Source organism: Comamonas sp. C11 (assembly GCF_024496285.1).
GTDB classification, from domain to species: Bacteria; Pseudomonadota; Gammaproteobacteria; order Burkholderiales; family Burkholderiaceae_C; genus Comamonas; species Comamonas testosteroni_F.
Genome location: NZ_CP101743.1, coordinates 510086 through 566136 on the forward strand (window position 1 = coordinate 510086; position 56051 = coordinate 566136).

54 protein-coding genes (2 of these 54 running past the window's edge) are annotated in these 56051 nt (G+C 60.8%); 38 read left to right on the forward strand and 16 right to left on the reverse strand.

All coding sequences use genetic code 11. From position 1 onward, the window contains the following. The 3 genes from NOX35_RS02330 to NOX35_RS02340 form a co-directional block, all read left to right on the forward strand. On the forward strand, window positions 1-725 hold the 3' portion of the coding sequence (locus NOX35_RS02330; RefSeq protein ID WP_256495598.1) for an extracellular solute-binding protein. Its footprint begins 304 nt before the window's first position; the window shows 725 of its 1029 coding nt (coding positions 305-1029); its start codon lies off the left edge, out of view; the stop codon is at window positions 723-725. Between the two features lie 233 nt (window positions 726-958). Further along, window positions 959-2611: an iron ABC transporter permease gene (locus NOX35_RS02335; protein WP_256495600.1), complete on the forward strand. Its 1653-nt coding sequence runs from the start codon at window positions 959-961 to the stop codon at window positions 2609-2611. Between the two features lie 157 nt (window positions 2612-2768). Next, a complete protein-coding gene (locus NOX35_RS02340; protein WP_256495601.1) occupies window positions 2769-3428 on the forward strand; it encodes an ABC transporter ATP-binding protein in 660 nt (219 codons plus the stop codon). Window positions 3429-3442: 14 nt separating this feature from the next. Here the strand turns inward: NOX35_RS02340 and NOX35_RS02345 are convergent, their stop codons facing one another. Together NOX35_RS02345 and NOX35_RS02350 are read right to left on the reverse strand one after the other, a co-directional pair. After that, the gene (locus NOX35_RS02345) at window positions 3443-4369 is read right to left on the reverse strand and encodes a PhzF family phenazine biosynthesis protein (protein ID WP_371878536.1); all 927 of its coding nucleotides are present in this window, start codon (window positions 4367-4369) and stop codon (window positions 3443-3445) included. Window positions 4370-4589: 220 nt separating this feature from the next. Further along, complete coding sequence (locus NOX35_RS02350; protein ID WP_182285466.1) at window positions 4590-5768, reverse strand: PLP-dependent aminotransferase family protein; 1179 nt, start codon at window positions 5766-5768, stop codon at window positions 4590-4592. Window positions 5769-6151: 383 nt separating this feature from the next. Here NOX35_RS02350 and NOX35_RS02355 point away from each other — a divergent pair, with 383 nt between their 5' ends. Beyond that, on the forward strand, window positions 6152-7624 hold the full coding sequence (locus NOX35_RS02355) for a PLP-dependent aminotransferase family protein (protein WP_256495603.1): 1473 nt from the start codon (window positions 6152-6154) through the stop codon (window positions 7622-7624). Between the two features lie 250 nt (window positions 7625-7874). Here the strand turns inward: NOX35_RS02355 and NOX35_RS02360 are convergent, their stop codons facing one another. The 3 genes from NOX35_RS02360 to NOX35_RS02370 are packed head-to-tail and all read right to left on the reverse strand — an operon-like array spanning window position 7875 to window position 10116. Beyond that, on the reverse strand, window positions 7875-8702 hold the full coding sequence (locus tag NOX35_RS02360; RefSeq protein ID WP_256495604.1) for a ChbG/HpnK family deacetylase: 828 nt from the start codon (window positions 8700-8702) through the stop codon (window positions 7875-7877). Further along, entirely contained in the window at window positions 8699-9115 is a 417-nt protein-coding gene (locus tag NOX35_RS02365; RefSeq protein ID WP_371878513.1) for a GtrA family protein, read from the reverse strand. Before NOX35_RS02365 ends, NOX35_RS02360 begins: the two co-directional genes overlap by 4 nt. After that, window positions 9112-10116, reverse strand: coding sequence for a glycosyltransferase family 2 protein (locus NOX35_RS02370; protein WP_256495605.1), 1005 nt, complete (start codon window positions 10114-10116; stop codon window positions 9112-9114). Before NOX35_RS02370 ends, NOX35_RS02365 begins: the two co-directional genes overlap by 4 nt. A 121-nt stretch (window positions 10117-10237) precedes the next feature. Here NOX35_RS02370 and NOX35_RS02375 point away from each other — a divergent pair, with 121 nt between their 5' ends. Next, window positions 10238-11719 (forward strand): glycosyltransferase family 39 protein, encoded by a 1482-nt coding sequence (locus tag NOX35_RS02375; RefSeq protein WP_256495606.1) that lies wholly within the window; start codon window positions 10238-10240, stop codon window positions 11717-11719. 66 nt (window positions 11720-11785) lie between these two features. Here the strand turns inward: NOX35_RS02375 and NOX35_RS02380 are convergent, their stop codons facing one another. The 3 genes from NOX35_RS02380 to flgA form a co-directional block, all read right to left on the reverse strand. Next, complete coding sequence (locus tag NOX35_RS02380; RefSeq protein ID WP_182285471.1) at window positions 11786-12148, reverse strand: hypothetical protein; 363 nt, start codon at window positions 12146-12148, stop codon at window positions 11786-11788. Between the two features lie 38 nt (window positions 12149-12186). Continuing rightward, the gene (gene flgM, locus NOX35_RS02385; RefSeq protein WP_003065535.1) at window positions 12187-12501 is read right to left on the reverse strand and encodes a flagellar biosynthesis anti-sigma factor FlgM; all 315 of its coding nucleotides are present in this window, start codon (window positions 12499-12501) and stop codon (window positions 12187-12189) included. 117 nt (window positions 12502-12618) lie between these two features. Further along, entirely contained in the window at window positions 12619-13377 is a 759-nt protein-coding gene (gene flgA / locus NOX35_RS02390) for a flagellar basal body P-ring formation chaperone FlgA (RefSeq protein ID WP_182285472.1), read from the reverse strand. Here flgA and NOX35_RS02395 point away from each other — a divergent pair. The 18 genes from NOX35_RS02395 to NOX35_RS02480 all read left to right on the forward strand — a co-directional run bounded on the left by NOX35_RS02395 (window position 13376) and on the right by NOX35_RS02480 (window position 32234). Next, a complete protein-coding gene (locus tag NOX35_RS02395; protein WP_182285473.1) occupies window positions 13376-13567 on the forward strand; it encodes a hypothetical protein in 192 nt (63 codons plus the stop codon). The genes flgA and NOX35_RS02395 overlap by 2 nt on opposite strands. 13 nt (window positions 13568-13580) lie before the next feature. Next, window positions 13581-13994: a flagellar basal body rod protein FlgB gene (gene flgB / locus NOX35_RS02400; protein ID WP_256495608.1), complete on the forward strand. Its 414-nt coding sequence runs from the start codon at window positions 13581-13583 to the stop codon at window positions 13992-13994. Between the two features lie 16 nt (window positions 13995-14010). Beyond that, window positions 14011-14415, forward strand: coding sequence for a flagellar basal body rod protein FlgC (gene flgC / locus NOX35_RS02405; RefSeq protein WP_003059205.1), 405 nt, complete (start codon window positions 14011-14013; stop codon window positions 14413-14415). 18 nt (window positions 14416-14433) lie between these two features. Continuing rightward, window positions 14434-15096 (forward strand): flagellar hook assembly protein FlgD, encoded by a 663-nt coding sequence (locus NOX35_RS02410; protein ID WP_256495611.1) that lies wholly within the window; start codon window positions 14434-14436, stop codon window positions 15094-15096. Between the two features lie 14 nt (window positions 15097-15110). After that, window positions 15111-16379, forward strand: coding sequence for a flagellar hook protein FlgE (flgE, locus tag NOX35_RS02415; RefSeq protein ID WP_182285476.1), 1269 nt, complete (start codon window positions 15111-15113; stop codon window positions 16377-16379). A 68-nt stretch (window positions 16380-16447) separates the two neighbouring features. Then, complete coding sequence (locus tag NOX35_RS02420) at window positions 16448-17188, forward strand: flagellar basal body rod protein FlgF (protein WP_182285477.1); 741 nt, start codon at window positions 16448-16450, stop codon at window positions 17186-17188. 18 nt (window positions 17189-17206) lie between these two features. Then, window positions 17207-17989, forward strand: a complete 783-nt coding sequence (flgG, locus tag NOX35_RS02425) for a flagellar basal-body rod protein FlgG (RefSeq protein WP_182285478.1) — start codon at window positions 17207-17209, stop codon at window positions 17987-17989. Window positions 17990-18159: 170 nt separating this feature from the next. Next, on the forward strand, window positions 18160-18867 hold the full coding sequence (locus NOX35_RS02430) for a flagellar basal body L-ring protein FlgH (protein ID WP_182285479.1): 708 nt from the start codon (window positions 18160-18162) through the stop codon (window positions 18865-18867). Between the two features lie 20 nt (window positions 18868-18887). Continuing rightward, window positions 18888-20036, forward strand: coding sequence for a flagellar basal body P-ring protein FlgI (locus NOX35_RS02435; RefSeq protein WP_256495614.1), 1149 nt, complete (start codon window positions 18888-18890; stop codon window positions 20034-20036). After that, window positions 20033-21061 (forward strand): flagellar assembly peptidoglycan hydrolase FlgJ, encoded by a 1029-nt coding sequence (flgJ, locus tag NOX35_RS02440; RefSeq protein WP_256495615.1) that lies wholly within the window; start codon window positions 20033-20035, stop codon window positions 21059-21061. Before NOX35_RS02435 ends, flgJ begins: the two co-directional genes overlap by 4 nt. Continuing rightward, window positions 21058-23037, forward strand: coding sequence for a flagellar hook-associated protein FlgK (flgK, locus tag NOX35_RS02445; protein WP_182285481.1), 1980 nt, complete (start codon window positions 21058-21060; stop codon window positions 23035-23037). The genes flgJ and flgK overlap by 4 nt, the downstream gene beginning before the upstream one ends. Before the next feature lie 20 nt (window positions 23038-23057). Beyond that, window positions 23058-24257, forward strand: coding sequence for a flagellar hook-associated protein FlgL (flgL, locus tag NOX35_RS02450; protein ID WP_182285482.1), 1200 nt, complete (start codon window positions 23058-23060; stop codon window positions 24255-24257). Between the two features lie 172 nt (window positions 24258-24429). Beyond that, window positions 24430-25581: an HDOD domain-containing protein gene (locus tag NOX35_RS02455; protein WP_371878537.1), complete on the forward strand. Its 1152-nt coding sequence runs from the start codon at window positions 24430-24432 to the stop codon at window positions 25579-25581. 184 nt (window positions 25582-25765) lie between these two features. Further along, window positions 25766-26947 (forward strand): flagellar biosynthesis protein FlhB, encoded by a 1182-nt coding sequence (flhB, locus tag NOX35_RS02460; protein WP_182285483.1) that lies wholly within the window; start codon window positions 25766-25768, stop codon window positions 26945-26947. Continuing rightward, window positions 26947-29049 (forward strand): flagellar biosynthesis protein FlhA, encoded by a 2103-nt coding sequence (gene flhA / locus NOX35_RS02465; protein WP_182285484.1) that lies wholly within the window; start codon window positions 26947-26949, stop codon window positions 29047-29049. The genes flhB and flhA overlap by 1 nt, the downstream gene beginning before the upstream one ends. Further along, entirely contained in the window at window positions 29046-30659 is a 1614-nt protein-coding gene (flhF, locus tag NOX35_RS02470; protein WP_182285485.1) for a flagellar biosynthesis protein FlhF, read from the forward strand. Before flhA ends, flhF begins: the two co-directional genes overlap by 4 nt. After that, window positions 30652-31509: a hypothetical protein gene (locus tag NOX35_RS02475; protein WP_182285486.1), complete on the forward strand. Its 858-nt coding sequence runs from the start codon at window positions 30652-30654 to the stop codon at window positions 31507-31509. Before flhF ends, NOX35_RS02475 begins: the two co-directional genes overlap by 8 nt. Before the next feature lie 5 nt (window positions 31510-31514). Beyond that, complete coding sequence (locus NOX35_RS02480) at window positions 31515-32234, forward strand: RNA polymerase sigma factor FliA (protein WP_256495618.1); 720 nt, start codon at window positions 31515-31517, stop codon at window positions 32232-32234. Window positions 32235-32488: 254 nt separating this feature from the next. Here NOX35_RS02480 and NOX35_RS02485 read toward each other — a convergent pair whose 3' ends face one another. The 5 genes from NOX35_RS02485 to NOX35_RS02505 all read right to left on the reverse strand — a co-directional run bounded on the left by NOX35_RS02485 (window position 32489) and on the right by NOX35_RS02505 (window position 37614). Then, a complete protein-coding gene (locus NOX35_RS02485) occupies window positions 32489-32788 on the reverse strand; it encodes a flagellar protein FliT (protein WP_003059178.1) in 300 nt (99 codons plus the stop codon). Between the two features lie 12 nt (window positions 32789-32800). Next, window positions 32801-33217, reverse strand: a complete 417-nt coding sequence (gene fliS / locus NOX35_RS02490) for a flagellar export chaperone FliS (RefSeq protein WP_043006475.1) — start codon at window positions 33215-33217, stop codon at window positions 32801-32803. A 110-nt stretch (window positions 33218-33327) separates the two neighbouring features. Beyond that, window positions 33328-34731, reverse strand: a complete 1404-nt coding sequence (gene fliD / locus NOX35_RS02495) for a flagellar filament capping protein FliD (RefSeq protein WP_182285487.1) — start codon at window positions 34729-34731, stop codon at window positions 33328-33330. A gap of 304 nt (window positions 34732-35035) precedes the next feature. Beyond that, a complete protein-coding gene (locus tag NOX35_RS02500; RefSeq protein WP_182285488.1) occupies window positions 35036-36220 on the reverse strand; it encodes a flagellin in 1185 nt (394 codons plus the stop codon). Between the two features lie 215 nt (window positions 36221-36435). Then, window positions 36436-37614, reverse strand: a complete 1179-nt coding sequence (locus tag NOX35_RS02505) for a flagellin (protein WP_182285489.1) — start codon at window positions 37612-37614, stop codon at window positions 36436-36438. Window positions 37615-38099: 485 nt separating this feature from the next. On the opposite strand from NOX35_RS02505, the gene NOX35_RS02510 reads away from it, so the two are divergent. The 10 genes from NOX35_RS02510 to NOX35_RS28735 all read left to right on the forward strand — a co-directional run bounded on the left by NOX35_RS02510 (window position 38100) and on the right by NOX35_RS28735 (window position 48669). Then, the gene (locus tag NOX35_RS02510) at window positions 38100-39797 is read left to right on the forward strand and encodes a flagellin (protein WP_256495620.1); all 1698 of its coding nucleotides are present in this window, start codon (window positions 38100-38102) and stop codon (window positions 39795-39797) included. 98 nt (window positions 39798-39895) lie between these two features. Beyond that, window positions 39896-40126, forward strand: coding sequence for an acyl carrier protein (locus tag NOX35_RS02515; RefSeq protein WP_256495621.1), 231 nt, complete (start codon window positions 39896-39898; stop codon window positions 40124-40126). 17 nt (window positions 40127-40143) lie between these two features. Then, entirely contained in the window at window positions 40144-41184 is a 1041-nt protein-coding gene (locus tag NOX35_RS02520; RefSeq protein ID WP_182285492.1) for a ketoacyl-ACP synthase III, read from the forward strand. A 4-nt stretch (window positions 41185-41188) separates the two neighbouring features. Continuing rightward, entirely contained in the window at window positions 41189-41953 is a 765-nt protein-coding gene (locus tag NOX35_RS02525) for an SDR family NAD(P)-dependent oxidoreductase (RefSeq protein WP_256495622.1), read from the forward strand. Between the two features lie 13 nt (window positions 41954-41966). Then, window positions 41967-42617: an acetyltransferase gene (locus tag NOX35_RS02530; protein WP_256495623.1), complete on the forward strand. Its 651-nt coding sequence runs from the start codon at window positions 41967-41969 to the stop codon at window positions 42615-42617. Between the two features lie 57 nt (window positions 42618-42674). Further along, a complete protein-coding gene (locus NOX35_RS02535; RefSeq protein ID WP_182285495.1) occupies window positions 42675-43376 on the forward strand; it encodes a bifunctional 2-polyprenyl-6-hydroxyphenol methylase/3-demethylubiquinol 3-O-methyltransferase UbiG in 702 nt (233 codons plus the stop codon). Between the two features lie 6 nt (window positions 43377-43382). Continuing rightward, a complete protein-coding gene (locus NOX35_RS02540; protein WP_256495624.1) occupies window positions 43383-44456 on the forward strand; it encodes a hypothetical protein in 1074 nt (357 codons plus the stop codon). After that, entirely contained in the window at window positions 44453-45613 is a 1161-nt protein-coding gene (locus tag NOX35_RS02545; protein WP_182285497.1) for an aromatic ring-hydroxylating dioxygenase subunit alpha, read from the forward strand. The genes NOX35_RS02540 and NOX35_RS02545 overlap by 4 nt, the downstream gene beginning before the upstream one ends. Before the next feature lie 90 nt (window positions 45614-45703). After that, a complete protein-coding gene (locus NOX35_RS02550) occupies window positions 45704-47935 on the forward strand; it encodes a radical SAM/SPASM domain-containing protein (RefSeq protein WP_256495625.1) in 2232 nt (743 codons plus the stop codon). Next, on the forward strand, window positions 47935-48669 hold the full coding sequence (locus NOX35_RS28735; RefSeq protein ID WP_182285499.1) for an antibiotic acetyltransferase: 735 nt from the start codon (window positions 47935-47937) through the stop codon (window positions 48667-48669). Before NOX35_RS02550 ends, NOX35_RS28735 begins: the two co-directional genes overlap by 1 nt. A gap of 244 nt (window positions 48670-48913) precedes the next feature. On the opposite strand, the gene NOX35_RS02560 is transcribed toward NOX35_RS28735, so the two are convergent. Both NOX35_RS02560 and NOX35_RS02565 read right to left on the reverse strand, forming a co-directional pair. Continuing rightward, window positions 48914-50161, reverse strand: a complete 1248-nt coding sequence (locus tag NOX35_RS02560) for a DegT/DnrJ/EryC1/StrS aminotransferase family protein (RefSeq protein ID WP_256495626.1) — start codon at window positions 50159-50161, stop codon at window positions 48914-48916. Further along, window positions 50071-51720: a glycosyltransferase gene (locus tag NOX35_RS02565; protein ID WP_182285501.1), complete on the reverse strand. Its 1650-nt coding sequence runs from the start codon at window positions 51718-51720 to the stop codon at window positions 50071-50073. Before NOX35_RS02565 ends, NOX35_RS02560 begins: the two co-directional genes overlap by 91 nt. Window positions 51721-51975: 255 nt before the next feature. Here NOX35_RS02565 and motA point away from each other — a divergent pair, with 255 nt between their 5' ends. From motA to NOX35_RS02585, 4 genes are all read left to right on the forward strand, one after another. Continuing rightward, window positions 51976-52836, forward strand: a complete 861-nt coding sequence (gene motA, locus NOX35_RS02570; RefSeq protein ID WP_003059167.1) for a flagellar motor stator protein MotA — start codon at window positions 51976-51978, stop codon at window positions 52834-52836. A gap of 42 nt (window positions 52837-52878) precedes the next feature. Then, window positions 52879-53946: a flagellar motor protein MotB gene (motB, locus tag NOX35_RS02575; RefSeq protein ID WP_182285502.1), complete on the forward strand. Its 1068-nt coding sequence runs from the start codon at window positions 52879-52881 to the stop codon at window positions 53944-53946. Window positions 53947-54011: 65 nt separating this feature from the next. Beyond that, window positions 54012-54398, forward strand: coding sequence for a chemotaxis response regulator CheY (gene cheY / locus NOX35_RS02580; protein ID WP_003065483.1), 387 nt, complete (start codon window positions 54012-54014; stop codon window positions 54396-54398). A 3-nt stretch (window positions 54399-54401) separates the two neighbouring features. Continuing rightward, entirely contained in the window at window positions 54402-55019 is a 618-nt protein-coding gene (locus NOX35_RS02585; RefSeq protein ID WP_256495627.1) for a protein phosphatase CheZ, read from the forward strand. Between the two features lie 194 nt (window positions 55020-55213). On the opposite strand, the gene fliE is transcribed toward NOX35_RS02585, so the two are convergent. After that, window positions 55214-55522: a flagellar hook-basal body complex protein FliE gene (gene fliE, locus NOX35_RS02590; protein WP_182285504.1), complete on the reverse strand. Its 309-nt coding sequence runs from the start codon at window positions 55520-55522 to the stop codon at window positions 55214-55216. A 173-nt stretch (window positions 55523-55695) separates the two neighbouring features. On the opposite strand from fliE, the gene fliF reads away from it, so the two are divergent. After that, window positions 55696-56051 carry the start of a flagellar basal-body MS-ring/collar protein FliF gene (gene fliF, locus NOX35_RS02595; RefSeq protein WP_256495628.1) on the forward strand. 1351 nt of this gene lie beyond the right edge of the window, so 356 of the gene's 1707 nt are visible here — the first part of the coding sequence; it begins with the start codon at window positions 55696-55698; its stop codon lies off the right edge, out of view.

A 56051-nucleotide genomic window follows, 5' to 3' on the forward strand; every position in this document is an offset into this window, starting at 1 on the left:
CGCTGGAGGCTGCCATCCCGGCCCAGTTGCGTGCCGCCGACAACCAGTGGTTCGCGCTGTCCATGCGGGCTCGCGTGCTGTATGCCGAAAAGGACATGAAGATCGGCGCCTTCCGCTATGAAGACCTGGCCAAGCCTCAGTTCAAGGGCCAGGTCTGCAGCCGTGCCGGCCAGCACCCCTACAACACGGCGCTGATTGCCGCCATGATTGCCCATGACGGCGAAGCCAAGACCGAGCAGTGGCTCAAGGGCGTCAAGGCCAATCTGGCGCGCAAGGCTACGGGCGGCGACCGCGATGTGGCACGCGACATTCTGGGTGGCATCTGCGATGTGGGTCTGGCCAACACCTATTACGTGGGCCATATGAAGGCCGCCAAGGAAGGCACGGATGCACGCAAGTGGGGTGATGCCATCAAGGTCGTCAAGCCCAGTTTCAACGATCCCAAGAGCGGCACGCATATCAATATCAGCGGCGCTTCGGTGGCCAAGCACGCTCCCAACCGCGATCAGGCCGTGAAACTGCTGGAGTTCCTGGTCTCCGAACCGGCCCAGAATATGTACGCCCAGGCCAACTACGAGCACCCTGTGCGCAAGGGCGTGGCGCTGGACCCCGTGGTGGCCCAGAGCATTGGCGAGATCAAGATCGATCCGCTGCCGCTGACCGAGATCGCCAAGCACCGCAAGGCTGCCAGCGTGCTGGTCGACAAGGTGGGATTCGACAAGTAAACACCCCTGAGCGGCTTTGCCTAGGCGGCCCCGCCGCTTCCCCTCTCTCTAGGCGCTGCGAGCCAGGGGAGGGGACGACAGCATCGCAGCGGGGCGGCGGGGCCGCCGAGGCCCTTGCTCGCTGTCCCTTGCTTCGGAGCATGCCTGTTTTAGCATTGCGCTCCTGTATGAGCCCCTTCGCCGGGGCATATCTGTTTCTGGGGCGTTGGTCCTGCCGTGATCGTTTTGTCTTGATGTTTTCTTATCTTCGTTCAGGGCTGAGGCCCGTCGGGCCGGTGTGGCAGGGCGCAAGCTGGTTGATTGCGCTGGGGGTGTTTGCGCCCATTGCCTCGCTGGCCTGGCTGGCGCTGGGGGCGGACTGGGCGCACTGGCAGGATCTGCTGCGCTATGTGCTGCCCGATGCCGCAGCCAACACGGCCTGGCTGCTGGGTGGGGTGGGCCTGGTGGTGCTGGTGGTGGGCACGGGCTGCGCCTGGCTGGTGACGGCCTGTGATTTTCCGGGGCGGCGCTGGCTGCACTGGGCGCTGCTGCTGCCGCTGGCCATGCCGGCCTATATCGTGGCCTTTGCCTATCTGGATCTGCTTCACCCCATAGGCCCGGTGCAGGGCGCGCTGCGCTGGTTGCTGGGTTACGACAGCCCGCGCCAGTGGCGCCTGCCCGATCTTCGTTCCATGGGTGGTGCGATCTTTGTGCTGGGGTTCACGCTCTACCCCTATGTGTATATGATGGCGCGGGCCATGTTCATGACCCAGCCCGCGCATCTGATGGAGGCCGCTCGCTCGCTGGGTGAGACCCGCTGGGGGGCTTTTTGGCGCGTGGCCCTGCCCATGGCGCGACCGGCGCTTGTCGTGGGGCTGAGCCTGGCCTTGCTGGAGACACTCAACGATATCGGTGCGTCCGAGTTTCTGGGTGTGCACACGCTCACGGTGTCGATCTACACCACCTGGGTCACGCGCTCGGATCTGGCCGGTGCCGCGCAGATTGCCTGCTCCATGCTGCTGGTCGTGGTGGCCCTGGTCTGGCTGGAGCGTCAGGGCCGCAGTCGTCAGCGCTTTGGCTCTGCCCAGCGCATGCGGGCCATAGCGCCGCACCGCCTGCCCCCGGGCAGGGGCTGGCTGGCAACACTGGCCTGCAGTCTGCCGGTGCTGATCGGCTTTGCTGCGCCGGCGGCTTATCTGGCTTGGGAAAGCGGCAAGCGTCTGGTACAGGGCTCGGGCGTCTCCGAGGGACTGATATCCAGTCTGCTCAACACGTTGGGGCTGGCGCTGGGCGTGACCGTGATCGCGGTGGCAGCGGGTCTTGTCGTGGCCTGGGCCACGCGCACCGGCATCAGCACGCGAGCGCCTTCGCGCTGGCCAGCGCAGCTGGCGGCGCTGGGCTACGCCGTGCCGGGCACGGTGCTGGCCATCGGCCTGTTGACGCCGGCGCTGGCGTTCGACGCCGGGCTGGCCCAGTTGTTCGGCATGGACGGCCTGCCGCTGATGGGGCAGGGCATTGTGCTGGTGGCTGCCTGCGTGATTCGCTTTCTGGTCATGCCCGTGGGCGGTATCGAGGCCGGGCTGGCGCGTATCCCGCCGACGCTGGAGCAGGCCTCACGACTGCTGGGCGAAAGCCGCCTGGGCACCCTGCGCCGCGTACACCTGCCGTTGCTGCGGCCTGCCATGGCCACCAGTGCCATGCTGGTATTTGTCGACGCCATGAAGGAGCTGCCTGCCACCTTGCTGCTGCGCCCGGCCGATTTCGACACCCTGGCCACCTGGCTCTATGCCGAAGCCGCGCGCGGCACCTATGAGGAGGGCGCGATCGCCGCGCTGTGCATTGTGGTCGCGGGGTTGGTTCCCGTCATGCTGTTGGCGCGCACGCAGCTGTCGGGTGGCCAGCGATGAATATGCATGAAAATCGGCTCAAGCGCTTATGGGTATTGCGCAGGCAGCTATTGAATATGAATAGAACTTACGCAAGCAAGAAGGCAACAACGGCCTGCCTCCCGGGGCAGTCGTCTTGCCTGAACCGGCTTTGCGTAGGTCGTGATGAAGTGATTGCATGACCGCCTCTCTACAAATTGCGCAGCTGCAACTGGGCTATGACACGCCCAAGGGCTTGCACACCGTGCTGCAGGGCTTTGATCTGCAGGTGCCTGCAGGTCACATCGCCAGCCTGCTGGGCCCTTCGGGCTGCGGCAAGACCTCCGTGCTGCGAGCGATTGCGGGCTTCGAGCCGGTGCGCGCGGGCAGTATTCATCTGGGCGAGGTATTGCTCTCCGGCCCCGGCACGCATTTGCCTCCCGAGCAGCGCCATGTGGGCATGATGTTTCAGGAGTACGGGCTGTTCCCGCATTTGACGGCAGTGCAGAACGTGGGCTTCAGCCTGCGCCGCATGGGCAAGCCAGAGCGCGACAAACGTGTGCAGGAGCTGCTTGCCGTGGTGGGACTGGCGAATTCAGGTAGCAAGTTCCCGCACGAGTTGTCCGGCGGTCAGCAGCAGCGTGTGGCGCTGGCGCGAGCCCTGGCGCCGTCCCCGGCCTTGCTGTTGCTCGACGAGCCATTTTCCAATCTCGATGCCGCCACGCGCGAGCGGCTGACGCTGGAGGTGCGCGACATTCTGCGGGCCACCGGGCAGACGGCGATTCTGGTCACGCACAATGCGCAGGAGGCCGAAACCATGGCCGACCAGATCTGCAGGATGACGCCGGTTCAGCTCTGAGCCGGCCCTGAGGTCTAGAGCAGGACGCGGCCTGATGTGACGGTCACGGTGTGGCCGCCCACCCAGAGCTTGCCATTGGCTGCGGTCTGGACGTGAACCTGTCCATCACGACCCACGCAAATGCCTTGCGCGGCGATATAGGGCGTCTGCAGCAGACCCTCGCCGGTCAGCCATTGGGCCAGCGCAGCATTCAGGCTGCCGGTGACAGGGTCTTCGCTTGCGGTCTCGCCGATCAGGGCGCGCACTTCGAGGCGTGGCTGGGCTGGGATCACTTTTTCTTGAACGGCTTCTTCAGCCTGCTTCGCAAAAGCGCGGGCCTCGCGGCTGGAGCGGCCAATCAGCGGGGCATCCTCTTCCTCCTCATAAATGGCCGCCAGACCGGCTTTGGCATCGAGCTTTCTGAGCGCAGCAAAATCGGGCTCCACGTCCAGCACGGTGTCCGGATGGTCAAGCAGCAGGCCCAGCCAGGGAGATCCATTGTGGAGGCTGCGCGCCATCAGCACCTGCTCTCGCGCAAGGCCCAGCGCCTGCAGCACGGGTGTCAGCTCTTCTTCGGAAACTTCCTGGGAGTCGAGCGAAGGTGCTTCGAAAAACAGAGCGCCTTGCGCATTGCAGCCAATAGCGATCAGGCCTTTTTTGCATTCCTGCAGCACCTGCTCGGGATTGCGCGGCTGCCCGCCCTGGGCCAGCCAGGCATGGCAGCTGCCCAGTGTGGGGTGGCCGGCAAAGGCCAGCTCGCCCGCAGGCGTGAAGATGCGCAGCTGGTAGTCGGCTCCAGCGGCCAGCGCTTGTGCGCTGGGCTGAAGCACAAAGGTGGTTTCCGACAGATTGGTCCAGCGCGCGAAGGCCTGCATCTGGGCCTCGCTCAAGCCATCGGCGCCCAGCACCACGGCCACGGGGTTGCCGAGCAGCGCGGTGTGCGTGAACACGTCCACGGTCATATAGGGACGGGATAGAGCGGCATGGGGGGCTGGAGCAGACATGGGCAGCGATTGTCGGCAAAAAGAAAAACCGGCGCAGAGCCGGTCGATGTGGCATTTCACATGCCATGGGGTATCAGAGACAGCGAGGAAGCGCCGCCGCGCACCGAGGCTGTCCTCCCCCTCCGGCGCAAAGCGCCAGAGAGGGGGAGGCGGCAAAGCCGCTCAGGGGGCCTTCAGATTACAAGCTGGCCTTGATGGCCTCGGCCAGGGACTTGATGCCGACGTTGATCTGCTCGGCAGACACCGTCACATACGACAGGCGCAGCGTGTTGTTCTGTGCATCGCCGGCGTAGAAGGGCGCGCCGGGCACAAAAGCCATATTGCGCTCCACGGCCTTGGCCAGCAGGGCCTGGGCATCCATGCCTGCGGGCAGCCTGACCCAGAGGAACATGCCGCCCACGGGACGTGTCCACTTCACGTCGAGGCCGGCCATCTCGCGCTCCAGAGCCATCAGCATCACATCGCGCTGGGCCTTGTACATGGCGCGGATGGTGGGCACATGGCGGTCCAGGAAGCCGTCCTTGATGACTTCGGCCACCACGCGCTGGTTGAAGCTGGGGGTGTGCAGGTCGGCAGCCTGCTTGGCCTGGGTCAGCTTGCCGTACACGGACTTGGGCGCGACGATGAAGCCGATGCGCAGACCGGGGGCCAGCACCTTGGAGAACGAGCCCATATAGATCACGCCCTCGGGGTTGCGTGCAGCCAGGGGCAGGGGAGGCTCCTGCTCGTACCAGAGGTCACCGTAGGGGTTGTCCTCGATCAGGGGAATGTCCAGTTCCCTGGCCTTGTCGACCAGAGCCTGGCGGCGCGCATCGCTCATGGTGCGGCCGGTGGGGTTCTGGAAGTTGGGCAGCACATAGGCCAGTCGGGCCTTGTCGGCGCCGCTGCCGATCTGCTTGGCAAAGTCCTCGATCAGCATGCCTTCGTCGTCACTGTCCACGCCCACGGCCACGGGCTCCATGGGGGTGAAGGCCTGCAGGGCGCCCAGGTAGGTGGGCTTTTCGACCAGCAGGCGGCTTCCCTTGTCCAGGAATACCTTGCCGATCAGGTCCAGCGCCTGCTGGCTGCCGGTGGTGATCAGGATCTGCTCGGGATCGACGTTCCAGGGCAGGAAGTCGGCAATCGCCTGGCGCAGCGGAGCAAAGCCCTCGGTGGTCGAGTACTGCAGGGCTGCGGCACCGTCACGCTGCATCACGGTCTGGCAGGCTTCGGTGAACGCGTCCAGGGGGAAGGCCTTGGGTGAAGGCAGGCCGCCAGCCATGCTGATGATGCCGGGGCGGTCGGTCAGCTTGAGGATCTCGCGGATGGCGGAGGAATTCATCTTGGCAGCACGTTCTGCCAGCGTCCAGGTTGTCATAAAACAGTACTCGATCTCTACGTTTCCAGCCCGGGCAGGGCTGGCCGGTGTGCATTCTCACGCCGTTGTCGGGCATGTGCCGGCCTGAGCTTGGGGCTCGGGATGCAATCGCTGCGGCGCGCAAAGCGCTACAGCCATGCACCAGCAGGTGGGGCTTATTGTGTCGCGACCGGTTTGCCTGTGTGGGCTCGCGGGCAATTGCGACGGTGTGGTCTGCAGCCGGTGAGGCCGCTGACCGTGGCCATAGCCCTGTGTGGAGGGCGGCCAAGAGAGGTTGATGGACTCAATATACGCTTGAGACCATTACAGTACCTATACAGACAGTCTCACAATCATGGCTTCTGTATCGGTATCTGCTTCAATACAGTTCGCAGTCCATCACCATGTCCATCTCCCTGTCCCGCCAGGCGGCCCTGACCCTGACCCAGCAACTGGCCGAGCGTCTGGCCGAGCGCATACGCACGCGGCTGCTGCCTGCTGGCGCGCGCCTGCCCTCGGTGCGTGAATGCGCGAGCCAGCAAGGCGTGAGCCCCTACACGGTGGTGGCCGCCTACGACCTGCTGCAGGCCCAGGGGCTGGTCGAGGCCAGGCCTCAGCGCGGCTTTTATGTGCGCGACATTGTGCAAAATCCGCTGAAAAATCAGGATGGTCAAGCGCAGGCAGCTATCAATGAGGGAGCGGTCAATACCCCGGTCGGCATTCCGCCTGGCACGCGCATCAACGCCACCATGCTAATTCGCGGCATGTTTGTGGAGAGCGTGGCCGGCAAGCCCCAGCCCGGTGCCGGCGTGCTGCCTGCCGAATGGCTGGATGCCGGCTTTCTGGTGGCCGCCATGCGCAAGGTCACCAGCGGGCAGGCGCTGCGCGAATCGCTGGTGCGCTATGGCGAGCCCATGGGCGACAGCCGGTTGCGCGAGGCGCTGGCGCGGCGCCTGCAGCGCATAGGCATTGCGACGGGGACTGGCCAGATCATCACCACCCTGGGCGCGACCCAGGCGCTGGACATCGTGAGCCGGGCCCTGCTGCAGCCCGGCGATCCGGTGATGGTGGAAGAGCCGGGCTGGGCCGTGGAATATGCACGCCTGGCCGCCATGGGCATGCGCGTGCTGCCCGTGCCGCGCGGGCCCGAGGGGCCGGACATGGCGGTGATGCAGCGCTATTGCGAGACCATGGCCCCCAAGCTCTATGTGAGTGTCAGCGTGCTGCACAACCCCACGGGCTACAGCCTGAGCGCGGCCAGCGCCCATGAGGTGCTGCAGATGGCGCAGCGATACGGCTTCTATGTGGTGGAGGACGATAGCTACTGCCATATTGCGCCCGATCACGCACCACGCGTGTCGGTGCTGGACCGGCTGCAGCGCAGCATCTACATCAGCGGCTTTGCCAAGGTGCTGGTGCCCAACTGGCGCCTGGGCTATCTGGCAGCGCCGCCCGAGCTGGTCGAGAGACTGCTGGACACCAAGCTGCTGTCCACCCTGTCCACGCCGACTCCCATGGAGCAGGCCCTGGCCCTGTGCATGGAGCAAGGCCAGCTGCGCCGCCATGCCGAGCGGCTGCGCCAGCATCTGGCCCAGGCGCGCACGCGCAGCGTGGCTCTGGCCCAGGCGGCCGGCTGTCGGTTTGTGGCCGAGCCTGCGGGCATGTTCGGCTGGGTGGATACCGGCGTGGATACCGAGGTGCTGACCCAGTTGCTGCTGGATCAGGGCTACATGATTGCCCCTGGCGCCATGTTCCATGCCAGCCGGGGCTCCAGCACCTGCATGCGCATCAACTTCGCGACCACACAGGATGCCGCCTTCTGGCGGGTCTTCGAGCGCGCCGTGGCCCAGATGCAGGCCCAGGCACAGAAGTTTTAGAACGTGTTGACGATCTCCTCGCGCCGCGACAGAGGATTTGCGCAGCCGGCAAGGCAACGCCGCAGACCGCCCCTGACCGGGTGTCCCTGACCGGGCGTCCGCAAAGACACTGTCCCGGAGGGTTGGAGCGAAATCGGGCGATTTCTGCGTGCTATCTCTTGCTTGCACCCCGGTGCAAGCGGCGAGCCATCACTTCGAACTCATCCCGATTGCGCTCCAGCGCGGCTGCGTAGAGATCGTCAATACGTTCTCAGCACAGCTGGATGGGGCCCTGATGGATATGGCAGCCGCTGCGCTGCAGCAGTTCGCCAAAGTCCTCGGACATCAGGTATTCGAACTCCACGGGGCGCTGCCTGCCTATGGCGTCGCCCTGCACCACGCCGCTGGCCGGGTGGCACATCAGCAGGCCGCCATCCGCCATATGCGGCAGCCAGCTGGCCATCTGCCTGCCGTAGCTGGCGGTGTCGGGGGCATCAAAGCCATAGACGCCGCCAAAGCCGTGGTTCATGGGAATGTCGGCGCGGCGCAGCCGCCGGGTGGTGGTCCAGCCGCCGAGCAAGCCAATGATGGCGGCCTTGGGGCTGCGCCACAGGCCTGCAGCCGGGGCCGTGGAGCGCACCCAGGGCATTTCCCGCGTGGCGTAGCGGGCCTGAAGCTCCTGCTGCATGGCAGCGCGCAGGCCGGGCAGCTGATGCACATGCTGGTGGCCGTCGATGAAGTCCGGGGCCGTGCCCATGGCCCGTTCGAAGGCATCGAGCTGTTCGCGCCAGGCCTTGCGCATCAGATCCTGCGGCATCTGCCTTGCATAGGCCTGGCGCAGCACCGTGCCCAGAGCCTGGGCGCGATGCTGTCCGCCATGGTCTTCGGTCAGGTTGAAGTGCAGACCCACCGAGAGCCGGGGACGCAACTGCCGTAATGCCGGCGCGGCTTGAGGCCACAGAGGCGAAGTGCTCATGCAACTGGTGGCCGACAGACGACCGGCAAGCGTCAGCTGCTGCACGGCATCGTCCACCAGCGGGTGCAGGGCGTAATCATCGGCGCACAGCAGGATGGCGCGGGAGGTTTTCATGTGATTCATGCGGCGCCGCCTGCCTTGAAGGCCCAGAACTTGCTCATGACAAAAGTGCCTATGGCCACCAGCACCAGCACGGCGGCCAGGCTCCAGAAGTAATGCCAGTGCAGCCAGTTCAGGGCGATGTAGTACAGCGCCTCGTTGGCGACAAAGGAAAGGCAGGCCACGGCAAAGAATTTCGCCACCACCGGCCAGCCCCGGGCCTGCGCTGCCGAAAAGGTGAGCAGGGCGTGGCCGTTGTAGCTGACCACAAAGGCCACGAGGAACGCCAGCACATTGGCCCAGAGCGGCGGCATGCCGGAGAGTGAGACCAGCAGGCCGACCACCGCCAGATGCGTGGCTGCTGCCGAGCCGCCCACCAGCACGAACTGCAGCAGCTGGGGCAGGCGGCGCAGTCTTTGCAGCGCGTCCTCGATCACGATGGCTCGCGCAGCGGGCTGCGGTCTTCGTCATGGGCCACCAGGTAGATGGGGCGGCGCTTGACCTCTTCGTAGATGCGACCGATGTATTCGCCCAGAATGCCGATGGACAGCAGCTGCACGCCCGAGAACAGCATGATGCTGGCGGCCAGCGTGGGCCAGCCGCGCAAAGGGTTGCCGAAGAACAGGGCTTCGGCCGCAATCCACAGGCCGTAGGCCAGAGCCAGCAGGGAAATGCCCGCACCCACCATGCTCCAGACGCGCAGGGGCAGGGTGGTGAAGGAGGTCAGCCCCAGCAGCGCCAGCGATCCCAGGCGGCGCAGATTGAAGCTGGAGCTGCCTGCCGCGCGGTCCCTGGGGACGAAGGGCAGGGCTGCGGTCTTGAAGCCGACCCAGGCGTACAGTCCTTTCATGAAGCGATTGTTCTCCGGCAAGGCCTTGAGGGCCTCGACGACCTTGCGGTCCATCCAGCGGAAGTCGCCCGCGTTCGGCGGCATCTTGACCGTACTGCCCGAGTTCATCACGCGGTAGAACAGATCGGTGCCCATGCGTTTGGCGCTGCTTTCTGCGCCGCGGTCGGCAATCACGCCATAGACCATCTCGTAGCCCGATTGCCACAAACCGTGCATTTCGGCCAGCATCTCCAGCGGATGCTGGAAATCGGCGTCGATCAGCAGCACGGCGTTGCCCCGGGCGTGGTCTATGCCGGCAGACAGGGCGGCTTCCTTGCCGAAGTTGCGCGACAAGGCCAGGTAGCGCAGCGGCAGCTCCTGTGCCAGACGCAGGCACAGCGCGTGCGTGGTGTCGCGGCTGCCGTCGTTGACCACCACGATCTCGAAATCGGGTGTCAAGGCCCGGACCGTCCCGGCCAGGGCACGCAGAAAGCCCTCGATATTGGCTTGTTCGTTGTAGGCCGGCACCACGCAGCTCAGCCGCAGCGGCTGACGCGGCAACTGGGCTGGCGGGGCTGCGGGGGCATATTCGGCGTGAAGATCGGTCATGGAGCAGGATTTTCGCGCAAGTCTGTCACTGCTTGCCGGGCCGGTCACGGCTTGCGTTGCTGCAAAAAGGTCGTCGTTATACTCACGCCCCTACTGCCCCTGCTTCTTTCCTGATCGTCTGATGACCGCTGCTCAACGCGAATCTCTTGTTCTTGGCGGCCGTGCCGTTGCTGCCCTGCTCGCCGTATACGGCGTGATCTGGCTGGCCATCCACTGGGTGACGGCCCTGGCCGCGCCCGGGGACAACGTGGAGCAACTGATCTGGATGCGCTCGCTGGAGCTGGGCTATTTCAAGCATCCGCCCATGCCGACCTGGATCATGGCTGCCTCTGCGGCTGTCTTTGGTCCTTCGATAGGGCTGACCTATGTGCTGGGCGGTGTGCTCACACTGGGCTCATTGGCGATTTTCTGGAGGCTGCTGTGCGATATGCGAGGCCGGGCCTATGCGACCCTGGGCCTGCTGGCGGCGCTGAGCATCACCTTCTATTGCGGGCGGCTCTATTACTACAACCACAACGTCGTGATGATGCTGTGGATCTCGCTGGCCGTGGCACTGAGCTGGCATGTCACGCAAAAGCCGTCGCTGGCGGGCTGGGCCTTGCTGGGCCTGGTCTCGGGCCTGGGCATGCTCAGCAAGTATCAGTATGTGCTGGCGCTGGGGGTAATAGGCCTGTGGTGGCTGCGCATTGGTGCCTGGCGGAATCCGGTGCATGTCAAAGGGGCTGCGCTGGCGAGCGTGATCGGCCTGCTGGTGCTGTCGCCTCATCTGTACTGGCTGAGCACCCACGACTGGATGCCCATGCATTACGCCGAGCGCACGTCCCTGGGCCTGCATCTGGATGCGGCTGCCCGCATCAATATGTCCTGGAAGTTCGCGGTGGACTGGATCTTCAACCGCTGCATGCCCGCCTGGATGGTGTTGGGCGCAGCTTTGTGGTGGGCGCGCCGCTGTGCGGGCAAGGCCGGTGTACAGGCCGCGCCCGCGCCGCAAGCGCCTGTTGCCGTGGACAGGATGCTGCGCGAGTTCTGGCTGCTCTGGGGCCTGGTGCCGCTGCTGGCCATGCTGGTGCTGTGCCTGTTCACGGGCTCCTATCTGCACCTGCAGTGGGGGACGGCCTTCATGTTCCTGTGCGTGCCTGCCGTCATGGAGCTGGCACGCTCGCCCCGCAACTGGGGCGGCACGGCACATCTGCGCGCCGCCTGGCTGACGTTTGCGGTGCTGCAGGCGCTGCTGCTGCTGCAGTTCTGGCTGGCCTCGCCCATGGGGCTGTCGGGCTACAAGAGCAGCCATCAGAACCACATCCCCGTGGACCGGATCGTTGAAGGCCTTGCCCCCGCCGCGCATCGGGCTCTGGGCGGTCCGGTGGACATCATCATCGGCCCGCAGGCCCTGGCCGGGCGCATTGCCATGGAGCTGCCCGAGCGCCCGCGCGTCTATGTGGAGCGCAATCTGCAGTACAGTCCGTGGATTCGCGAGGACGAGCTGCCGAATGCCCGCATCATCGAGGTGATGGTGGCACCGGACCCCTTGCCCGAAGGCTGGACGCGTGCTTATGGTGTCTGGGCCTGGCGGCCCGTGAAGATTGCCAAGGGCGAGCACTGAGACCTGCCAAAACAAGCAAAGGCGGGCCTCTGGCCCGCCTTTTTTGCTGGAGTTGCCGATTCGAGCCTAGCTGGCAGCGCGATAGATGCGTGCGCGGCCGGTCTGCGATGCGCCGCGCAGGCTGCTTTCATAGGTGCTGTCTTCGGCCGCAGGCACCAGAGCCTTGGTGCGGCGCTGGTTGAGCACGGAAAGCCTTGCCAGCTGGTCACGGACCAGGGAGATTTCGCGGTCCAGATTCTGTGCCCGTTCGCGCAGCGCAGGCGTCCAGTCGTCGCCCGAGAAGCGCTTGACGAGTTGGGAGAACGCCACCATGGCGTCACGCAGGCGGGTGCTGGATTGTTCCAGCGCGGAGGCGTCCGGTGACTGCAGCGATGCCGAAACGGTCTGAATCACCGCATCCAGCGAGTCGAGCATTTCCTGCAAGGTCATCGGGTCAGCCTTTGTTCAGGAGTTCAGCCGCGGGCGCTTCAGCCGCGAGCGTGAACCAGGAATTCTTCGGTATTGGCCAGCAGCTTGTCTGCCACGGCCTCGGCGTTGACGCGGAAGCTGCCATTGGCAATGGCTTCGCGCATGGCCTTGACGCGATCGGCATCAAAGTCGGTATTGGTGCGGCTTTGGCTGTCCAGGGCGCGGGCCGAGGACGAAAAGGACACGGGCACGCCGGCGGCGCGCTCGGACAAGCCTTTGGTCGATTCTTCGGTGGCAACCGTGGTGGCGGATTTCGGGGCCTGCTTGGCAGCTGCAGCGGTTTGCTGCAGGTCCGGCTTATTGCCTATCTTCATGCTGGTTCTCCAATCGCCCTGTATCGGCGTAGGGCGCTGTAGCCTTGCTTTCGACAAGGGCGCGTAAAACTTGAGGAATATTTGGCATGGTTGATAAAGTGAGTGCGCACTCTCTCTTTATTGAACCAGAACCACGCCACTGGCATTGACCGTTCCTGTGACAAGGCGGCCATTATCCATGCGAACCCGTACCTGTTGCCCTTCTCCGGCTGCGGTCATTGCCTTGCCTGAGCCGGCAACACTGAAGCCACCGCCGTTGATCATCACCTGCACGGGCGATCCCGCCGTGAACAAGGCTGGCGGACGCACCATGTTCTGGCGCAGAGCCTGGCCCGATGCCAGCGGACGCGCCGCTACCATGCCGATGAAGTCCTGTGCATTGGCGAAGACAGGAGCGCTGTCCTCTGCCCAGTCCACTTCCGCGGGAACGGCGTCCTCGGCGCTCAGGGTCTTGCCGGCCGGAATATTGCCCTGGGTCACCCAGGCCGGGCCATAGGCCCGCACGGTGATGGGCAGGAACACGTTCCAGGGAACGCTGCCCTGCACGCAGCGCAGGCCCAGCCGGGTGCGACCCCAGAGGCGACTGCCTGCGGGCAGATAGGGCTCGACCTTGGCGCAGGCTGCCAGGCGCAGGCGCGAGTCCAGCTGGCCCATCTGGACCTCCATGCGCAAAGCCATGCCATTGCCGGCCTGCGCAGTCTCGGTTGATGGCTGGTGCAAAGCCGCATCGACAAAGCGCTGTCCGATCTGGCTGAGCTGCGCCGCGCCATCCTGGGCCTGTGCGCCAGCGGTCAGCAGCAGCGCAGCGAGACCCCATGCCGCAGCCAGGCCTTGAGAGGGGCGAAGGCGCAGAAACAGGGAAAAGCGGCCAGACATGCATCAATCCTTTGAAGCATCCACAGACACAGGGCTGCAGACGATGCTTGCAAATATAGGCGCGACCCGGCTTGCGCAATGGCTTGAAGTGCCAGCGCAATACCGCTTTCTTCGCGCTTTAGTTTGCGCTGCCGATTTTCATAATCCTCGCATGCCGCAGTCCGTGGGCTCCGGCATCCCCGAATTCTGAAAGCGAGGCCGCAATGCTGAACAAAATGACCGAACGACTGGACTTCCAAAGCGAGGCGCTGCTCTTGCGCGCCGAGCGCCAGCGTGCCATTGCCAGCAATATTGCCAATGCCGACACCCCCGGCTATGTGGCGCGCGACTTCAACTTCCGTGAAGCCTTGATGGCCGCGACCAGCGGGCCCAAGCCCCTGACCCAGGCCAGCGCCGCGACGGCAGGCCATATCCCGCTGCAGGCGCAGATGTCGGACGAGGCGCTCAAGGCCAAGCTTGGCTATTCGGTCAATTCCCAGCCCAGCCTGGACAACAACACCGTGGATCTGGATCGCGAGCGCGCCAACTTTGTCGACAACTCCGTGCGCTACGAAGCCACGCTGCGCTTCATCAACGGCCAGGCCAAGACCATGCTCAGCGCCATTCAAGGCCAGTAAGCCCAGGAGCTAAACCATGTCCATGTTTTCCATCTTCAATATCTCGGGCAGCGCGGTCAGTGCCCAGTCCCAGCGCCTGAACGTGGTGGCCTCCAATCTGGCCAACGTCGATGCCGTGGCCGGTCCCGATGGCAGCGTCTACAAGGCGCGCCAGGTCGTGTTTCAGACCGTGCCCATGGGCAACGACGGCAGCGCGGGCGTCAAGGTCAATGCCATCAGCGAGGACAACACGCCCGGTCGCCGCATCCACGACCCCAGCAATCCGCTGGCCGATGGCGAGGGCTATGTCACCCACTCCAACGTGAGCGCCGTGGACGAGATGGTGAACATGATCTCGGCGTCACGCTCGTATCAGAACAACGTGGAAGTCATGAACACGGCCAAGACGCTGCTGCTCAAGACTCTGCAAATGGGCCAGTAAGCCCGGGAACACACACACATGATCTACGGCGCAAGCAGCGTGGACGGCACCACGACCAACACCACCAGCAATACCAAGAACGCGGTGACCGACCCCAACGAGGCGCAGGACCGTTTCCTCAAGTTGCTGGTGGCCCAGCTCAACAACCAGGACCCCATGAATCCCATGGACAACGCGCAAATGACCTCGCAGATGGCGCAGATCAACACCGTGACCGGGATTCAGCAGTTGAACCAGACCATGGCCTCCATGGCCAGCCAGTTCACGGCCATGCAGGTGCTGCAAGGCACTTCCATGATCGGCCGCACGGTGCTGACCGAGGGCAATACCTTGGGCGTGGCGGCCGATGGCACGCATACCGCTGCCTTCGATCTGGAAAACCAGGCGGCCAGCGTCAAGATCCAGATCACAACGGCCAGCGGCGAGTTGGTGGACACCATCGACCTGGGTGCCGGCGCAGCCGGGCGCAACTACTTCACCTGGGAAGGCAAGGACAAATACAGCGGCGATGCCTCGCAGTTGCGCTACAGCGTGGTCGCCACCAATGGCACGACCGCCGTGGCATCCACCCCGTTGGCGCCGCATGCAGTGATTGCCACCAGCTCGGCCAATGGCTCTTTGTCGCTGGAGCTCGATAACGGCAGCAGCGTGGCTTATTCCGGCGTCAAGGCCGTTTACTGATTGAGGAACACATCATGGGTTTTCAACAAGGCCTCTCCGGCTTGAACGCCGCCAGCAAGAACCTGGACGTCATCGGCCACAACATCGCCAACTCCAACACCACGGGCTTCAAGGCCTCGCGCGCTGACTTTGCCGAGATGATCGCCAGCGCCATCGGCTCGGCCAGCGGCCAGAGCAGCGGCATTGGCGTCAACGTGGCCTCGGTGTCCCAGCAGTTCAGGCAGGGCTCCATCACTTCGACGGGCAACAACCTGGACATCGCCATCAATGGCAACGGCTTTTTCGTCGTCAAGCAAAGCGATGGCAGCATCGCCTATACGCGCGCCGGCAACTTCGGTCTGGACAAGGAGGGCAACCTCAAGACCGTGGACAACGACAATGTCATGGGCTATGTGGTGGATCCTTCGACCGGCAAGATCCAGTCGGGTGCCACGCCTGTGCCGATGAGCTTTCCCACAGGACAGCCGATTCCCGCCAAGCAGACATCCAAGGTGAATGTGGAGCTGAATCTGGATGCGCGCGCCACGGTGGCCGCCGGCGACGCGACAGCCACGCCTCCAGTCGCTGCCACGCCGCGTGCCACCTATGGCACCTCGCTGAATGTGTATGACACACAGGGCACGGCGATCCCGGTCAATCTGTATTTCGAGAAAGATGCCACAGGCAACACCTGGAATGTCTTCAACTCGCTCGATGCCACGGCCACGCCGATCGGCAAGGCCCTGTTCGATGCCAGCGGCAAGCTCACCAGCGTCACCCCCAATGCACCGACCACAGGTTCGGGCACCACGCTGAATCTGAGCGTCAGCGGCGGCACGGCCAATCCCAACGGCCTGCAGCCTTTCAATGTCGCGTTCGATTTCGGCGGTCTGACCCAGTTCGGCACCAAGTTTGCCGTCAGCAGCCTCAAGCAGGACGGCTATACCTCGGGTGCGCTGACCGGCATCAATGTGGGCCGCGACGGCTCCATCGTGGCCTCCTACTCCAACGGCGTCACACGCACCGAAGGCCAGATCGCTCTGGCGGCCTTCACCAATACCCAGGGTCTGGGCTCCATCGGCAACAACAAATGGGTGGCCACCTCCGACTCCGGTCCGGCGCTCAATGGTTCGGCCCAGACCGGCACCTTCGGCTCGCTGCAGTCGGGTGCACTGGAGGAGTCCAACGTGGACCTGACGGCCGAGCTGGTCAACATGATGACGGCACAGCGCTCCTATCAGGCCAATGCCCAGACCATCAAGACGCAGGATCAGGTGTTCTCCACACTTGTGAACTTGCGATAACAGATAAGCCCCTGAGGCGCTTTGCGCCGGGCTGCAAAAGCGATTGATTTGACGGGAGGAAGGTCAGCATGGACAAAATCATTTATACGTCGATGACTGGGGCCAATGCGGCAGCCCAGCGTCAGGCCGTGCTGGCCCACAACCTGGCCAATGCGGGCACCAACGGCTTCCGGGCCGAGATGTCCACCTTCCGCTCGGTACCGCTGCAGGGCTCGGGTGCCGGCACGCGGGTGTTTGCACTGGAAGCTACCTCCGGCTATCAGGACACTCCCGGCCCTGCCCAGCGCACCGGCCGGGCGCTGGATGCCATGGCCATGGGCCGCGCCTGGTTTGCCGTGCAGGGCCTGGATGGTCAGGAGGCCTACACGCGCAACGGCGTGTTCGAGATTTCGCCCGAAGGGCAGCTGGTCAACAGCAACGGCCAGGCCGTGCTCTCCGACGGCGGCGCTCCCATCGACATCCCGCCCGAGTCCACGATCTCCCTGGGCTCGGACGGCACGCTGACGGCCAAGACGGGCAATCAGCTGCCCGTGGCCGTGGGGCGCGTCAAGCTGGTCACGCCGCCCGTCGATGAGCCTCTGGTGCGCGGCGATGACGGCTTTTTCCGCGCGGCCCAGGGCGATGCGCTGCCCAACGATGAAACAGCGCGCCTGCTGTCGGGCTCGATCGAGGGATCGAACGTGAACTCCGTCGAAACCATGGTCGGCATGATCGCGGCCTCGCGCCAGTTCGAGCAGCAGATGAAGCTGCTGCAGACCGCTGAAACCAACGATAAATCCGCCAGCCAGCTGCTGAGCTTGAACGGCTGATAGCCAAAGGAATACGTCATGATCAATTCGCTGTTCATTGCCAAGACCGGCATGGAAGCCCAGCAGACGCAGCTGGACGTGATTTCGCACAATCTGGCCAACGTCTCCACCACCGGCTACAAGCGCGCGAATGCGGTTTTCGAGGATCTGATCTATCAGAATCTGCGCCAGTCCGGTTCGCAGACGACCGAGCAGAATCAGCTGCCGACCGGCCTGCACCTGGGCCTGGGCGTGCGCACCGTGGCCACCAGCCGCAACTTTCTGCAGGGCAGCCTGCAGCAGTCGAGCAATGCGCTGGATGTGGCCATCAACGGCAACGGCTTCTTCGAAGTCAATATGCCCGACGGCACGATTGCCTATACCCGCGACGGCTCGTTCGAGGTCAATGCCCAGGGGCAGCTGGTGACCTCCAGCGGCCTGCCCGTGGCCAACGGCATCACCATCCCCAACGGGGCGACCAAGGTGTCGATCAGCCATGACGGCGTTGTGAGCGTCACCATGCCCGGCCAGGCTGCGCCGCAGCAGGTGGGTAATATCGCCATGAGCCAGTTCATCAATCCCGCCGGTCTGGAGCCGCGTGGCCAGAACCTCTACATCGAGACTGCCTCCTCGGGCCAGCCCCAGCAGGGCACGCCCGGCACCAACGGTCTGGGCACGATTCAGCAGGGCTATCTGGAGGCCTCGAATGTGAACGTGGTCCAGGAGCTGGTGACCATGATCCAGACGCAGCGCGCCTACGAAATGAATTCCAAGGCGATCCAGACTTCCGACCAGATGCTGGCCAAGCTGGCGCAGCTCTGATTGATCACCATGTATTGAGGAGCAGCTTGCGCTTGATACATCTGATTTTCAGATGAAATCAATATCAGATTCAATATTGAGCAAGCGCTATCAGCTCCTATTTAAGTAGCGTGCATTGCGCACGCAAGGGCACAAGGGGCCAAGCGCCTGACTGCCAAGGACTTGCCGCCATGTTCAAAACCATTGTTTCCCATTGCCCGCCGCTCTGTGCCCTCACTGCGGCCCTGCTGGTTTCGGGCTGCGTCACGCTCAATCCGCCGCCGCCCGTGGACATGCCCTCGACCGCACCCCCCGTGCTGCAGCCACGCGAGCAGACGGCCCAGGCGCCCACCGGCAGCCTTTTCAACGCCAGCCGCTACCGGCCCATGTTCGAGGATCAGCGCGCCCGCATGGTGGGCGACTCGGTGACGGTGCAGATTGTCGAGCGCGTTTCGGCCAGCCAGAGCACGGACTCCAAGGTCGGGCGTGCCAACGAGTTGAGCACGGGCATCACCTCGCTGCCGCTGCTCAGGGGTGGCGCCGAGAAGACGGTGGCCGATGCGCTCACCATGGGGGCCGAGAGCAAGAACGACTTCAAGGGCTCGGGTGCCACCAGCAGCAACAACACCTTCACGGGTTCGATTGCCACCACCGTGGTCGATGTGCTGCCCAACGGTCATCTGGTGATTGCCGGCGAGAAGCAGATTGGCGTGAACCATAACGTCGATGTGCTGCGTTTCACGGGGACGGTGGACCCGCGCTCGCTGCGTCCGGGCAGCACCGTGGCATCGACCCAGGTGGCCAATCTGCGCGTCGAGTCGCGCAGCCGTGGCCAGGCCGGTGAAGCCCAGTCAATTGGCTGGTTGTCCCGGTTCTTTTTGAACGTTATGCCGTTCTGATTCTTCCGAGAATGGGCAGTATGAAAGTACTGTCCACGCTCCTGTCACTGCGCCCTGCGCACACCGCCTTGTTGGTGGTCGCAGCCCTTGGCGCCAGCGGGCTCACCCTGCCTGCGCATGCCACACGCATCAAGGAGGTTGCCGCCATCCAGGGCGTGCGCAGCAACCAGTTGACAGGCTACGGTCTGGTGGTCGGCCTCGATGGCACGGGCGACCAGACCACGCAGATGCCCTACACCAAGCAGGCGCTGGCCAATTACCTGGAGCAGATGGGCATCGCCCTGCCGGCAACGGGCAATGCGGCCCAGCTGCAGCTCAAGAATGTGGCGGCGGTGATCATCACGGCCGAGCTGCCGGCCTTTGCGCAGCCCGGCCAGGCCATCGACATCAATGTCTCCTCCATGGGCAACGCCAAGTCGCTCAAGGGCGGCACGCTGGTGGCGACACCGCTGCGCGGCGCGGACGGAGAGATCTATGCCCTGGCCCAGGGCAATGTGGTGGTCGGCGGCGCCGGGGCTGCTGCAGGCGGCTCCAAGGTGCAGGTCAATCACCTGAACGCGGGCCGCGTGCCGCAGGGCGCACAGGTCGAGCGTGCCGTGCCCACCCCCGTCAATCAGGGCAACACGATCACGCTGGGTCTGAATCAGACCGACTTCCAGACCGCCGACAAGATGGTGCGCGCCATCAACCAGCGCATGGGAGCCGGCACCGCCATGGCATTGGATGGCCGTACGGTGCAGGTCAACGCTCCCATCGATCCGGGCTCGCGCGTGCGCATGATCGCCGAGATTCAGGAGATGCCCATCGAGACCTCCAAGCCGGCGGCCAAGGTGGTCATCAATGCCCGCACCGGCTCCATCGTGCTCAATCAGGCGGTGACCCTGGGCCCCTGTGCCATTGCGCACGGCAATCTGTCCATCACCATCAGCACCACGCCGGTCGTCAGCCAGCCCGCGCCGTTCTCGCAGGGTCAGACCGTGGTGGCGCAGAAGTCCGATATCCAGGTCAAGCAGGAGCCCGGCAAGGTCATCAACATGCCCAATTCGCCCCAGCTCACCGATGTGGTGCGGGCACTGAATTCACTGGGCGCCACGCCGCAGGACCTGCTGGCCATCCTGCAGGCCATCAAGGCTGCAGGCGCCATGGACGCCGAGCTGGAGGTGATATGAGCACGTCATTGCCCCATTCTTCATCCCTGGCGGCCAGCAATGCTCTGGCTGTCGATGCACGTTCGCTCAATGCGCTCAAGACGGCAGCCGGCGAGAACAGCCCGCAGGCCGCGCGCGAGACGGCCAAGCAGCTGGAATCGCTGTTCATGCGCGAGATGATCAAGAGCATGCGCGAGGCGACCATGAAGTCCGGCCTGCTCGACAGCGCGCAGGGCAATCTCAGCACCGATCTGCTGGATCAGCAGCTGTCGGTCGCCATGGCCGGCCAGCCTGGCGGCCTCACCGATGCCATCAACAAGCAGCTGGCGCGCAGCATGGGGGTCGATGCGGCCGAGGACGCCGAAATTGCCGTGCCTTCCACACTGAGCCTGAGCCGCAATGCCTGGCGCAATGTGGGCAGCAACGGCGCCTGGAGCGGCAGCCGCAGCCAGGCTGCGCAATCGATCAATGCCTATGCACCGGCTCCCAAGGGCCGCGACAACTTCGTGACGGCGCACACCGGCGCGGCGCAGCGTGTGGCCAGCGAGAGCGGCATCCCGGCCCACTACATGATCGGCCAGGCCGGACATGAGACGGGCTGGGGCAGGAGCGAGATCCGCAACAAGGACGGCAGCAACTCGTTCAACCTGTTCGGCATCAAGGCCGGTGGCAGCTGGACGGGCAAGGTCGCCGAAGTCACGACCACCGAATACATCAATGGCGCGCCCAAGAAGGTGACGGCCAAATTCCGCGCCTATGACTCCTATGAGGAGTCCTTCCGCGACTACGCACGTCTGATCGGCAGCAATCCGCGCTACGAAAAAGCCATGGCCCAGACCGGCTCTGCCCAGGCCTATGCCAGCGAGCTGCAGAAGGCCGGCTACGCCACCGATCCGGCCTATGCGCAAAAGCTCAGTCGCGCCATTCAGAGCGTGGCCCAGGTCACAGTCGCCAACGCCGGCAACAGCAGCGCCAATGTCGCAAGCCGTCTGGGCGTCAGCGCCCGTGCCGCACAGATCAACAAGATCACCGAGAACCAGTCATGAGTCTTCTGAACGTGGGCGCACGCGCCCTGATGGCCAACCAGATCGCCCTGCAAACCACGGGGCACAACATTGCCAACGTCAACACCGCCGGCTATTCGCGCCAGAGCGTGGCCTTCCAGACCTCGGCGGGCCAGAACATCGGCAATGGCTATATCGGCAATGGCGCCGATGTGGCGACCATCCTGCGCAACTTCAGCGAGCTGCTCAACCGTCAGGCGGCAGCGGCCAGCGCGGTCAGCGCATCGGACGCGGCGCGCTCGCAGTCGCTCAATCAGATGCAGGAAGTGTTTTCGGGCGGCAGCAATGGCCTGGGCGCTGCAGTCAACGACATGCTGAATTCTTTTGCCGATGTGAGCAGTGCTCCCACGGATCTGACTTCGCGCAACGTGGTGCTCACACGCATGAACGAGCTGGCTGCGCGCTTTCGCTTGGCTTCCGGTCAGCTCGATGAGCTGGACTACAACACCAAGCAGCAGATGACCAACGATGTGAACGTGGTCAACAGCCTGGCCAGCCAGGTCGCGTCGCTGAACTCGCAGATCAGCCGGGCTGTGGCGACTGGCGGTGTGCCCAACGATCTGCTGGATCAGCGCGATCAGCTGGTGCGTGACATCAACAAATATGTGCAGACTTCGCAGGTCGACGCCGGCGATGGCTCCATCACGCTGTTCGTGGGCGGCAGCCAGCCGCTGGTGATGGGGCAGACTGCCGCGCAACTCAGTCTCAAGGAGTCTGTGCAATACCCTGGCAGCGGCCAGATGAGCCTGTACTTCCAGCAAGGCAGCGGACAGACGGTGGAACTGACGGCCAATATGGTTGGTGGCGGTGAGCTGGCGGGTCTGCTGCAATTTCAGAACTCCGACTTGACCGAGGGTCGCAATTTGCTGGGCCGCATGGCGGCCACGCTGGGTGCGGCCATGAATCAGCAGCAGCAAAGTGGCCTGACTCTGGATGGCAAGCCGGGCTCTGCCCTGTTCACGGTGCCCAGCACGGTTGTGGGGCATACCTCGATTGCAGGTATCACGGCGCAGGCGCAGTTTGTGGATACGGCTTCCACCAGCATTCCAAAGACGCCGCTGGACTACACGGGCTATCAAGCCTCCGATTACAAGGTGCTGTTCAAGGACAACGGCGCGTTGTCACTGATTCGTCTGTCGGACAACAAGGTCACGGATTTTGCCGATATCAATGAGCTGGCAACGACCACGGTTGATGGTCTGCGCTTCAATGTATCGGGTGCCGGAGCAAAAGGCGAGTCCGTTCTGTTTCAGCCCTATGCCAATGTGGCGCATGACTTCAAGGCCCTGGTGTCCTCGCCGCGCGATCTGGCTGCAGCCAATCCGATTACAGCGGGCATGTCGCAGAGCAACAAAGGCAATCTGCAGTTGGCGGCGCTGAAAGTCAATTCGGGTGACTTCACGGTGCCGCCTACGACTACCGGTGTGCAACTGAGCTTTCAAACCGATGCGCAAGGCAATATCAGCTATACCGTTTCGGGCTCCAGCAATGCTGGCAGCAACGTCAGTGGCAAGCCCTATGTGTCTGGCCAACCGATTGAAGTCGATGGCTGGTCCATCACGCTGACGGGGACGCCTCACGACGGCGATTCGGTACTGGTGGGCGATGCGCTGGATCCTCAGTATGGTGACGCCTATACGCGCAATGCCGGCAATGCGGGGGCCTTTATGGATCTGCGCGACGCCAAGGTGTTTGATGGTGGTACCAGTCTCAGCGACGGTTACTCGGCACTGATCGCTCAGGTCGGCACACGCACGCAGAGTGCCAATTACGCCGCCAAGCTCTCCCGCACGATTGCCGACAATCTGGAGGCTGACCGCACGGCTGTGTCGGGAGTCAACCTCGACGAGGAAGCCGCCAAGCTGCTGCAGTTCCAGCAGGCCTACCAGGCCTCGGCCAAGATGCTGCAGGTGGCACAGGGAATTTTTGACAGCGTGGTTCAGGCCGTGGGCCGCTGATCCGCAACAAGGAGCCAATCATGACCAATATTGCCCGCGTTGGCACGGCCAGCATGTATGACAGCTCGGTTCGCAACATCAATTCGCGCCAGAGCAATCTGGTCGATCTGATGGACAAGATTACCGCTGGCAAGCGCGTGCTGCGCGCCAGCGACGACCCGGTGGCGGCCGCCCAGGCCGAGCGCGCACGTACCAGGCTGACACGCACCGAGTCCGATCAGCGCTCTCTGGACGCGCAGCGCAATATCATCTCCTATGGTGAATCGACTCTGGGCGAGGCCAACAAGGCTTTGCAGGATTTTCGCGATCTGCTGGTGAATGCGGGCAATGGCACGTTCAACCAGACCTCGCGCGATGCATTGGTGGCGCAGATGACGAGCCTGCGCGACCAGCTCATGAGCTATGCCAACCGCAAGGACAGCAATGGCTTGCCGCTGTTTCGCGGCCTCGACAGCTCCGAGCAGCCCGTGCAGGGCTACACGTTTGCGGGCCAGCCCGGTCAGTCCGGCAGCGGCGACAACAGCATTCCCAACTCGCTCGATGGTGCTGCGGCATGGATGAATGTGCCGACCGGAAACGGCGTGCTGGAAGTCAATGCAAACCAGAGCAACAAGGGCAAGGCCTGGGCCGATGTGGGCGTGATCTCGGACCCGTCCACCGCAACCGCGCTGACCACGCCTGTCAGCGTCGAGTTCTCCATGGATGCAGACGGCAAGCCTCAGTACAGCCTGGATGGCGGAGCGACCTTCAAGCCTTACAAATCGGGCGAGGCGATCGAGGTGGCCGGCATGAAGCTGACCATCACGGGCGAACCTGCAGCCGGCGACAGCTTTACCGTGTCACCAAGCCAGCGCTCGAATATTTTCAGTGTGCTGGACAAGGCGATTGATGCCGTGCGCAACGGCAGTAATACCGACGGCTCCACGGCGACGGGGGCATTGACCCATGCCATCACCAAGGGCCTGGCGGAAATCGATACCGGCATGAGCCGTATGCAGACCGTGCAGAGCTTTGCGGGTGACTTGCTCAATCGTGCCGATCGCATTGAAACCGGACTGTCCGCACAGTCGTTGCAGCAAGAGGCTGACCGCTCAAGAGCCGAAGATCTGGATATGATTCCCGCGCTTTCTGAAAAAGAAACCCAGACCGTGGGTCTGCAGGCGGCTCTGCAGTCTTATGCTCAGATCCAGAAGCTGTCACTGTTCAACTACATCGGCTGATTCCTGCGGGCTCTGCCCGTCTTGATGTCTCGTCGTACACCTGTCCAAATCCTCCATGACCCAGTCTGCCCTCAGCTCCTTGACTCTTGGTTATCGGCCGCTCTGGGGACGTACGCGACGCCTGGCAGGAATTCAGCTTTATGTACACGAGGACTCTGGCAGCTCTGCCGACATGGCGCATTTTCTGCGCACCGTGGATGAGATCTGGAGCCGTCAGGCGCCGCCGCTGCTGATATCGCCACAGTCCCGCCAGGTCCTGTGCAATCTTCTCGAACATGCACCTCAGGGCAGTCCCTGGATCGAGGTGCGCGGCGACTGGCTGCAGCAGGATGAAGGTATCTACGAGCTGGTACAGAAGGCCAAGGCACGCGGGCTGATGCTGGTCTGGGGAGGATCGCTGGCCGATGTGCCCGATGCCGATGCGGCGCGCTGCTTTGCCAGCAGCCTGCTGAGCCTGCCACCAGAAGGTGCTGCGGGACTGCCCAATGTGGTGCGCCCAAGCCAACCGGCAAAGGATGCGGACAAGGAGACTGCCTCGGGCTTTTTTGCCACCCAGCCCCTGAATCTGCTGGACGGTCAGATGTACCAGAGCCTGCAGAGCCTGGAGCTGGCGCGCTCCTGTCTCGACGAACACGAAGCGGCAGCCGTGGCCGGCTGGCCCGTGGCAGACACCATGCAGGCTTTTCGGCTGCAGCAGCCCCAGCCATCGCGCGATGCGCTCTTCAGGCTCATGAAGGCTATCGACAAGGAACAGTCCCTGGATGTGATGGAAGAGATCCTGGGCTCGGACCCGGTGCTGGCCTACCGCTTTCTGCTCTATACCAACTCGGCCGCACTGGGACTGCGCCGCGGCGTGGACTCGCTGCGCCGCGGGCTGGTGATGCTGGGGCTTGGCACGCTGGAGCGCTGGCTGGCCGACCAGCTGCCCCATGCCTGTACCGAACAGGATCTGGTGCCTCTGCGCACGCAGGTCGTGCTGCGCGCCAGGCTGGCCGAGCAACTGATCGAGGCCGGGGTGGGCCTGGATCTGCAGCGCGAGATGTATCTATGCAGCCTGTTCTCGCAGCTGGATTTGCTGCTGCATGAGCCAGTGGCCATCATCTTGCGACGCACACCGCTGAACGAGCGCATCTTCGATGCCATCGTCACGCGCACCGGTCCCTATGCTGCCGTGCTGCAGATGAGCCAGGCCTTGGAGAGCCGCGACCCGGCGCCCATCCGGCAGTTGCGCGAGCAGGAGGAGTGGGAGGCCGAAGACCTCAACCGGATGCTGCTGCGCATGCTCAGCGAACTCAAGCTGGGCATGCCGCAAGCTCAGACCTGAGTGTCTGGGTGGAAATTCACTGAAAACAGGCTCTATCTCCTGATAGGTCAGCCTATGCAGCTATCAAATTGATGGATGTGTTGTGAGGCAGAGTCGTGCATAAGCAGGGCTTGGCTGCCGCTTATCCGCGCATTGCCTGGGCGTCGGATTCGGACAATTGGCGCATCCAATCCGTCCGTGCGTCATGTCCGAATCCCAAGACAAAAACCTGCCCGCCACCGAACGCAAGCTGCAGAAAACGCGTGAAGAAGGGCAAGGTGCGCGCTCGCGCGATCTGTCGCACCTGGCAATTCTGGGCACGGGCGCTTTGTTGGTGCTGATGGGCACGCAGCCCATGATCAATCATCTGCGCGAGGCCATGGCCCGGCAACTGGTGTTCAATGCCGCGACAGCCAAGACTCCGGCGCTGATGCTGGAGCGCTTTCAGTCCATGCTGATGCTGGGTCTTGGAATTTCCGTGATCTTTGCGCTGGTGACCACCACGGCCTCGGTGCTGTCCGGCGTGGCTGCAGGTGGCTGGATCTTCAGCTTCAAGCCCATTCAGCCGCGCTTTGGCAAGCTCAACCCCTTGTCTGGCCTCAAGAATCTGTTTTCCAAGCAGCAGCTGACAACGGTGGTCAAGATGGTGTTCCTGACCATCGTGCTGGGCTTCGTGGCCTGGAAGTACATGAGTGCCAATATTGCCGAGATCGCATCGGTTTCGGCCCAGCCATCGCCCATGGCGCTCGCCATGGTGGGTTCCTGGCTGACCACGGGCGTTACCCTGCTGTTGATCGTGGTGCTGCTGTTGGCCCTGATCGACGTGCCACTGCAGGCTTTTCTCTTCAAGTCACGCCTCAAGATGAGTCATGAGGAAGTCAAGCAGGAGCACAAGGAGTCCGAAGGCAACCCGCAGCTCAAGGGCAAGATTCGCCAGAAGCAGCGCGAGATTGCCGACCGGGCCAGCGTCTCGGCCGTGCCGAAAGCCGACTTTGTGGTCACCAACCCTACCCACTATGCCGTGGCGCTGCGTTATGACGACGCCACGATGGCCGCGCCCCAGGTGATCGCCAAGGGCACGGATCTGGTGGCGCTCAAGATTCGCGAAATCGCGGGCGCGCATCAGATTCCGGTGCTGGAGTCTCCCATGCTGGCGCGCGCTCTCTATGCCCATGCCGATCTGGATCAGGCCATCCCCGCTGCGCTCTACACGGCCGTGGCCCAGGTGCTGGCCTATGTCTATCGTCTCAAGGCTGCACTGAGCGGCCAGGGTCCCATGCCCGATGCCCTGGGCGAGCCCCCCGTGCCCGTGGAGCTGGATCCGCACCGCGGCCGCACCCCGCCTGCGGCGGTCGATGCTGCTGCGCAGCAAGAAGGTAATCTGTGATGTCGTCGAATCGTCTGCAACTGTTCCAGAAGTGGTCTGGCTCCAATGCCGGTGCCCTGCAAGGGATGACTGCTCCCATTCTGGTGGTGGCCATTCTGGGCCTGATGGTGTTGCCCGTTCCGCCCTGGCTGCTGGACACCTTCTTCACCCTCAATATTGCCGTGGCGCTGATGGTGATGATGGTGGCGGCCTATATGATCAAGCCGCTGGATTTTGCGGCCTTTCCCTCGGTGCTGCTGCTGACCACGCTGATGCGTCTGTCGCTCAACGTGGCGTCGACGCGCGTGGTGCTGATGGAGGGCCACACCGGCCCCGGCGCTGCGGGCGCGGTGATCGAGGCTTTCGGTCACTTCCTGATCGGTGGCAACTTTGCCGTGGGTCTGATCGTGTTCAGCATTCTGGTGGTCATCAACTTCGTGGTGATTACCAAGGGTGCTGAACGCATTGCCGAAGTCTCGGCCCGCTTCACGCTGGACGCGATGCCCGGCAAGCAGATGGCCGTGGACGCGGATCTGAATGCCGGTCTGATCGACGAGAAGGAAGCCAAGCGCCGTCGTGCCGAAGTGGGCGAAGAGGCCAATTTCTTCGGTTCCATGGACGGTGCCAGCAAGTTTGTGCGCGGCGACGCGATTGCCGGCATCCTGATTCTGGTGATCAACGTCATCGGCGGCCTGATCATCGGCATGGCCCAGCACGGCTTGTCCGCGGGTCAGGCGGCTGACAGCTATATCCTGCTGGCCGTGGGCGATGCGCTGGTGGCGCAGATTCCGGGTCTGTTGATCTCGGTGGCCTCGGCCATGGTGATCTCGCGCGTGGGCAAGGAATCCGACATGGGCCGCCAGATCGTGCAGCAGCTGTTCATGTCGCCCAAGGTGCTGGGCATCACTGCCGGCGTGATGATCCTGCTGGGCCTGATTCCCGGCATGCCGCATCTGGTGTTCATCAGCATGGGGGCCTTGCTGGGCTGGGGAGCCTGGATGCTGGACAAACGGGAGAAAGCCCGCGTCGCAGAAGAAAACAGCGCCGCGGCGCCCCAGCAGCAGGCTGTGCAGGGTGACGGCGAAGCGAGCTGGGACGATCTGCAACCCGTGGATCTGCTGGGCCTGGAGCTGGGCTACCGCCTGATTGCCTTGGTGGACAAGAGCCGCCAGGGCGACCTGCTGACGCGTATCAAGGGCGTGCGCCGCAAGTTTGCGCAGGAGGTGGGCTTTCTGCCGCCGGCCGTGCATGTGCGCGACAACCTGGAACTCAAGCCCAGCGCCTATCGCATGACGCTGCGCGGCGTCATGGTGGGCGAGGGCGAAGCCTTCCCCGGCATGTTCCTGGCCATCAACCCCGGCGGCATCACTACGCCGCTGATCGGCACGGCCACGACCGATCCGGCCTTCGGCCTGCCCGCGCACTGGATCGACGAGCGGCAAAAGGAAGCGGCACAAATGGCCGGTTTTACCGTCGTTGATTCGGAAACCGTGATGGCGACGCATTTGTCACACTTGATGCAAGTGCACGCGGCCAAGCTGTTGTCTCGTACCGAGACGCAGCAGCTCGTTGACCATGTGGCCAAGCTGGCCCCCAAACTCATCGAAGAAGTCATCCCGAAAATGGTGCCCATCACAACGTTCCAGAAAGTGCTCCAGCTGCTGCTGGAGGACTCTGTGCACATTCGTGATATCCGTACCATCATCGAGACGCTGGCTGAAAACGCCACGCAGACGACCGACCCGGTGGAGCTGGCGCGTCGCGTGCGCATTGCACTGTCGCCTGCCATCGTGCAGCAGATCTACGGTCCGACCCGCGAGCTCAATGTGATTGCCATCGAGCCCGGCCTGGAGCGTCTGCTGGTGCAGGCACTGTCGAACCCCAATGCGCCATCGCTGGACCCCGGCGTGGCTGAAATCCTCACACAAAAAGCGGTCGATGTGGCCAACCAACAGGAAGAGCTGGGCCTGCCCGCCTGTCTGCTGGTGCCGGACGCGATCCGCAACTCTCTTGCCAAGCTGCTGCGCCGTGTGGCGCCGCGTCTGCAGGTGCTCGCGCACAGCGAGATTCCCGAGACGCACACCATCCGCATCGGCCCGATTCTTAAAGGTGCAACCGCATGAATATCAAACGCTTTTACGCCCCGACCGCCCGCGAGGCCCTGGCCAAGGCGCGCATGGTTTTTGGCGACGGCACCCTGATTCTGTCCAATCGTCAGACTCCGGACGGAGTCGAGGTCATGGCCACTGCCGAAGAGACCCTGCAGGACATGGATGCCGGCATGCAGACCAGCTCGCCCCTGCAGAAGGCACTGGAGCGCCGCGCGAGCGACGAAGGCATGAGTCTGCGCAAGGAGCACTCGCCTCTGGCCACCGCTGCTGCCAGGCGCAGCCCGGGCGGTGAAGCCATGAGTACGCTGGAGCATGTGCAGGCACGCCAGACAGCCAGGCAGGAGCAGGCCCGCGAGATGCAGGTTCAGGCCAAGCCGGTCAAGGCCATCAATGAACTGGCCCAGCATTCCGTGCAGGACGATGTGGAGCAACTGTCCATGAGCACGCTGACTTTCCAGGACTATGTGCGCGAACGCATGCTGCGCCGTCGCCATGAGTCGTCGCTGGACAGCAACGAAGCCCTGCCCACTTTTGCCCAGCGAGTGCAGGAGCGCAACAACGAGCGCCCCGCCATGGCTGCCAAGTCTCAGGCGGCCAGTGCTGCGGTGGTCCGTCACAATCCTCTGCGCCCCGAGAAGATTCAGCTCAAGGAAAGCGCCAGGCCCGCCAGCGTGGCTGCGCCCCAGAACTTCATGCAGGAGATGCAGTCCATGAAGGATCTGATCGAGGAGCGCTTCAACACGCTGACCTGGCTGGGCCAGACGCGTCAGAACCCGATCCAGTCCAGCCTGATGCACAAGCTCATCCGTGCCGGATACTCGCCCGCACTTGCGCGTGCGCTGATCGAGAAGCTCCCCGAGACGCTCTCCGCCGGCGACGCCGTGCGCTGGCTGATGCAGGTGCTGGAGCGCAATCTGCGCACCGATGCCGCCCAGCCCGCCATCTACGAGCAGGGCGGGGTGTTTGCACTGGTCGGTGCGACCGGCGTGGGCAAGACCACGACCACGGCCAAGCTGGCGGCGTTGTGTGCGGCCAAGCATGGCCCCGCGTCGGTGGGCCTGATCACGCTGGATACCTACCGTATCGGCGGTCATGATCAGCTGCGCACCTATGCCCGCATGCTGGGCATGGTGGCCCATCAGGCCCATGACAAGGCCGCGCTGCAGGACCTGCTGGGCCTGCTGCAAAGCAAGAAGATGGTGCTGATCGACACGACCGGCGTGGCCCCGCGCGATCCGCGCAAGGACGAGATCATGGATGTGCTGGCCATTGAGGGCGTTCAGCAGTTGCTGGCCGTCAATGCGGCCGCACAGGGCGATGCGCAGGACGATGTCATGCAGGCCTTCAAGGCACGCGGATCGCAACACGCCATCCTCACCAAGGTCGATGAAGCCGTGAAGGTCGGTCCCTCGGTGGATACGCTGATTCGCCATCAGATTCAGCTGCGCGGCGTGACCAATGGCCAGCGCGTGCCCGAAGACTTCGAGCGCGCCAACGCGCAGCTGCTGGTCTCGGCCTCCATGCGCTCGGCTGCCAAGTCGGCCTTTGATCCTCAGTCTCTGGATCTGGACTTCTTCTTCACCCCTTCGTCCGTGAGCGGCGCAGAGGCTGCCCATGCTTGAGCGTCGCTCGCCCCTGCATCAGGGCATGGCCCTGCATGTGAGTGATGCCAGCACCGCCGGCTTGCGTGTGCTGGCAGTGCTGCACAGCGCATCGGGTGCGGCTGCCGAACAGGCTGTGCTCTGGCCGCTGTGCGCCCAGCTGCAGCGCCTGGGTCAGAAGGTACTGGTGCTTGATGGCAGCCAGGCCGAATCCTTTCACACGCCAGGTCTTGCTCAGCTACTGGCTCAGCATGCCTGGCAGGCCCAGGCGGGACTGCGCGCAAGCGTCGGCGATGCCCAGTCGGTGGCCAGCCTGCCAGCGCGGCTGGGCCTCAAGCAGCTCAAGGCCTCGGCCGACGAGATGGGGCTGGACATGCTGACGGCCCTGCAAGCCTATGTGCGCGGCTATACCACCGTGCTCATCTATGCGAGCAGTGAAACCTTGACGCCGCTGCTGCAAGGGCAGGGCCTGCAGCCGCTGCTGGTCGTGCCACCCGATTCCGAACACCTCATCGAAAGCTACCGTCAGCTCAAGCATCTGGCCGTGTTTGCAGGCGTGGAGTGCACGATTGCCGCCCTGGAAGCGCCGCTCGCGGCTGACGGTCCGCAGAAATACGACTGGAGCCGCAAGCAGAGCAGCTCGCAGACAGCCAAGCAAAATGCTCAGACACGCTTGCAGCGACTGAATGCACTGCTACAGTGTTCGCAGCGTCACCTGGGCGATGCCCCGGTGCTCATGCGCCTGCGCTGGCGCCAGGCCAGTGATCTGCATCAGCTCACGCTGCACATGCTCAAGACGGCCTGCATCCTGCCCATGCATGCCCAGCCCACGGCGGCTGTCGCGCCTGAATCTCTTGTCTGGAGCCATTGACTGCCATGTACACCGCCAAAGGCCAACTCGACCGCGACGCGCTGATTCGTCAGCATGTGCCGCTTGTGCGTCGGATTGCCTTGCACATGATCGCCAAACTGCCACCGAACGTCGAGCTGGATGATTTGATCCAGGTCGGCATGATCGGTCTGGCCGAAGCGCTGTCGCGCTTCGAGAGCGAGCAAGGCGTGCAATTCGACACTTTCGCCAGCCAGCGCATCCGTGGCGCCATGCTGGACGAACTGCGCGAAGGCGACTGGATGAGCCGCAGTTCGCGCAAAAGCCAGAAGGAAATCGAGCAGGCGCTCAACCGTCTGGAACAGCGCCTGGGCCGGCCCCCGCTGGAGTCGGAAATCGCGGCCGAGCTGGGCATGGCCCTGGACGACTACCAGTCCCTGCTGGGCAAGGTGCGCGGCACGCAACTGGTCTATCTCGAGGACATAGGCGGCGGTGACGGCGACGATGGCGACGACTACCTGGAGCGGCATGTGGCCGACTCGGGCGCCGACCCCTTTGCCCTGCTGCGCGACCTGCGCATGCGCTCCGCACTGGTAGAGGCCATCAAGGCCCTGCCGGAGCGTGAGCAATATGTGATGGGCATGTACTACGAGCACGACATGAACCTCAAGGAAATTGCCGCCGTGCTTGGCGTGACCGAATCGCGGGTCTGCCAGCTGCACAGCCAGGCCATCGCCCGCCTGCGCACCAAGATGCGCTCGCATTGATCCCCTGAAACGGCTTGCCAGGCGCGGGCCGTTCACCACAACAGAAGCCGCCGCGCAGGCAGAGTCCATCTGCCCACGCGGCGGCTTTGCTTCTGTGACGCAGCCTGGCTGCGCTCTGGTGCTTCGCTATCGATGGCTTGTAGCGTTCTATGGCATTGGGTTCATGGATGTTTTGATCGGTCATCCGTCGTCGCTGCAAGCAAAAAGCCCTGTTGCATCGCTGCAGCAGGGCTTTGGCTTGAGTGGCTTTGCAATCAGTGCATCACATGCGGCTGACCGTCGAACATATGCTCGAAACTGGCCAGCCAGGGCTCGGCCAGCACGCGAATCTGGGCATCGTTGCGCAAGATGCGCTGCATGATGCGCGCCTTTTCCTTGCGCAGTTCGGGCGCCAGCTTTTCATCGCGAGAGCGAAAGCGCAGCTGCTCGATCAGCACGGCACAAGTGCCCTCATAGCGCGCAACACCATCCCAGTCCTTGGCCTGGGCGGCCTGCAGCATCTTGGCACTGCTTTCCTCTATGGCCCGGTAGAAGTCGATCAATGTGTGCTCCATATATGCATTGTTTTATTGCCCAGCTGCAGCAGCAGGAACGGAACCGATTTCTTGCCAGCCTTGGGCGACAGGTTCCACCAGCGAGACCACCTCTTCCACGGCCTGCACGTCATTGCGCAAATTGGCGTGAGTCAGGCGCTGAATGCAATAGTCGTACAAGGCGCCCAGGTTGGCGGCAAGCTCTCCGCCCTGTTCGCGATTGAGGCTGCCCTTGAGGCCTTCTTCCAGAATGCGCACCGCACGGCCCAGCTGAGTGCCCTTGACCTCTACTTCGCCGCGTTCAATTGCGCCGCGTGCGGCATTCAGGTTCTGCAACAGCCCCTCAAACAGCATCTGAATCAGGCGATGTGGCGATGCGCTTTCCACGCCAGACTGAGCACCTACCTGGCGATAGGCGCTCGCAGCGCGGGAAAAAGAGGGGGTATACATGGCAGGCTTCCTTGTCAACGACTTGCCTTGGATATCGGCAGTCGCTTTCCAAAATCAAGTTTTTTTTGGCCCCGTGCAGAACTGAGCCGTTTTACGCAAAACGCGAATCCTCAGCTGCTCTTGTTCCAGGCAGCAATCTGGTTCTGCATATAGGTACTGAGCGCCGAAATGGAGGACATCTGCGAGTCCAAAGCCGAGTATTGACGCGTCAGCTTGGCCTCCAGCGTCGTTGCCCCTTCGGTTACCTTATCCTGGTCCTTCTGGTTGTTTTTCTTGCGCAGCTCCAGCGCATCCGTCTTACTGTTCAGCGTCCCATCATAGGCGAGCAACTCGTCTGTGAATTTCTTCATGCCCACGGCAATGCCGCCACCCGAGCCATCGCTGGAGGACTTGGCGGCGAAAAGCGATTTGAGGGCATCGGGCGAGTCCAGGGCCTTGTCCAGCTTTTCAGACTTGGTGATCTTCAGCGAGCCATCCTTGTATTCGATGCCTATATCCGCAAGACGCTTAAGATCGCCCGAAGCATTGCTGGCCGAGCCGCTAAGCAGGGAGCGCAGTCTGCTTTGCAGACTGATCGTGGCCGAATCGCCCTGGAACAGTCCAGACGGGTCGTTCTCGTCGGCCAAGGATGTCTGTTTGCCGCTCTCGTCCCGCATGCCCTTGGTGGTCTTGGTCAGCAAGTCATTCAAGGCATTGAAAGCGTCTACAAAGTCCTGAATGTTCTTCTTGGTGGCGGTCTTGTCGGCCGTTACGGAGACGCGCGCAGGCTTGTCCACATTGGTCGCCTGATCGACCGTCACCTGGTTGACCGTGATCTTCAAGCCCGGCAACACATTGTCGAAATTGTCCGTGCTGGAGGCTTGCGTCACGCCGTTGATCGTGATCAGAGCATCCTGTGCCCCTTGGTTGGTAGGGATAGAGAAGTTGCCCACTGCCGAGCCGCTATCCGCTACGCTGAATGCAGCATCTCCTCCTGTTGCCTTGGAGCGCAGCATCAATTGCTCGTTGCCCGCGCCATCGCGCATCACCAGGGCTTGCATGCCCGAGGCGTTCTCATTGATTTTCGCGGCCAGCGTGGTTAACGTGTCGCTGCTGGTGTACTTGACGTCCACCGCTACACCAGTCTTGGTGTTCTGGATGCTCAGTGTGCCTTCCGCCCCCATCTTCTGATCCACAGTACGTGGAGCGCTCACCGATGTCTGCGATCGCGCGAGCTGGGTCACCGACACGTCATACGTCGCTGCGCTGGTAATGCCCGATACCGTCATCGACACTGCGGAGTTGCTGGAGTTGATGGTCATCGAATTCCAGCCGCTATCGCGCGTGAGCTTGGCATTCGCATCGGCCAGCGTGCTCGACAGCGACTTGATCTGAGCATAGGTCGAAATCTGGGTCTGGATGGTCTGCTGCTTGACCTGCAGTCCTGCCAAAGGCTGCTTCTGCAACGACACCATCTTGCTGATGATGTCCGAAACATTCAGACCGCTGCCAATACCCACAGAGGAAATTGCCATTTTCTACTCCTTGTGGCCGTGGACTCCCGCAGTCCATGCCTATCACTGCCGCCCATTCTGGGGCAAGAAGAAAAAATCAAAAGCATGAAAAGCAGCATGAGGCCTTGTCTATCGCGGCTTTGGACCCTGGACTCACAGCTTTTCCTGCCTCTTTCTCGGCTTTTTCGAGGAGAACTTGAGTGCTTTTCGCAGGCCAATGCAAAAAAGGCGGTCCTGCATGCGCAAGACCGCCATCAAAAAGCAAACTTTCACTAAAGCTTGCCTGCGATGCCTTTCATCAAGACGACGCAGGCAACTACCGTCATCAGCGCAGCAGGCTCAGAACCTGCTGGGGCAGTTGGTTGGCCTGGGCCACCATCGCCGTGCCGGCCTGCTGCAGGATCTGCGTGCGGCTCAGGTTGGCGGTTTCCTTGGCGAAGTCGGCATCAGTGATGCGGCCGCGGGCTGCAGTGATGTTCTCGCTCTGGATGTCGATGTTCTCGGTGGCCTTATCGAAGCGGGTCTGAACCGCTCCCAAATCTGCACGAGCAGAATTCACACTCGTGATTGCACCGTCAATCTTCTGCAACGCATCCCAGGCGCCTTTTTGGGTCGAGATATCCAGATCCGAAATACCGGTAGTCGGATTCTTTTCGGTGGAACCTGTTGTAAAAGATGTTGGAAAGCTGGTTCCGCCTGAGGCGGTAATGGTCATGGCGGAGTAAGTGCCGCCCTCCTTGATTGTGCCGCGCAGGTCAAAGCCCTTACCATCATCTGTGATGTAGGCAGTGACGCCGGTATCAGCTGTCTTGGAGTTGATGGCAGCAATGACAGCACCCAGAGCTTCCTGATCCGAGGGGGCGTTAGCCATCTTACCAATCGTGGCCGTGGACGAGGCTCCATCCGCGCCAGTAATGGTGATGCTGACATCTGCGCCAGTCATCATGGCTCCAGTAACGGCCGCGTTGGCAACAGCACCTTCTGCGTAATGCGAATTACCCAGCGAGGCCACTTTAGCATTGCCCAGAGCGCCCACGGTGATGTTGTCGCCCGAATTGGCGCCAACCTGGAACGTTGCACCGTTGAAGCTACCGTCCAACAGCTTCTTGCCGTTGAAGCTGGTGGTCTTGGCCACGCGGTCCACTTCGTCGCTCAGTTGCTTGAGTTCCGATTGCAGTGCCTCGCGGTCGCTCTTGCTGTTGGTGGCATTGCCGGACTGCACGGACAGTTCGCGCATGCGTTGCAGCATGTCACCCACCTTACCCAAGGCACCTTCTGCCGTCTGGGCCAGAGAGATACCGTCATTCGCATTGCGAGAGGCAACAGACAGGCCGCGCACCTGGGTGCTCATGCGCTCGGCAATGGCCAGGCCGGCTGCATCGTCCTTGGCGCTGTTGACACGCAGACCCGAAGACAGGCGCTGCATGGAGGTCGCCAGCGAGTTGCCAGACAGCCCCAGATTGCGTTGTGCATTGATGGACACAACATTGGTGTTAATGGTCATTGCCATTTGAGTTCCCCTTTTTCCTAACGCTCACTCTGTGATACGGAATCCGGCGGCGACAAGCACGCGAAGAACATGCCTACACCCACCAACTCCTTTTTCAGGCAGTCTGGCTACCCGTCCTTGTCAAAGCCCTGCGACAGACCAGGGAGTACACCCCAGAGCTTTGTATTCGTATCAAGCCTTGACGAAGCAGCGCTTCCTCAAGGTTTGCTCCATGCTTACTTCAGCAGGCTCAGCACTTGCTGGGGCAACTGATTGGCCTGGGCCACCATGGCTGTGCCGGCTTGCTGCAGAATCTGCGTGCGACTCAGGTTGGCGGTTTCCTTGGCAAAGTCCGCATCTACGATGCGTCCACGCGCGGCCGTGATGTTCTCGTTCTGGATATCAATGTTTTCGATTGACTTCTCGAAACGAGTCTGGACTGCACCCAGTTCGGCACGTGCAGAGTTCACGGAGGTGATGGCTCCATCAATCTTTTGCAGAGCATCCCAGGCACCCTTTTGAGATGAAATATCAAGATCCTCGATACCCGTCTCGGTCTTCTCTGCTGCACCTGACAAGGTGCCTAAATTGACACTCGTTCCGCCTGCCGCCGTCAGTGTGAGGGCTGTATATGTGCCGCCTTCTGTAATGGTTCCGCGCAGGTCGAAGCCATCACCCGTGTCATTCATGTATGCGGTCACACCCGTGTCGGCCGTCTTGGAGTTGATGGCCGCGATGACACGACCCAGCGCCTCAGCATCTGTAGGGGCATTCGCCATCTTGTCAATCTTCACGTCCGTCGTACCACCGTTGGCCCCACCGATGGTGATCGTTACGTCCGTGCCGGTCATCATGGCTCCGGTCACCGAAGAGCTAACTGTAGCTTCCGCATAGTGCGAGCTACCCAGCGCGTTCACCTTTGCGTTGCCCAGAGCGCCCACCGTAATGTTGTCGCCGGAGTTGGCGCCCACCTGAAACACGCCGCCAGCAAAGCTGCCGTCCAGCAGCTTTGCACCATTGAACGTAGTGGTCTTGGCCACGCGATCCACTTCGTCGCTCAGCTGCTTGAGTTCGGCCTGCAATGCCTCACGATCACTCTTGCTGTTGGTGGCATTACCGGATTGCACGGTCAGTTCTCGCATGCGCTGCAGCATGTCTCCTACCTTGCCCAAGGCCCCTTCGGCTGTTTGGGCCAGCGAGATCCCATCATTGGCATTGCGCGATGCGACGGACAGACCGCGGACCTGGGTGCTCATGCGTTCGGCAATGGCCAGGCCAGCCGCATCGTCCTTGGCGCTGTTGACACGCAGGCCCGAGGACAGGCGTTGCATCGATGTGGCCAGTGAGTTGCCTGACAGACCCAGGTTGCGCTGTGCGTTGATCGAGACAACGTTGGTGTTGATGGTCATGGCCATGATGGAATCCCTTTATGCAGACGGTACGGATGAATGGTTTGCTTGGTTGCCGGAGCCTTGCATTTGCTGCCTCTTTGGGCTTTGCTTGCCGCTTTTTTGCGGCTTGCCTGCTCCGTACAATCCAGTTATCGGGCTGTATTTTTTTTTCTTTAGCGTTTTTTCATTTCACCCGTAGCAAGCTACCAAGGGCTTGACGCGCTAGGCTGCCGCATAACAAGAGCTTCCGTTTCGAGAGCGGCATCAGACTGGCAGCGAAACGCATTTGGGCTGAGCTCACCTAGCGGCTATAAGCGGGCCAGTGGCGGATGGCTCGTCGCAAGGTCAGGGAAAGCAGCAAGAAGGCTGGGAATTGACGCTTTATTCGGTCGTATGCATGTCAGCGGTTCATAGAAAAATCCTCTCATCGCTAGGTTTGCCAATCGCTTAACCAGTGTCTTTGGTCACTGCTGCGATGCTCCAAGCCCTAATTCCGGAGGTTTCTAGACATGGCTGCGACCATCAACACCAACATCATCTCGATCAACGCTCAGCGCAATCTAGCCCTCTCGGGTGGTTCGCTGGCGACCTCCATGCAGCGCCTGTCCTCGGGCCTGCGTGTCAACAGCGCCAAGGACGATGCGGCCGGCCTGGCCATTGCCGAGCGCATGAATACTCAGGTGCGTGGCCTGCAGGTCGCATCGCGCAATGCCAACGATGGCATCTCGCTGGCCCAGACGGCAGAAGGTGCCTTGGGCAAGGTGGGCGACATGCTGCAGCGCATGCGCGAGCTGGCCGTGCAAGCCGGCAATGCGACCAATAGCAAGAGCGACCGCGAAGCCCTACAGGCGGAAGTAGGCCAACTTGCCGCAGAAATCGACCGAGTGGCTAAGCAGACCAATTTCAACGGCCAGAAACTGCTAGAAGGCAGCTTTGCCGGAGCCGTATTTCAGGTGGGCGCCAATTCGGGCGACAACATTACTCTGGGAGCCCTGGCGGATACACGCTCCAGCCAAATCTCGAGCATCAGTTATGCCACCGCCGACGTCCGCTTTGACACAAGCGACAAACCGACACCGGCAATCGCTAGCTATGACAAGGCGATTCCGGCGGACTCTCTGTCTATTACTGTTGGTGGCATTACCACCTCCTTGGAGGAAATCGCACCTGCCAACAGCAGCCTGGAACGTATCGGCCAGGTGATCACGGCTATCAACAACAAGTCGGCTGATACAGGTGTTACGGCATACATGACAATGAAGGACGGAACTCAAGAGTATGAGGTCTCCTTCATGTCCTCCAAGGTCGGAGCGGATGGCAAACCTGCGGATGTCCAGTTTCAGGGCTTCAGCGCGGAAACTTCGGGCATTGGTGGCAGCATTTCCAATGCCGTCCCAGCCACAGATTTGGCGGCCTTGAATGCTTTGGCCGCCAATATCGCCACTCCAGCACCGACAACCCCGCCTGAAGCGGTGTCCGCCAACAACAGTGCCATTGCCAAATTCGATGACGCGCTTGCGCAAATGCGCAGAACCAATCCAGCATTGGAGAATGCACCCACTGCCGCGGTTCCGACGGCTATTGGCGCGTATGACGGCAGCAAGACCGGCACTACGGCAGCAGCTGTGGTAACTGCATTGACATCCGCCAATACAGGCTATGAAACGCTTGTGACTGCTCGTGCGGCTTTCGATGCAGTCAATCCAAAAGACCTGACTGCGACTACGAATTATGGAACCGCTCTTAATAGTTATTTTGGTGCTGGAACTTTCACCCCCGCCACACCTGCCAATCTGACGGCAGATCTTGCGCAAATCACTCAGGTTCAAGCAGCTAAAGGAACCCCGAGTAACCTCAACCTTGACAGCGTCGATTACAAGCCCAATCAGCGTGGCGTGGATGACATCGACGTCACAACTCAAGCTAATGCCTGGGTTGCGCTCAAGAAAATCGATAGTGCCATCGATCAGGTCAACAGCGCTCGCGCCACACTGGGCGCTATGCAGAGCCGCTTTGAGAACGCAGTCAACAATATCGACATCCAGTCCGAAAACCTCTCGGCCGCACGAGGACGCATCGTCGATGCAGACTTTGCCAAGGAAACCGCCAACCTGAGCCGCACGCAGATCCTGCAGCAGGCCGGCACGGCCATGGTGGCCCAGGCCAACCAGATTCCCCAGCAAGTGCTGCAATTGCTGCAAAAATAAGAGGCTTTGCGACGATGCTCCCGCCATCGTTCGAAAAACTCCTCGGGCCGCTTGTTCGCCATGGCTGACAAGCGGCCTTTTTACAGAATCGGACCAACATGCCTTCTATCAATATCGAAAAATTCATTGAAAGTTTTCTGAGCGCCGTTGACTTCCAGGAGTCCGTGGAGGTCACACCCGAGACCGAACTCAAAAGCCTGCCCGAATGGGATTCGCTGGCCGCACTGGGCGTAATCGTGATGTTCGACGTGGAATTCGGCAAGACCATCACCGGTAACGATCTCAAGACCTGCGTCACCCTCACCGACCTTTACAAGTTGCTCGGCTAAGCCCGGAAAGGCATCCTATGGCGCTGTCTACACTGCATAACGTCCGCGTTGCGGGCATGGCAAGCTGTGTGCCCAAACGCGTGGTTTCCAATCTGGAGGATTGCCCTCCCTCGCAGCGCTCCGAGCGCGAGCGGCTAGTGCGCAATATCGGCATCCAGACCCGGCGGCTATGTCCTGATTGGCAATGCTTTTCAGACTTGGCGTTCGCCGCTACCGAAAAGCTCTTGGAAGATTTGCAGTGGCAGCGCGAAGAAATCGGTGCGCTGATCGTCATCACCCAGTCGCCTGACTACCTGATCCCATCCACCGCCATCATTTTGCAAGACCGTCTGGGCCTGCCCCAGACCACCATTGCGTTTGACGTGAACCTGGGCTGCTCGGGCTACCCTTTTGGTCTGCATCTGGTCGGCAGCATGATCTCTGCAGGCGGTGTGAAAAAGGCACTGCTGCTGGTGGGAGATAAATCCGGCAGCTATCGCGACCCGCTTTTCTCCGATGCAGGTACGGTGACGGCACTGGAATTCGACAGCAGCGCGAGCCCTATGTTCTTTAACCTGAACAGCGATGGCAGTGGCTACAAAGCCATTTTCAAACCTGTGGGCGGGCATAGGGAACCATTTGCGCCGCACCACAGCAGCCCCATCCGCGCCGAGGATGGCAGCATTGCCTCCTGGCCCAGTGACCTGGTGCTGGACGGCCCAGCCGTCTTGAGCTTCTCTACCCAGCGTGTACCGCCTGCCGTGCTGCAGACACTGGAGTATGCAGGTGTGGAAAAAGAGGCTGTCGATTACTTTGTGTTCCACCAGGCCAACCGGATGATCAACGAAACCATCCGCAAAAAGCTGGCCTTGCCCGTGGAAAAAGTCCCCAGCACACTGGCCGACTATGGCAATACCAGCGGCGCCACTCTGCCTGTCACCATGACGGCCCGCCTGCACGAAGCGCTGTCCGCCGGCAGACACAAGCTGCTGCTGTCAGGCTTTGGCATCGGACTGTCGTGGGGCAGCTGTATTCTGGATGTGGAAAACGCAGTCTTCCCCGCCATGCTGGAGGCTTGAAACCATGGACACCACTTTCAATCCGTTCTCTCTCGCGGACAGGCGCATTCTGGTCACGGGCTCCACCTCGGGCTTGGGCAAAACCATTGCCCTGACCTGCGCACGCATGGGCGCAGAAATCATCTGTACCGGTCGCGATGCCGAGCGCCTAGCGCAGACGCTGGCCGAGTTGCAGGCTCTTTCGGCCCGGCCACACCAAGGCGTGCAGGCCGATCTGACGCAGCCCGAAGGCCGCGATGTGCTAATGGCCGCTGTCGGCCAAACCGCGCTCCACGGCGTGGTACACAGCGCAGGCATTTCACGCCTGAGCCCCGTGCGCATGCTGACCGAGCAGCATTTGCGTGAAGTGCAGTCCATCAACGTGGATGCCCCCATGCTGCTGACGCAAGCCCTGCTCAAGCGCAATCTGGTGGCAGCCGACGGCTCCATGGTGTTCATTGCCAGCATTGCCGCGCATATCGGCGTGCCCGGCGTGGCCGCCTATTCCGGCACCAAGGCCGCGCTGCTGGCCATGGTGCGCTGCCTGGCAATGGAAGTCATCAAACGCCGCATCCGCGCCAATTGCCTCTCACCCGCGCTGGTCGAAACCCCGCTGCTGGAGGCCACCGCCACAATGATCGGCTCCATGGAACAAGAACGCGGCAATTACCCGCTGGGTTTTGGCAAGCCTGAGGACATCGCCAATGCTGCCGTATTCCTGCTCTCCGGAGCCAGCCGCTGGATAACCGGTACAACACTGGTCATGGACGGTGGTTTGACCATCAGCTGAGGAACTTACCGACATGCAATCGACAGACACCCGGCGCTCCTTGCTGATCGTGGGAGCTGGCGGCTTCGGACGCGAGGTTCTGTGCTACATCGAGGATGACAACCCCCTGTTTCGGATCAAAGGTTTTCTGGACAGCCGTTCCAACGCACTCGATGCCACGCCCAGAGATGTACCCATCGTTGGCGATCCGCTGACTTATGCACCAGAGCCAGGCGAAGCGTTCATGGCAGCGCTGGGAGATCCTCAGCAGCGTTTCAAATACACCGCCGCGCTGCGCGATATCCACCATGTCGATTTCGCCACCGTGGTGCATCCGCGCGCGCGCATCAACCGCCATGCACGCATGCGCCACGGCTGCATCGTCGCGCCGCATGTCGGCGTTTCGGTGGATGTACAGATCGGTGAATTCACCCATATTCAAGAATACACGGTGATCGGCCACGACGCACAGATCGGAAATTGGTGCCAAATCAACAGCCATTGCACGATTGCCGGTGGTGCAAGAATTGGGAATTTCGTGACCATTCACCCCAATTGCGTCATCACCAGCCGCGCTGTGATTGGTGATGGCGTGACCGTCGGACCAGGCAGCGTGGTCATGGGCAAGATTCCAAGCGGTATTACCGTACTCGGGAACCCGGCACGCCGATTCAGCTTCAAATAGAACCAGCCATCTCTTATCAAGAGAAATCAAACATCTAGTATTTAATTAAAATAATCCATGGGACTACTTGATCATAATTTTCAGCTTGCCAGTGGAGAGCGAGTCACTGCTATCGCAATTGACAATATTCCTCCCGATCACTTGGCACGCTATGAATTTGCCGCTGAATGTCTGAAAGATATGCAGCCAGAACTCGAAAACTCCCCCTTGATCGGAGCCGACATATTTTGTGGTTCAGGCTATGGCTCTCATATACTGGCTCAGCGACTGCCTTGCTTTCTTCTTGGAATTGATGGATCGTCTGAAGCCATTCAGCAGGCATCTCAGCATTACACAGATTTCAATCTTTTATTTAGTCACAAGTTTTTCCCCTTCACCCTACCACCACGGCATTTTGACTTCATTGTCTCCATGGAGTCTCTTGAACATGTAGAAAATGGAGATTTATTCTTTAAAGTTTTATCGCAATCTATAAAACCAGGGGGGCGATTGATAATTTCAGCACCCAATTCTGAAGTTGTTGATCTCGCAAAAAACCCTTATCCGTGGCATTACCATCATTTCACAAAACAAGAAATCATGGATATGGGGAAGAAATATGGACTGGTTCATCAAGTCTGCATGGGTGCCGAATGTACGGTTGTCGATAAAAGCACAGGCAAGGTTGTCGCAGGAAATTATTACAGCCCGATAAGTGGGAAATTACGCCAAGACTATCCTGGAGATACTTTGACGCACTTCTTCAAAAAACCCGCATAAGACCCCATGGAATATCAAAAAAGCATTTATTTTATTGGTTGGGACTATGCGAGCCCTGATTCGATTGCGTTGAAAAATCTGCTTGCGCATCCTCTTTCTCCCTGGCGGGCTGAAGCGATTGTCCACGACGAGGTTTATGTACCTGAGGTGGATGGCATCCGATTGATGACTACGCAGGAATTTCTGGAAATATGTGAAAGTTCTCCCGACATTCACATGATACTGAGTGTCAAGCATCCTATTCACCAAAAATTATGGCAGCGACGGGCCAAGGATTACAAAATAACCATAGTCGATGAAGGTGAAATTTTTCAATCAACCTGCCAACATCTTCAAGCTACATCCGGCAGCATGGATTTGGGAATCATGCAAATTCCTACGTCCATGTCAACTGATTGCATCGAAGCCCTGAATGAGTCCGTTAAAAAACTCACGGATGGAAAATCACAAGAAATACTTCGGGCTTATATTCTTTTCTTGAAATCTGGTTTTCTGGAGGCATTCCGCCCCCACACCAAAGCACAAGCAGAAAATCCATTAACGCGTCCCGCAAACGATAATTGGCTGTTATCCACTGCTTGGGGAAATATTGAAGGCCCTGCTCTGGCATGGGAATTTTCTGCACAGCGCACGAGCTTTCTTGAGCAAGCCATGCTCTTGGGCAGTGGCTCATTAGATCAATGGTCGTATGCCTTCACGGCACCAGACGCAAAAGCAGCCACGCATGAAGACCGTCATTTGCGCACACTTTTCCAGCCGTTTGGAATAACGCCCTATGTAACACACCTGACTTCAGCGCTAGTCAATAGACTGGAAAATCAGGTCAGTGTTTCCCAAACAGCTTGCCCCGAATGGAAAAATTCCCAGATATTGGCCCACATCAACGTCCCCCACCCATTCTCTATTGTCAGTAATCTCGCCGAGCAAAATAATCCTAAAAACTTGCTCATCCGATTAGGGAGCTCACCAAACGATCTTTTGTTGTTGCTTCAGAATTTTGCGCCCAATTTCGTTTCCTTGCGCTGCGACAGGCCGGGTCCACTAGGCCTTCATGCGCATCTTAAATTTCATCTGCCATGAGCCAGCCCCAAATCCTTCCTGCTTGGTATCGCTCTTCTGAGCACTACGTCGACATTGAATATGAAGCCATTTTCAAGCATTCTTGGCTATTTGCCTGTTTGACTCTGGAGCTGGAAGGAAAGGCACATTACGGCGTGCGCTTGGGCAACACTGAGTTGCTTTTGCAACTGGACGAAGAAGGTCATCCACGCGCCTTTTTGAACGTCTGCACCCACCGCCACGCTAAGCTGTGCGAGCCTGGGCAACACAAAGGCCCGGTGCGCTGCCCCTATCACAGTTGGGTCTTCAATAAACAAGGCATTCCTACAGGGATTCCATCCAAGCAGTGCTTTCCCCAAGTGGTAGCTGCTCCTGAGAAGTACCGTCTGGCTGAGTTTGCATGCGAAGTCGTTGGGCAGTTCATTTTTGTACGGCTTTCCTCCGAAGGCCCGGGGTTGCGTGAATATCTTGGCAATCAGTATGCTTTTCTGGAACGTGCCAGCCAAGGTATGAATGGCGTGCTCGATGAATTTCAGGAAGATGTGGCAGCCAACTGGAAAGTTGTCATTGAAAACTCACTGGAGGGCTATCACGTCCCTGCCGTGCATACCCGCACTTTTGGCGAAATTGACGGCATGAGCCGAGAAGCGCAAGCACCCATCTTCTTCCTGGATGACCCACTACATAGCCACCTAGAGCACGCCGCCGAACCGGATTGGGTGGCAAGATTTGCCCGCACTGAGCGCAAGATTGGCCAATGGCCGTGGCGCTTTGAGCATTACACGCACCATCTGATTTTCCCGAATCTGACCATCACGTCGTTCATGGGCTACAGCTTTCATGTGCAGCGCTTCGACCCATTCACCGTAGACAAGACCCGGGTGCATTCGCGCGCCGTCGGTGTGTGCTTGCGCAATAGCACAGAAGTTGGCGCGAAGATGATGGAGCGGATTTACGCTGACGGCCACGCCTTCACACGCAAGGTGTTTGCAGAGGATGGGGACATCTGTCGCAAAGTACAAGCAGGGTTGGAGCAGGCTACACGCCCTGCCGTGCTGGGACTTGGCATTGAAGACCGGGTCGCGCACTTCCATCAAGCCTATTTCCGATGCTTACCTAAGGCATCGCAAAATAATGAGCACTTGGCCCCTGCAAAACATGAATTGCAGAACGTTTGATTTCAGAATGCCTTGCCCATCAGCCGCGATCTGCTTCTATTTAAATAGCAAGCCAGTTCACGGAACCGATTGCGATGGCAGGACATGGATATGACCACACCACATGGCATTGTTTGCCTGCCAGATCTACTGCGCGGCGTAAACAGCTTCTCGACAGCATTTTTCGATCTGGTGCGCGAGCCGATCCATCAAGGCGCAGGGTTAACGGTAGGCTGCCCTCCCGGGGGCAAAAAACCGCATAGTTTGGCCCCAGGCTTTGACGTCGCGGAGTTCCGTACCCGAGCCGGAGCACCCCCACATATTTTCAAAGACAACGATGCCCGACAGGCTCAATGGTTCTTGAGCTACCACGATCTATCGGACAGCGCGATCGACTACCTTTTCGACCATCTGCCCGCAGCACACATGCTGCTGTCCTTTGAACTGCCGCCTTGGCTGGCACAGGCCTGTATCGCACGAGGTGTGGATTTCCTGGACATACGGCCGTCTCCTTTGCGCTTTGGCCGCGACCTGTACGTGGCGCTGCGCAGCAATCGCCCAGAGATACTGCAGCGCATCAGTGCCCATACAGTTCTCGAAGAAGAGCTGCGCCTGGAAGCCGCAGTGCTGGGGGCCAATGTGCGCATGCACAAAGAACGTTTGCAAAGCGAACGGGGCTTTGCGTTCGAAGACCTGGAAGACAGCCTGCTGTTCATCGCCCAGGCACCTTATGACGCCTCATTGCTTGCACCGAATGGCAAGTCGTTGCGCGCCAGTGACTTTGCCGACCAGCTGCGGGAGATGAGCCGGGGGCGACGCCTGCTGCACAAAGGCCACCCCTTCGCGCCCGACTTTGCCCAGCAGGAACGCGCCGCACTGCGTAAGATCACCGGCCAACAACCACGGCCATGCCTGCAAAATGCCTACCAAATTCTCAGCAGCGACGAAGACCTGGCGCTGGTCGGAATCTCGTCAAGCCTGCTTCAAGAGGCTCGCTGGTTCGGCAAAGCCGCCACCGCACTCTACCGGCCCCTTGTCCCACTAGCGGCTCCTGAGACACCAACCACCGATACATATCAGCAGGTACATTTCCACACCCTCCTGTCCCCAGCCTTCTGGCACCAAGTGCTCAGCCCCCAAGGTCCTGCACCACGTCTGGCAGCGTTGCCCCAACTGGCCCATAACCATGCGCGAGAAACAATCGATCACTGGTGGGACTACTCGAAGGCAATGACCTGGGAGCGCAGCCTCCCTATCGAGTCCTTTGAACGCTCTGGCGGAGGTCTGCTGCGCCAGCGCATTGAGACTCTGGAACGTTCATTCGCCCAGCTATCCACGGCGCAAGACGGGAACCACGTAGAGACACTCAAAGCCGTAGGCATTGCGCCCGATACGCAACGCTGGCAGAACATGGATGCTCGGCATCTGAAAGAGTTGACAGATCCACAAGAAGCTGCAGCACTGTTCAAGCACAGCGTGCGCATGGTGGAGATTGAGGTTTCCTCTTATTGCAACCGCAAGTGCTGGTTCTGCCCGAATGCCACTTATGACCGGATGTCCGATAACAAGCTGATGTCGGCGGAGATGTATTCATCAATCCTGCGGCAGTTGGCATCCATTGGCTACGACGGAACCATTACATACAGTCGCTACAACGAGCCGCTGGCGGACAAAATGATTCTGGAGCGCATCGCCGAAGCACGGCGCATGCTGCCCGATGCACAGTTGCACACCAATACCAATGGCGACTATCTGGATCTTGAATACGTCGAGCAGCTTTATGCAGTGGGCCTGCGCAGCCTCAACATCCAGATTTACCTGGGCAACAAAGAGCGTTACGACCATGCAAAGATCAAGGCTGCCGGCGACAAGACTCTGAAGCGCGTACAACTGCCTCACACCTTGGTGCGAGATACACCGGGCGAATGGTACGAGCAACGGCTGCATTACCGCGACATGTCTATCCGCCTCTATGGCCGTAATTTCGAGACAGGTGGTACCAGTCGTGGTGGAGAAGTGCCCATCCACATGGATTACCAGCGCACATCTCCCTGCCTGATCCCTTTCTGGGCGGTCTATATCGATCACGATGGCTCCACCGTGCCATGCTGCAATTTCCGCTCCGACATACCCGCTCATGCGGACTATGTGATCGGCAAACTGACGCAGCAACCAGACCTTTTTCTGCAATACGCCAGCCGCTTTGCTGCCAACTTTCGTGCCAGCCTCATCAAGGATGGTGTGAAAGAGGGTCTGTGCAGCAACTGCCACTACGCGGAAGAAAAGCCAAGCCAGGAGCAAACCGCACAACTGGCATGCATGCTTGCGGGCAAGGGGCACTGATGGGTACCGCGCCTCTCACCCTTGCCCTGCGGGACTCACTGCGCCAACGCGGCTTTGCCATGGACGGGAGCTTTACGGGAGCAGCCACACCGTCCGCTGATTTGTATATCGAAACGCCAGCCAGCAGCAGCGCCTTGTTGGGGTTGGGCTACCCTCTGCGCATCGGTGCCTTCAGCCACCTGAATGGCGGTTTCATCCAGAACGCAACCATAGGCCGTTATTGCTCTTTCGCACGGGACGTGCAGATCGGGCACGGCAGCCATCCTGCTGATTGGCTATCCGTTTCACCGCTGCAATACAACCCTGATTACCGAGGCTGGCTGGAAATCTCCGGGCTGGCGCCCATGCCGGGCACCACACCATTCCAATGGGCTATCCACACAACCATCGGCTCCGATGTTTGGCTGGGAAACGGCGTGTTTGTACAGGACGGTGTGACTATCGGCCACGGCGCCATCGTGGGTGCTCGCAGTGTGGTGACGCACGATGTGCCACCTTACGCCATCGTTGCAGGCAACCCGGCGCGGCTGATACGAATGCGTTTTTCGGATGCCATCATCGAACGGTTACTAAGAGCCGAATGGTGGCGCTACGCCATCTCGGATTTTGGGTCACTGGATTTTTCCAATATTGAGGAAGCACTGGATAGGATCGAAGCGCGTATCGCCAGCGGTACTTTGCGAGAATTTACTCCTGCCATCATAGACGTGAATACTTTCTACAAGGAATCGTGACTATCCTACCGGGACTGGTCAGATAGTTGCTTGAAGCGTGTTCAAAGTTTTTGGCGATATGAGAAGCCTACAGGATGACTTTGAACACGCTCTTACGCGCTTGTCTGAAATTTCACAGCAAGTCCGACGAAATAATTGCGGCACACGTCTGTCCCTTGAATGCGGTGCTAGTCACTGACAATACCCGGCAATTCCAGCACATTTCTCATCTCCCCTTGGAGAATTGGTTACGCGAAGGGCAAAGTCATTGACCTAAGCTGCCCATGGTCTTGGCAACGACAGCACACAAACGCAAACGCTGCTGCTGCGCCATCCCCAGAAAGAACGGCAGCCCCAACAATGTCTGCTCCAAATCCATTACATTCGGCATATCCAGTGACAAGCACCGCTTCTGCAGCACATCCATGTGCTGCAGAAGCGGCTGGTACCAGCGCCGCGTCATGATGTTTGCCTGCTGGCAGGCCTGCTCCAGCATGACTCGTACCTCCGCATCCGGCTGCCGCGCGCACAACAGCGTGGGAGCCATGAGAGGGCCTCCAGGACCTTGGGCCTGCCAGGTGAGGTTATAGCCACTGGCTTGATCCAGTTCATGCATCAAATCAGTCTGCAGCTCACGCCGTTTCTGCGCATGCAGCTCCCATTTTTGCAATGAAATCAGGCAAATGGCGGCGTGGTATTCGCTCATCTTGGCGTTGCTGCCAAGGCTGGCCAACGCACCCACGGGCATGTTGGCTGCAGGGTCCAGATTGATGCCGAAGTTGGAGAGCTGGCGTACCCTGGCGGCAAGGCCTGGGCGCGTGGAAACGACTAGGCCGCCCTCGCCAGCCGGTAGGCTTTTGGTCGTGTGTAGACTGAAGACCAGCGTGCCTTCAGCGCCCTGCAGCCATTGGCTGCCATAAGCCGCCGCCGCGTCGATGATGACGGGCAAACCCGTGTCCCGCTCAAACTGTTGCCAGGCCTGCATGTCGTGCGGCATGCCGAAGGTGGCAACGGGGAGCACTGCATCAATACGCATGCATTCGCGCGCGGTACGGGCGATTTCAGGACTCAGCATCCAGGTCTGCGCGTCTACGTCGGCTAGTACGGGCCGGTGGCCTGCGCGCACTACCGCCGTAGCCGTCGCGACAAAGGTCAAAGCAGGAATCAGTACATGGGAACTGGCGGGCAAATCCAGCGCCTGCAGCGCCAGCTCCAGCCCCTGGGTGGCATTGGCCACGGTGGTGAGTTGTTCACTTGCCATGCCGAACCGATGCGCGAATGCGGCTTCCAGCTCTCGCACCAATGGGCCGAAGTTGGCATATTGCCGCGCCGCGTGCATGCGCTCCAGCCAGGGCAATAATTCCTGCGGCGATGGCATATCAGGAATCAGCAGAGGGAGATGTTCCCGTTCCTGAGCAATCTTCATACCTTGGTGCCCATTTCGGCCAGAACATGATCCACATCGGCCGCAATAGCTAAGGTTCTTCGGTCCCCGCGCAGGTAATTGAGCCACATGAGGCGAAACGCTGTTTCCAGTTCGCCCGTACGAGACGCGTAGTCCATCAAAACACTACATCTCATTCGATCGCGAGTTTCAGTACGAAGCTTTTGCAACCCTTCAGGATTATTCATGAATGCCAATGCACGCTCGACATACTCCTGATCGCTCTGTGTCACCCAATGCCGCCATCCAAGACCGGCCAAAGTACGCGCAGTAGAAGAATCCACACCGCGTACAGCATCCATAGTCACAATAGGCATCCCCATCCATAAACTATGCAGCGTGGTCGTCCCGCCCGAGATGGGCGAGGTATCGAGCACGATATCCGCGATATGCCCCATCTCCATGAACTGGTTGAGCGGCTGCAGGTGTAGCACAGAGACGCGATCCAGCGGCATGCCAGCAGCCTCTGCGCGGGGCTGCATATGGGCCTGGGCGGCATCGGCATTCTCTTCCTTCACTAGGATGATGAGCCTGGCATCCTCGCGCGCCTCCAAAATGCGCGCCCAGATACGCAACATCTGGTCGGTGATCTTGGCCGAGTTGTTGAGAGACACCAGCGTGGGATACCCGTTGCGCAGCATGGGGGGCTCTTTGCAAAGCGGCGCATAGGTGGGCGGTGTATAGCTGGCCATGCAATTCAGGTGGAACAGCGTTTCCGAGTAGTAAGGGGCATGGCTGGGTGGCGCAATGCCCATATCGACCAATCGGTAGTCCATCGCCTTCATGCCGAGCGTCTGCATATAGCCCAGCCAAGTCGCCTGCACTGGTGCTGCGCGGCGTGCAAAAACTCCGAGGCGGTGGCCATGTGTGAATCCGGACAAATCCACGAGCACGTCGATGCCGTCCTGGCGGATTCTTTCGCACAGCGCTTCGTCGTCCAAATTCATCACATCCAGCCAATACGGCACCAGCGAGCGCATGTATTCGGTCGTGCTGTCCGAGGGGCCATTCGAGTAGACATGCACCTCGACGTTGTCGGAATTGTGATGAGCCAGCACGGGCTGCATGAAAAAGGCCACCGAATGCTGGCGGAAGTCCGCCGTCATATAGCCGATTTTGAGCTTTTTGCGCGGGTTGCGGTCTGTCACCTTTAAGGGTTTGGCATCGCGCGTCAGTGGATCCGCAAATCGCTTGCCCCAGTCGCGTGCGACCTGAAGCGCCCTCATGGGGTCGCGGCTGGTGTGCGAGTGGAGGTAGGCGCGCATCATCCATTGCGGACCGAGATTGCCTTTTTTGACGACTTTGTCGATCAGATCGCATGCCTGCTGCTGTTGGCCCGTGCTGAACAATGCCAAGGACAACAGATGTTGAGCCTGCATTTCTTCAGGATCAATCTCCACCGCGGTCTGCAAGGCATCTATGGCCGACTTCCAATCGGCCATGCGCGTATAAGCCAGGCCGATCAGCAGCCACAGCTTCGGATTGCGAACGTCCTGCGTCACCAGTTGCATCAGGGCAGTGAGCGCGGGCACAAACTGATTGCTCTTGATCAGTTGATGAATCTCTTCAAGCTCCGCTGGCGTGGCTTGCTGCGGTGTTGAGTTCGCGGTGGTGGAGGGGGAAGACATTGGTACTCAGAGAAATGCAAAAAGTGCACTGGCATGCTGTGCTTAGAGAGCCCGATATGGTGCCACCTCAATATACCTGTCGAACTCTTGGTCATCGGCGAGTTAAGACCCACAATGGCAGCCCATGAACAGGTACGTCTTTACCTTTCAATTCGGCTGCCGCCCTACAAAAGAGCCTGAAGCTGCCGATCTAGAGAGCAATCACCCAGCTTTTTCCGTTAACAATCACGGCCCGCCCCCTCACAATCACTCCCCATGCTTGTTCTCATCGGTTATATCGTCGCCTTTGGCTGCATCTTCGGCATGTATGTGCTGCACGGCGGCAGCGTGGGCGTTCTTGTCAAGGCGCTGCCGTTCGAGATGGTGACCATTGGCGGTGGCGCCCTGGGCGCTTTTATCGTCAGCAACCAGCCCAAGGTGCTCAAGGCCACGGCCAAGGCGATCCCTTCGGCGCTCAAGCCTTCGCGCTATAACAAGGCGCGCTATATGGAAGTGATGGCACTTCTGTACGAGCTGCTGCAGAAGGCGCGCAAGGAAGGCCTGATGTCGATCGAGTCCGATGTGGAAGATCCGCAGTCATCGACGGTGTTTCAGAACTATCCGCAACTGATGGCCGACCACCATGTCGTCGAGTTCCTGACCGACTATCTGCGCATGATGGTCTCGGGCAATCTCAATTCGCACGAGATCGAGGCGCTGATGGATAGCGAAATCGAAGCCCACCATGCCGAGGCTCATGCGCCGGTGATGGCACTGAATCGTCTGGCGGGCGCCTTGCCTGCCTTCGGCATTATTGCGGCCGTGCTGGGTGTGGTGAATACCATGGCTTTCGTGGGGCAGCCCCCGGCAGTGCTGGGCGGCATGATTGCCTCGGCCCTGGTGGGAACCTTCCTCGGTATCTTGCTGGCCTATGCGCTGGTGGAGCCCATGGCTGCGCTGCTGGAGCAGCGTGCCCAGGATGCGGCCAAGGAGTTCGAGTGCATCAAGGCGACGCTGCTGGCCAGCATGCAGGGCTACAACCCGGGCACAGCCATCGAGTTCGGCCGCAAGGTGCTGTTTTCCACCGAGCGTCCGGGCTTTCTGGAGCTGGAGTCGCACGTCAAGGGTAAGAAGTGATGAGTGCCCGCTCTCGCCAGGATCTATTGATGGAGCGCTTCCATGGCTGACAAGAAGCTGCAGCCCATCATCATCAAGCGCGTCAAGAAGACCGCCCATGCACACCATGGTGGTGCATGGAAGATTGCCTATGCCGACTTTGTGACGGCGATGATGGCCTTCTTCCTGCTGATGTGGCTGCTGGGCTCGACTGCTCAGGGCGAGCTGCAGGGGATTGCCGCGTATTTCAATTCGCCGCTGAAGGTGGCCATGTCGGGCGGCAGCGGCGCGGGCAACAGCTCCAGCATCGTGCCGGGCGGCGGCAACGACCTGTCCAAGGTGCACGGCCAGGTGCGCCGCTCCGAGTCCGAAGACAATGCCAACCGCCGCTCCAGCCAGGCCATGGGCCGGGCCGATGAGTCTGCACGCGATGCACAGCGTCTGCATGCGCTCAAGGCCAAAGTGGACAGCATGATTGCCAACAATGCGCGCCTGAACGAGTTCCGTTCGCAGATTCGCACGGAGATCACGCATGACGGCCTGATGATTCAGATCGTCGATGACCAGAACCGCCCCATGTTCGATAGCGGCAGTGCCGTGGTCAAGCCCTATATGCGCGACATCCTGCGCGAGATCGGTGCGGCCATGGGCAATGCGGAAAATCGCATCAGTCTCTCAGGTCACACCGATGCCGCGCCCTACGGCAATGCCGATCGTGGCTATAGCAACTGGGAGCTGTCGGCAGACCGCGCCAATGCTTCGCGCCGCGAGCTGGTGGCTGCCGGCATGCCGCTGGACAAGCTGGCACGCGTGGTGGGCATGGCCAGCAGCGACCTGCTGCTGCCCGAGGAGCCGCGCGCGGCGCAGAACCGCCGCATCACGATTACCGTGCTGACCAAGGAGGCCGAGCGCCGTGTGCTGGGCAACGACAAGGAGCGCAGCATGGAGCAGGTGACCAGTGCCGAGGAAGCTGCCAGCACGATCAACCAACCCAAGGCCCGGCGCGCAGTACCCAGCGCTGCCGACAAGCAGTCTCTGGATGCCAAGGAAGAGTTTGTTGTAACAAACCCTGAAGTTGCCACGGAGACTGTCGAAAAGCCTGACAATGCACGTCCAATGCCGGGAGGTTGACAAATTGTTACCATCACGGCTGAAAACTTGTTCCCACGCACCTATTCCGACCGAAAGGGCCTCTCGTGGCTAATGCCCTGCGATTTTTGATTGTTGACGACTTCTCCACCATGCGCCGTATCGTGCGCAATCTGCTCAAGGAGAGTGGCTTCGCCGATGCCGATGAAGCCGAAGATGGTGTGGTTGCCATCACCAAGCTGCGTGCTAGCAAGTTTGACTTCGTGGTGACCGACATCAACATGCCGAACATGAACGGCTTTCAGCTGCTGAGCGAAATCAAGCAGGATGAAAAGCTCAAGCATCTGCCGGTACTGATGGTGACCGCCGAAGCCCGCAAGGAAGATATCGTGGCTGCCGCCCAGGGCGGAGCGGCCGGCTATATCGTCAAGCCCTTCACCAAGGCCACGCTGGAAGAGAAGGTCAATCTCATCATCAAGAAACTCGATCTCTGAGCCATGAGCAGCGACCAGGCCTCCGCCAACGTCCACTACAAGATTGGCGTGCTCACGCGCCAGTTGCATAACTCGCTCAATGAGCTTGGCTATGCGGACCGTTTGCGCGGCAGCGCAGGGGAGCTTCCCGATGCGCAAAGCCGCCTGTCCTATATCGCCCGTCTGACGGGGGAAGCTGCCAACAAGGTGCTGGGTCAGGTCGAGGTGACGCAGAACCGCCAGGATGCGCTGGCCGAGCGCACTCGTGCCATGCGTGCAGAACTCATCAGGGATCCTGTGGCCGCCGTGGCCAAGGGCCGCGTGATGAACTATCTGCAGGAGGTGGAAGAGGGCACGGAGCAGACCAATAGCCATCTGACCGAGATCATGATGGCGCAGGACTTTCACGATCTCACGGGCCAGGTAATTGCTCGCGTGGTGGCGCTGGCGGCCGATCTGGAGTCGCAGCTGCTGGAGCTGCTGATCCAGACTTCGCCGGATGCTGCGCAGGCACCGGCCCTGACGCCTATGGAAGCCGCGCAGCCCAAGCTGGCCGGCCCGGTGGTGGATCCCGAAAACACGGCAGACGTGGTGACCTCGCAGTCCCAGGTGGATGATCTGCTGGCCAGTCTTGGTTTCTGAACTTCTGAAAACATAGCTGCCTGCGCTTTGCCGATAAGCGCTTGAGCTTGAAAAGCCTGATCTCTCAAGAGGTCGGGCTTTTTTATTGGGCGCTGCCAGGAGGGCGGAGCGCAAAAAGCCCGCATGTCATCACAACATGCGGGCAAGCCTTGGAGGGCAATCTGCCTTCTGAGTGGTGTGCGGCGCTGCGCCGCTCACACCTGCATATTCATCACATCGGAGTAGGCCTGCACCAGGCGGTTGCGCACATGCAGCGTGGCCTGAAAGCCAATCTGCGATTTTTGCATGGCCACCATGGTCTGCTCCAGGCTGACGGCGGGGTTTTCCAGCTGCACTTCGCGCTGCAGCTGGCTGGAATGGTTTTGAGCGGCGCTCACCGATTGCAGTGCATTTTGCAGAGCCTGACCGAAGCCGCCGGCCACGGGAGCAGTGCCGGCGCTGCCGACCTTGGTGAGCTGGTTGCCCAGTTGGGCGGGGTTGATTGCTGGGATCTTCAGGTCCATATCTTTATCCAACTGGCTTGGTGAGTTGGAGGTGATCGTAGGTTTTTCGCCTGATTGCAGACGGGCAATAAGTGGGTGAATCGGCTTGCTTATCGGGGGAACGCCGCCGGCCCGAGTCCGAATAATCCACTGGACGCTAGACCTCGTGTGGGGTCTGACACCATGGAATCAAGATGTCTGCTGTAGCTGAAGTACCTGTCCCCAATGCCGTGCCCGGTGCCACGTATGCGCCCCGCCCCGCGCTTGCGCAGCGCTGGAATGCGCTCGACCGAGGCCAACGTCTTCGTTGGGGCGCACTGGCAGCCTTGGTCGCTGTAGGTCTGGTGGCGGCGGCGGTGTTCTATCGCCAGCCTGATTACAAGCTGCTGTTCTCCAACGTCAGTGACAAGGATGGCGGAGCCATCGTGGCGCAGCTGACGCAGATGAACGTGCCCTACAAGTACAGCGAGGGCGGCGGCGCCATCCTCATCCCCGCAGACCGTGTGCACGATGTGCGCCTGAAGCTGGCCACACAAGGCCTGCCCAAGGG

What these genes read in the sequence shown, in the direction of transcription:
- NOX35_RS02410 (WP_256495611.1), top strand. Translation starts at nt 14,434, where the DNA reads ATGATCTACGGCGCAAGCAGCGTGGACGGCACCACGACCAACACCACC.
- NOX35_RS02585 (WP_256495627.1), top strand. Translation starts at nt 54,402, where the DNA reads ATGAGCAGCGACCAGGCCTCCGCCAACGTCCACTACAAGATTGGCGTG.
- NOX35_RS02355 (WP_256495603.1), top strand. Translation starts at nt 6,152, where the DNA reads ATGTCCATCTCCCTGTCCCGCCAGGCGGCCCTGACCCTGACCCAGCAA.
- NOX35_RS02455 (WP_371878537.1), top strand. Translation starts at nt 24,430, where the DNA reads ATGGCGCATTTTCTGCGCACCGTGGATGAGATCTGGAGCCGTCAGGCG.
- NOX35_RS02380 (WP_182285471.1), bottom strand. Translation starts at nt 12,148, where the DNA reads ATGACCTTGCAGGAAATGCTCGACTCGCTGGATGCGGTGATTCAGACC.
- NOX35_RS02485 (WP_003059178.1), bottom strand. Translation starts at nt 32,788, where the DNA reads ATGGAGCACACATTGATCGACTTCTACCGGGCCATAGAGGAAAGCAGT.
- NOX35_RS02565 (WP_182285501.1), bottom strand. Translation starts at nt 51,720, where the DNA reads ATGTCTTCCCCCTCCACCACCGCGAACTCAACACCGCAGCAAGCCACG.
- NOX35_RS28735 (WP_182285499.1), top strand. Translation starts at nt 47,935, where the DNA reads ATGGGTACCGCGCCTCTCACCCTTGCCCTGCGGGACTCACTGCGCCAA.
- NOX35_RS02500 (WP_182285488.1), bottom strand. Translation starts at nt 36,220, where the DNA reads ATGGCAATGACCATTAACACCAATGTTGTGTCCATCAATGCACAACGC.
- NOX35_RS02375 (WP_256495606.1), top strand. Translation starts at nt 10,238, where the DNA reads ATGACCGCTGCTCAACGCGAATCTCTTGTTCTTGGCGGCCGTGCCGTT.
- NOX35_RS02520 (WP_182285492.1), top strand. Translation starts at nt 40,144, where the DNA reads ATGGCGCTGTCTACACTGCATAACGTCCGCGTTGCGGGCATGGCAAGC.
- flgL (WP_182285482.1), top strand. Translation starts at nt 23,058, where the DNA reads ATGACCAATATTGCCCGCGTTGGCACGGCCAGCATGTATGACAGCTCG.
- flgC (WP_003059205.1), top strand. Translation starts at nt 14,011, where the DNA reads ATGTCCATGTTTTCCATCTTCAATATCTCGGGCAGCGCGGTCAGTGCC.
- NOX35_RS02480 (WP_256495618.1), top strand. Translation starts at nt 31,515, where the DNA reads ATGTACACCGCCAAAGGCCAACTCGACCGCGACGCGCTGATTCGTCAG.
- NOX35_RS02420 (WP_182285477.1), top strand. Translation starts at nt 16,448, where the DNA reads ATGGACAAAATCATTTATACGTCGATGACTGGGGCCAATGCGGCAGCC.
- NOX35_RS02335 (WP_256495600.1), top strand. Translation starts at nt 959, where the DNA reads ATGTTTTCTTATCTTCGTTCAGGGCTGAGGCCCGTCGGGCCGGTGTGG.
- NOX35_RS02370 (WP_256495605.1), bottom strand. Translation starts at nt 10,116, where the DNA reads ATGACCGATCTTCACGCCGAATATGCCCCCGCAGCCCCGCCAGCCCAG.
- flgB (WP_256495608.1), top strand. Translation starts at nt 13,581, where the DNA reads ATGCTGAACAAAATGACCGAACGACTGGACTTCCAAAGCGAGGCGCTG.
- NOX35_RS02540 (WP_256495624.1), top strand. Translation starts at nt 43,383, where the DNA reads ATGGAATATCAAAAAAGCATTTATTTTATTGGTTGGGACTATGCGAGC.
- NOX35_RS02530 (WP_256495623.1), top strand. Translation starts at nt 41,967, where the DNA reads ATGCAATCGACAGACACCCGGCGCTCCTTGCTGATCGTGGGAGCTGGC.
- NOX35_RS02505 (WP_182285489.1), bottom strand. Translation starts at nt 37,614, where the DNA reads ATGGCCATGACCATCAACACCAACGTTGTCTCGATCAACGCACAGCGC.
- NOX35_RS02525 (WP_256495622.1), top strand. Translation starts at nt 41,189, where the DNA reads ATGGACACCACTTTCAATCCGTTCTCTCTCGCGGACAGGCGCATTCTG.
- fliE (WP_182285504.1), bottom strand. Translation starts at nt 55,522, where the DNA reads ATGGACCTGAAGATCCCAGCAATCAACCCCGCCCAACTGGGCAACCAG.
- NOX35_RS02395 (WP_182285473.1), top strand. Translation starts at nt 13,376, where the DNA reads ATGCATCAATCCTTTGAAGCATCCACAGACACAGGGCTGCAGACGATG.
- flgG (WP_182285478.1), top strand. Translation starts at nt 17,207, where the DNA reads ATGATCAATTCGCTGTTCATTGCCAAGACCGGCATGGAAGCCCAGCAG.
- flgA (WP_182285472.1), bottom strand. Translation starts at nt 13,377, where the DNA reads ATGTCTGGCCGCTTTTCCCTGTTTCTGCGCCTTCGCCCCTCTCAAGGC.
- NOX35_RS02535 (WP_182285495.1), top strand. Translation starts at nt 42,675, where the DNA reads ATGGGACTACTTGATCATAATTTTCAGCTTGCCAGTGGAGAGCGAGTC.
- flgJ (WP_256495615.1), top strand. Translation starts at nt 20,033, where the DNA reads ATGAGCACGTCATTGCCCCATTCTTCATCCCTGGCGGCCAGCAATGCT.
- flgE (WP_182285476.1), top strand. Translation starts at nt 15,111, where the DNA reads ATGGGTTTTCAACAAGGCCTCTCCGGCTTGAACGCCGCCAGCAAGAAC.
- motB (WP_182285502.1), top strand. Translation starts at nt 52,879, where the DNA reads ATGGCTGACAAGAAGCTGCAGCCCATCATCATCAAGCGCGTCAAGAAG.
- flgK (WP_182285481.1), top strand. Translation starts at nt 21,058, where the DNA reads ATGAGTCTTCTGAACGTGGGCGCACGCGCCCTGATGGCCAACCAGATC.
- NOX35_RS02550 (WP_256495625.1), top strand. Translation starts at nt 45,704, where the DNA reads ATGACCACACCACATGGCATTGTTTGCCTGCCAGATCTACTGCGCGGC.
- NOX35_RS02475 (WP_182285486.1), top strand. Translation starts at nt 30,652, where the DNA reads ATGCTTGAGCGTCGCTCGCCCCTGCATCAGGGCATGGCCCTGCATGTG.
- fliS (WP_043006475.1), bottom strand. Translation starts at nt 33,217, where the DNA reads ATGTATACCCCCTCTTTTTCCCGCGCTGCGAGCGCCTATCGCCAGGTA.
- fliD (WP_182285487.1), bottom strand. Translation starts at nt 34,731, where the DNA reads ATGGCAATTTCCTCTGTGGGTATTGGCAGCGGTCTGAATGTTTCGGAC.
- motA (WP_003059167.1), top strand. Translation starts at nt 51,976, where the DNA reads ATGCTTGTTCTCATCGGTTATATCGTCGCCTTTGGCTGCATCTTCGGC.
- NOX35_RS02350 (WP_182285466.1), bottom strand. Translation starts at nt 5,768, where the DNA reads ATGACAACCTGGACGCTGGCAGAACGTGCTGCCAAGATGAATTCCTCC.
- NOX35_RS02345 (WP_371878536.1), bottom strand. Translation starts at nt 4,369, where the DNA reads ATGACCGTGGACGTGTTCACGCACACCGCGCTGCTCGGCAACCCCGTG.
- flhF (WP_182285485.1), top strand. Translation starts at nt 29,046, where the DNA reads ATGAATATCAAACGCTTTTACGCCCCGACCGCCCGCGAGGCCCTGGCC.
- NOX35_RS02340 (WP_256495601.1), top strand. Translation starts at nt 2,769, where the DNA reads ATGACCGCCTCTCTACAAATTGCGCAGCTGCAACTGGGCTATGACACG.
- NOX35_RS02435 (WP_256495614.1), top strand. Translation starts at nt 18,888, where the DNA reads ATGAAAGTACTGTCCACGCTCCTGTCACTGCGCCCTGCGCACACCGCC.
- flhB (WP_182285483.1), top strand. Translation starts at nt 25,766, where the DNA reads ATGTCCGAATCCCAAGACAAAAACCTGCCCGCCACCGAACGCAAGCTG.
- flhA (WP_182285484.1), top strand. Translation starts at nt 26,947, where the DNA reads ATGTCGTCGAATCGTCTGCAACTGTTCCAGAAGTGGTCTGGCTCCAAT.
- NOX35_RS02545 (WP_182285497.1), top strand. Translation starts at nt 44,453, where the DNA reads ATGAGCCAGCCCCAAATCCTTCCTGCTTGGTATCGCTCTTCTGAGCAC.
- NOX35_RS02510 (WP_256495620.1), top strand. Translation starts at nt 38,100, where the DNA reads ATGGCTGCGACCATCAACACCAACATCATCTCGATCAACGCTCAGCGC.
- NOX35_RS02360 (WP_256495604.1), bottom strand. Translation starts at nt 8,702, where the DNA reads ATGAATCACATGAAAACCTCCCGCGCCATCCTGCTGTGCGCCGATGAT.
- flgM (WP_003065535.1), bottom strand. Translation starts at nt 12,501, where the DNA reads ATGAAGATAGGCAATAAGCCGGACCTGCAGCAAACCGCTGCAGCTGCC.
- NOX35_RS02515 (WP_256495621.1), top strand. Translation starts at nt 39,896, where the DNA reads ATGCCTTCTATCAATATCGAAAAATTCATTGAAAGTTTTCTGAGCGCC.
- NOX35_RS02430 (WP_182285479.1), top strand. Translation starts at nt 18,160, where the DNA reads ATGTTCAAAACCATTGTTTCCCATTGCCCGCCGCTCTGTGCCCTCACT.